This is a genomic window from Pseudomonas sp. 1D4 (assembly GCF_001728925.1).
In the GTDB taxonomy this organism is placed as follows: Bacteria; Pseudomonadota; Gammaproteobacteria; order Pseudomonadales; family Pseudomonadaceae; genus Metapseudomonas; species Metapseudomonas otitidis.
This window is the reverse complement of the sequence record NZ_LXJQ01000013.1, coordinates 1-57,302: the sequence shown is the minus strand read 5'-3', so window position 1 is coordinate 57,302 and position 57,302 is coordinate 1. Positions and strand designations below refer to the sequence as shown.

46 protein-coding genes and 4 pseudogenes are annotated in these 57,302 nt (G+C 66.5%); 18 read left to right on the top strand and 32 right to left on the bottom strand.

Features of this window, described 5'->3' with window-relative positions:
• Positions 1-42: 42 nt before the first annotated feature.
• Positions 43-633, top strand: coding sequence for an XRE family transcriptional regulator (locus A7D27_RS09300; protein ID WP_083265572.1), 591 nt, complete (start codon positions 43-45; stop codon positions 631-633).
• A 6-nt stretch (positions 634-639) separates the two neighbouring features.
• Here A7D27_RS09300 and A7D27_RS09295 read toward each other — a convergent pair whose 3' ends face one another.
• The 4 genes from A7D27_RS09295 to A7D27_RS09280 all read right to left on the bottom strand — a co-directional run bounded on the left by A7D27_RS09295 (position 640) and on the right by A7D27_RS09280 (position 3,057).
• Positions 640-936: a DUF5629 family protein gene (locus A7D27_RS09295; protein ID WP_069561468.1), complete on the bottom strand. Its 297-nt coding sequence runs from the start codon at positions 934-936 to the stop codon at positions 640-642.
• 68 nt (positions 937-1,004) lie between these two features.
• Complete coding sequence (locus A7D27_RS09290; protein WP_338135392.1) at positions 1,005-1,328, bottom strand: hypothetical protein; 324 nt, start codon at positions 1,326-1,328, stop codon at positions 1,005-1,007.
• Positions 1,329-1,465: 137 nt separating this feature from the next.
• Positions 1,466-2,002: a cytochrome b gene (locus A7D27_RS09285; protein WP_069561466.1), complete on the bottom strand. Its 537-nt coding sequence runs from the start codon at positions 2,000-2,002 to the stop codon at positions 1,466-1,468.
• Entirely contained in the window at positions 1,999-3,057 is a 1,059-nt protein-coding gene (locus A7D27_RS09280; protein WP_069564698.1) for a catalase family peroxidase, read from the bottom strand. Before A7D27_RS09280 ends, A7D27_RS09285 begins: the two co-directional genes overlap by 4 nt.
• A 130-nt stretch (positions 3,058-3,187) precedes the next feature.
• Between A7D27_RS09280 and A7D27_RS09275 the strand changes: the two genes are divergently transcribed.
• Together A7D27_RS09275 and A7D27_RS09270 are read left to right on the top strand one after the other, a co-directional pair.
• Entirely contained in the window at positions 3,188-3,700 is a 513-nt protein-coding gene (locus tag A7D27_RS09275; protein WP_069561464.1) for a sigma-70 family RNA polymerase sigma factor, read from the top strand.
• Positions 3,697-4,443: an anti-sigma factor gene (locus A7D27_RS09270; RefSeq protein ID WP_069561463.1), complete on the top strand. Its 747-nt coding sequence runs from the start codon at positions 3,697-3,699 to the stop codon at positions 4,441-4,443. Before A7D27_RS09275 ends, A7D27_RS09270 begins: the two co-directional genes overlap by 4 nt.
• Before the next feature lie 48 nt (positions 4,444-4,491).
• Here the strand turns inward: A7D27_RS09270 and A7D27_RS09265 are convergent, their stop codons facing one another.
• The 3 genes and pseudogenes from A7D27_RS09265 to A7D27_RS29065 form a co-directional block, all read right to left on the bottom strand.
• On the bottom strand, positions 4,492-5,088 hold the full coding sequence (locus A7D27_RS09265) for an NADPH-dependent FMN reductase (RefSeq protein WP_069561462.1): 597 nt from the start codon (positions 5,086-5,088) through the stop codon (positions 4,492-4,494).
• A 258-nt stretch (positions 5,089-5,346) separates the two neighbouring features.
• Positions 5,347-5,874, bottom strand: a pseudogene (locus A7D27_RS29070) (methyl-accepting chemotaxis protein); the annotation flags it as partial.
• 330 nt (positions 5,875-6,204) lie between these two features.
• Positions 6,205-7,272: pseudogene (locus A7D27_RS29065) on the bottom strand (HAMP domain-containing protein); the annotation flags it as partial.
• Between the two features lie 472 nt (positions 7,273-7,744).
• On the opposite strand from A7D27_RS29065, the gene A7D27_RS09255 reads away from it, so the two are divergent.
• From A7D27_RS09255 to A7D27_RS09245, 4 genes and pseudogenes are all read left to right on the top strand, one after another.
• On the top strand, positions 7,745-9,064 hold the full coding sequence (locus tag A7D27_RS09255; protein WP_069564696.1) for a Na+/H+ antiporter family protein: 1,320 nt from the start codon (positions 7,745-7,747) through the stop codon (positions 9,062-9,064).
• A gap of 117 nt (positions 9,065-9,181) precedes the next feature.
• Positions 9,182-10,006: pseudogene (locus A7D27_RS29060) on the top strand (cache domain-containing protein); the annotation flags it as partial.
• 36 nt (positions 10,007-10,042) lie between these two features.
• Positions 10,043-10,864 carry a methyl-accepting chemotaxis protein gene (locus A7D27_RS29055; RefSeq protein WP_371320897.1) on the top strand — a complete coding sequence of 274 codons (822 nt, stop codon included), beginning with the start codon at positions 10,043-10,045 and terminating at the stop codon, positions 10,862-10,864.
• A gap of 172 nt (positions 10,865-11,036) precedes the next feature.
• A complete protein-coding gene (locus tag A7D27_RS09245) occupies positions 11,037-12,104 on the top strand; it encodes an AI-2E family transporter (protein WP_069564695.1) in 1,068 nt (355 codons plus the stop codon).
• On the opposite strand, the gene A7D27_RS09240 is transcribed toward A7D27_RS09245, so the two are convergent.
• The 14 genes from A7D27_RS09240 to A7D27_RS09175 form a co-directional block, all read right to left on the bottom strand.
• Positions 12,101-12,631: an alpha-ketoglutarate-dependent dioxygenase AlkB gene (locus A7D27_RS09240; protein ID WP_069564694.1), complete on the bottom strand. Its 531-nt coding sequence runs from the start codon at positions 12,629-12,631 to the stop codon at positions 12,101-12,103. The genes A7D27_RS09245 and A7D27_RS09240 overlap by 4 nt on opposite strands.
• A gap of 193 nt (positions 12,632-12,824) precedes the next feature.
• Positions 12,825-14,300, bottom strand: coding sequence for an NADH-quinone oxidoreductase subunit NuoN (gene nuoN, locus A7D27_RS09235; protein WP_069564693.1), 1,476 nt, complete (start codon positions 14,298-14,300; stop codon positions 12,825-12,827).
• A gap of 20 nt (positions 14,301-14,320) precedes the next feature.
• A complete protein-coding gene (gene nuoM / locus A7D27_RS09230; protein WP_069564692.1) occupies positions 14,321-15,850 on the bottom strand; it encodes an NADH-quinone oxidoreductase subunit M in 1,530 nt (509 codons plus the stop codon).
• Positions 15,851-15,875: 25 nt separating this feature from the next.
• The gene (gene nuoL / locus A7D27_RS09225) at positions 15,876-17,723 is read right to left on the bottom strand and encodes an NADH-quinone oxidoreductase subunit L (RefSeq protein WP_069564691.1); all 1,848 of its coding nucleotides are present in this window, start codon (positions 17,721-17,723) and stop codon (positions 15,876-15,878) included.
• Positions 17,720-18,028, bottom strand: coding sequence for an NADH-quinone oxidoreductase subunit NuoK (gene nuoK, locus A7D27_RS09220; protein WP_044405825.1), 309 nt, complete (start codon positions 18,026-18,028; stop codon positions 17,720-17,722). The genes nuoL and nuoK overlap by 4 nt, the downstream gene beginning before the upstream one ends.
• A 4-nt stretch (positions 18,029-18,032) precedes the next feature.
• A complete protein-coding gene (gene nuoJ / locus A7D27_RS09215) occupies positions 18,033-18,533 on the bottom strand; it encodes an NADH-quinone oxidoreductase subunit J (RefSeq protein WP_069561454.1) in 501 nt (166 codons plus the stop codon).
• Between the two features lie 11 nt (positions 18,534-18,544).
• Positions 18,545-19,093 carry an NADH-quinone oxidoreductase subunit NuoI gene (gene nuoI / locus A7D27_RS09210; protein ID WP_044405822.1) on the bottom strand — a complete coding sequence of 183 codons (549 nt, stop codon included), beginning with the start codon at positions 19,091-19,093 and terminating at the stop codon, positions 18,545-18,547.
• Between the two features lie 10 nt (positions 19,094-19,103).
• Complete coding sequence (nuoH, locus tag A7D27_RS09205) at positions 19,104-20,093, bottom strand: NADH-quinone oxidoreductase subunit NuoH (protein WP_069561453.1); 990 nt, start codon at positions 20,091-20,093, stop codon at positions 19,104-19,106.
• Entirely contained in the window at positions 20,090-22,798 is a 2,709-nt protein-coding gene (gene nuoG, locus A7D27_RS09200; RefSeq protein WP_069564690.1) for an NADH-quinone oxidoreductase subunit NuoG, read from the bottom strand. The genes nuoH and nuoG overlap by 4 nt, the downstream gene beginning before the upstream one ends.
• A 96-nt stretch (positions 22,799-22,894) precedes the next feature.
• The gene (gene nuoF, locus A7D27_RS09195) at positions 22,895-24,241 is read right to left on the bottom strand and encodes an NADH-quinone oxidoreductase subunit NuoF (protein ID WP_069561451.1); all 1,347 of its coding nucleotides are present in this window, start codon (positions 24,239-24,241) and stop codon (positions 22,895-22,897) included.
• Complete coding sequence (gene nuoE, locus A7D27_RS09190) at positions 24,238-24,729, bottom strand: NADH-quinone oxidoreductase subunit NuoE (protein ID WP_069561450.1); 492 nt, start codon at positions 24,727-24,729, stop codon at positions 24,238-24,240. The genes nuoF and nuoE overlap by 4 nt, the downstream gene beginning before the upstream one ends.
• 1 nt (position 24,730) lies before the next feature.
• Positions 24,731-26,512, bottom strand: coding sequence for an NADH-quinone oxidoreductase subunit C/D (gene nuoC, locus A7D27_RS09185; RefSeq protein WP_069564689.1), 1,782 nt, complete (start codon positions 26,510-26,512; stop codon positions 24,731-24,733).
• Between the two features lie 62 nt (positions 26,513-26,574).
• Positions 26,575-27,252 (bottom strand): NADH-quinone oxidoreductase subunit B family protein, encoded by a 678-nt coding sequence (locus tag A7D27_RS09180; protein WP_044405811.1) that lies wholly within the window; start codon positions 27,250-27,252, stop codon positions 26,575-26,577.
• 10 nt (positions 27,253-27,262) lie between these two features.
• On the bottom strand, positions 27,263-27,676 hold the full coding sequence (locus A7D27_RS09175) for an NADH-quinone oxidoreductase subunit A (protein ID WP_069561448.1): 414 nt from the start codon (positions 27,674-27,676) through the stop codon (positions 27,263-27,265).
• Positions 27,677-28,241: 565 nt separating this feature from the next.
• Here A7D27_RS09175 and A7D27_RS09170 point away from each other — a divergent pair.
• Positions 28,242-29,636, top strand: a complete 1,395-nt coding sequence (locus tag A7D27_RS09170; protein WP_069561447.1) for a pectin acetylesterase-family hydrolase — start codon at positions 28,242-28,244, stop codon at positions 29,634-29,636.
• Positions 29,637-29,668: 32 nt separating this feature from the next.
• Here A7D27_RS09170 and A7D27_RS09165 read toward each other — a convergent pair whose 3' ends face one another.
• From A7D27_RS09165 to A7D27_RS28315, 5 genes and pseudogenes are all read right to left on the bottom strand, one after another.
• Positions 29,669-30,313, bottom strand: coding sequence for a hypothetical protein (locus A7D27_RS09165; protein ID WP_240923086.1), 645 nt, complete (start codon positions 30,311-30,313; stop codon positions 29,669-29,671).
• Positions 30,314-30,347: 34 nt separating this feature from the next.
• A pseudogene (locus A7D27_RS09160) lies at positions 30,348-30,837 on the bottom strand (DUF4442 domain-containing protein).
• Between the two features lie 104 nt (positions 30,838-30,941).
• Positions 30,942-32,951 (bottom strand): PhoX family phosphatase, encoded by a 2,010-nt coding sequence (locus A7D27_RS09155; protein ID WP_069561446.1) that lies wholly within the window; start codon positions 32,949-32,951, stop codon positions 30,942-30,944.
• Positions 32,952-33,056: 105 nt separating this feature from the next.
• Positions 33,057-33,638 carry a murein L,D-transpeptidase catalytic domain-containing protein gene (locus A7D27_RS09150; protein ID WP_069564688.1) on the bottom strand — a complete coding sequence of 194 codons (582 nt, stop codon included), beginning with the start codon at positions 33,636-33,638 and terminating at the stop codon, positions 33,057-33,059.
• Between the two features lie 143 nt (positions 33,639-33,781).
• Complete coding sequence (locus tag A7D27_RS28315) at positions 33,782-33,958, bottom strand: hypothetical protein (protein ID WP_165664670.1); 177 nt, start codon at positions 33,956-33,958, stop codon at positions 33,782-33,784.
• A 181-nt stretch (positions 33,959-34,139) separates the two neighbouring features.
• On the opposite strand from A7D27_RS28315, the gene A7D27_RS09145 reads away from it, so the two are divergent.
• From A7D27_RS09145 to A7D27_RS09130, 4 genes are all read left to right on the top strand, one after another.
• Positions 34,140-35,210: an HlyD family secretion protein gene (locus A7D27_RS09145; protein WP_069564687.1), complete on the top strand. Its 1,071-nt coding sequence runs from the start codon at positions 34,140-34,142 to the stop codon at positions 35,208-35,210.
• On the top strand, positions 35,210-37,936 hold the full coding sequence (gene rbbA, locus A7D27_RS09140; RefSeq protein ID WP_069561443.1) for a ribosome-associated ATPase/putative transporter RbbA: 2,727 nt from the start codon (positions 35,210-35,212) through the stop codon (positions 37,934-37,936). The genes A7D27_RS09145 and rbbA overlap by 1 nt, the downstream gene beginning before the upstream one ends.
• Before the next feature lies 1 nt (position 37,937).
• A complete protein-coding gene (locus A7D27_RS09135) occupies positions 37,938-39,062 on the top strand; it encodes an ABC transporter permease (RefSeq protein WP_044405802.1) in 1,125 nt (374 codons plus the stop codon).
• A 107-nt stretch (positions 39,063-39,169) separates the two neighbouring features.
• Complete coding sequence (locus tag A7D27_RS09130) at positions 39,170-39,379, top strand: hypothetical protein (RefSeq protein WP_069561442.1); 210 nt, start codon at positions 39,170-39,172, stop codon at positions 39,377-39,379.
• Position 39,380: 1 nt separating this feature from the next.
• Here the strand turns inward: A7D27_RS09130 and A7D27_RS09125 are convergent, their stop codons facing one another.
• Positions 39,381-40,301: a LysR family transcriptional regulator gene (locus tag A7D27_RS09125; protein WP_069561441.1), complete on the bottom strand. Its 921-nt coding sequence runs from the start codon at positions 40,299-40,301 to the stop codon at positions 39,381-39,383.
• Positions 40,302-40,399: 98 nt separating this feature from the next.
• Between A7D27_RS09125 and A7D27_RS09120 the strand changes: the two genes are divergently transcribed.
• The 5 genes from A7D27_RS09120 (at position 40,400) to A7D27_RS09100 (ending at position 44,633) form a co-directional block, all read left to right on the top strand.
• A complete protein-coding gene (locus A7D27_RS09120; protein WP_069561499.1) occupies positions 40,400-42,187 on the top strand; it encodes an alkyl/aryl-sulfatase in 1,788 nt (595 codons plus the stop codon).
• Positions 42,188-42,294: 107 nt separating this feature from the next.
• Complete coding sequence (locus A7D27_RS09115; RefSeq protein WP_069561440.1) at positions 42,295-42,540, top strand: DUF1145 domain-containing protein; 246 nt, start codon at positions 42,295-42,297, stop codon at positions 42,538-42,540.
• Between the two features lie 251 nt (positions 42,541-42,791).
• Positions 42,792-43,079 carry a hypothetical protein gene (locus A7D27_RS09110; protein WP_069561439.1) on the top strand — a complete coding sequence of 96 codons (288 nt, stop codon included), beginning with the start codon at positions 42,792-42,794 and terminating at the stop codon, positions 43,077-43,079.
• A gap of 70 nt (positions 43,080-43,149) precedes the next feature.
• Positions 43,150-43,953: an AraC family transcriptional regulator gene (locus A7D27_RS09105; RefSeq protein ID WP_069561438.1), complete on the top strand. Its 804-nt coding sequence runs from the start codon at positions 43,150-43,152 to the stop codon at positions 43,951-43,953.
• 65 nt (positions 43,954-44,018) lie between these two features.
• Positions 44,019-44,633, top strand: coding sequence for a LysE family transporter (locus A7D27_RS09100; protein WP_069561437.1), 615 nt, complete (start codon positions 44,019-44,021; stop codon positions 44,631-44,633).
• A gap of 321 nt (positions 44,634-44,954) precedes the next feature.
• Here the strand turns inward: A7D27_RS09100 and mqo are convergent, their stop codons facing one another.
• The 3 genes from mqo to A7D27_RS09085 all read right to left on the bottom strand — a co-directional run bounded on the left by mqo (position 44,955) and on the right by A7D27_RS09085 (position 49,300).
• Positions 44,955-46,547, bottom strand: a complete 1,593-nt coding sequence (gene mqo, locus A7D27_RS09095; protein WP_069561436.1) for a malate dehydrogenase (quinone) — start codon at positions 46,545-46,547, stop codon at positions 44,955-44,957.
• A 612-nt stretch (positions 46,548-47,159) separates the two neighbouring features.
• Entirely contained in the window at positions 47,160-47,654 is a 495-nt protein-coding gene (locus A7D27_RS09090) for a DUF1543 domain-containing protein (protein WP_069561435.1), read from the bottom strand.
• A 119-nt stretch (positions 47,655-47,773) separates the two neighbouring features.
• Positions 47,774-49,300, bottom strand: a complete 1,527-nt coding sequence (locus A7D27_RS09085) for a diguanylate cyclase (RefSeq protein WP_069561434.1) — start codon at positions 49,298-49,300, stop codon at positions 47,774-47,776.
• A 155-nt stretch (positions 49,301-49,455) separates the two neighbouring features.
• Between A7D27_RS09085 and A7D27_RS09080 the strand changes: the two genes are divergently transcribed.
• A complete protein-coding gene (locus tag A7D27_RS09080; protein ID WP_069561433.1) occupies positions 49,456-50,415 on the top strand; it encodes a class I SAM-dependent methyltransferase in 960 nt (319 codons plus the stop codon).
• A gap of 49 nt (positions 50,416-50,464) precedes the next feature.
• On the opposite strand, the gene A7D27_RS09075 is transcribed toward A7D27_RS09080, so the two are convergent.
• Together A7D27_RS09075 and A7D27_RS09070 are read right to left on the bottom strand one after the other, a co-directional pair.
• Entirely contained in the window at positions 50,465-50,803 is a 339-nt protein-coding gene (locus A7D27_RS09075; protein WP_069561432.1) for a tryptophan synthase subunit beta, read from the bottom strand.
• 259 nt (positions 50,804-51,062) lie between these two features.
• Positions 51,063-57,302 (bottom strand): tandem-95 repeat protein (locus A7D27_RS09070; RefSeq protein ID WP_139134072.1); only part of this gene is annotated, 6,240 nt, incomplete at its 5' end.

The window sequence follows — 57,302 nt, the reverse complement described above, 5'->3', positions numbered from 1 at the left end:
GGGAAGGGCGCGTGCTTGTGGTGCGCCAGGATGTGCAACATAATGCGCAAATTCATCTCGATGAGCAATATATTGCCCAAGCCCATGGACCGACCCAACGTACTGGAACACGTCTCCGAGAACGTTCGCCGCCTGCGCAAGGCGCTGGGCATGAGCCAGGATGCGCTCGCTTCGGAATCCGGGGTGAGCCGGCGGATGATCGTCGGCATCGAGGCCGGGGACGTGAACGTCAGCCTGGCGACCCTGGACCGCATCGCCGAGGCCCTGGGGGTACTGTTTCCCGACCTGGTGCAGGCACCGAGCCGCCCGGATCGCTCGCGTATCGAAGCGGTGGCCTGGGTCGGCGAAAACCCGCGCAGCCGCGCGGTGCTGCTGGCCAGCGCCCCGGCGCGGCGCGAGGTGGAGCTGTGGTCCTGGGCCCTGGAGCCGGGCGAGCGCTACGCCTCGGAGGCGGATGCCGAGGGCTGGCGGGAGATGGTCTACGTCATCGAGGGGGAGCTGACGCTGGAACTGCCGGAGGGGCTGGTGACAGTCCGCGCCGGGGACTTCCATGTGTTCGCCAGCAGCCAGCCCTATGCCTACTCGAACCTGGGCGCGGTGCCCCTGCGCTACCTGCGCAACGTGGTGAGCTGAGCCTGTTCAGGCCTGCTCGGGCGCCTCGTCTTCTTCATCGTCGTCATTGCTGCCGCTGAATGCTTCCATGCACACCAGGTGGTGCTCGCCCTGGTCGCTGTCGATCCGCCAGCTGCCATCGGCTTCGGCGCGGGCCTGTTGAACCTGCTCGGCACTGAATTGCCAGACGCGACGGTCGCGGCCGTCGATGCATTCGATGCGCAGGGCCCCGTCGACCAGGTCGAATTGCCAGGCATGCAGGCCGTCGATCTCCAGCATGTCGCTGTTGTCGAGGGTGTCGAGGAGGGTGGTCGGTTCGCTCATGGTGCGGCTCGGGTGCTGTGAAAAGGCCGCGATGATAGAGCACGCCCGTCGCCAGGGCGACCCTGGGCTCAGGGCGTGCCGCTGCCCACCAGGCGATCGGCTTCGCTGATGTAGGCGTTGCCGGTCTTGCGGGCGTACAGGCACAGCTCGTTGCCGCTGCGCCCTTTCATATGCGGCTGGGGGTAGCGGCCGGTGATCATCAGCGCGGTGAGGCCGAGGCGGTCGTCGAACACCACGGGTTGGCCTGCGGGCTTTGCATCCTTGAGGGTGCTGACGGCGGTGCAGGCCGCCAGGACGCGGCGGTCGTGCTGTTTCCAGGCATCGTCGCCGGACGCCAGGGCGTTGCCGGCGCAGCACAGCAGGGTGATCAGAAGGCAGGGGATGCGGCTCACGGCGGTTCTCCAGGGTGAAGGCCAGGCACCGCCCATTTCGCGGCAGGCCGCTTGCCGGCCTGCCGCGTCGGGAATGGGGGGTGCGTACAGCTCCTAGACCACGGCCGTCTGGATTGGTTTGGGTCGGATCACGCCGTTCAGCGGCCCCCGAGCATGCTGCCGAGCACGCCGTCGCGACGGACCAGGCCGTGGAACAGCGCGGCGCCCAGGTGTGCCAGGACGCAGGCCAGCAACAGGTAGGCGAGCCAGCGGTGGGCGCTGCGCAGCACCGCGTAGAGCTGGGCGTCGTGCGGGGCGATGGCCGGCAACTGCAGGGCGTTGCCCAACTGCACCGGGTAGCCGCCGGCGGAGAGCATGCCCCAGCCCACCAGGGGCATGGCCAGCATCAGGCCGTAGAGCAGCACATGGGAGGCGTGGGCCAGGCGCTGCTGCCAAGCCGGCATGTCGCTCGGCAGCTTTGGTGCCGGCCGACGCAGGCGCACGCCCAGCCGCAGCACGGCGAGCACCAGCAGGGCGACGCCCAGCGGTTTGTGCACGGCCACCAGGGTGGTGTGCCAGGGGCTGAGCTCCACCACCATGCCGGCACCGATGAACAGCATGGCCAGGATCAGGACCGCCATCAGCCAGTGCAGCAGGCGGGCGAGTGGGGTGAAGACGGGGCGGGTGGAATTCATGGCTGGGCTCCGGGGCGAGGGGCGGGGGCGCCTTCGTGGGTGCGGCGGTTGAAGGACACGGCGTAGGCAGCCGAGCGGGCGGCGAGGATCGGGTCGGCCGAGGGCTCGATGCCGTCGGGCAGCACCAGCGGGTCGAAATTGAGGTCGCGGCAGTCTCCTTGGTCCTCGGGCTGGGCACGGTCGATCACCAGGGTGCCGGCCTCCACCTGCTGGCGCTCGGCGGGCCAGGCGCGGGACGGGTCGTCCACCGGGTCGCCGTCCTCTGCCAGGGTCAGCACCAGGTGCCAGCGCAGCGGGCCTTGGGCCAGGCGGCGGTGGAGGTCGTGGGCGAGGAAGTCCGGGTCGTCCACCTGGGTGTTCAGGGGTTCGTAGGGCGCTTCCGGCACCATCGTCCAGCGCACGTAGCGGGCCTGGCCCTCGGCGTTCACCAGGCGGAAGGCATTGAGGCCGTGGTAGCGGGCGTTGGCGAAGCTGTTGGACGGCTTGTTGGCCTGGGCCCACTGGCGGAAGGCCGCGCTCTCCGGGTGGGCGTCGAAGAAGGCCTGCACCTTCGCCGGGTTCGGCTTGCCGGTGGCCGGATCGGGGGCCGAGGCGAGCACCTGCTCGAAGAAGGCCTCCACCGTGCCCACCGCCAGCACCGCCGGGGTGTTCATGCCGGTGCGCCACTCCTGGCCGTCGGCGCTGCGCAGGCGCAGGGCCAGGCTGCGCACCGGCACGCTGGCATCGGCAGCGAAGGGGTTGCTGCCACCGATGGACAGGCGCCCGGTGACCGGGATGTCGCCCGGGGCGAAGACCTGGGCGCGGGAATAGCCGGCAGCCGCGCCGCTGGACTGGAACTGGCCGCTGATGCACAGGCCCTTCGCGTGGTTCTTGCGGTAGCCGGGGTAGTGGCCGGCATTGGCTTCGAAGGTGTCGATGATGCGTTGCGGCGTCAGGCGCTGCGGGCCGATCCAGCCGGCGGTCCAGGCGAAGGCGCCGGCCAGCCCGGCGACCGCCAGGCCGATCAGCGAGAGCCGGCCGGCGAGCTGGGCGCGGCTGAGGGGGGAAGGGGTCATGGATGGCTCCTCTGGCCAGGTCATTGAGCGGGTAGGACGTACGAGCGGAGGATTTATTCCCGCCGGCTGGAATAAAGTTGCGGCTGGGGCGTCTTCCTCCACAGCATCCTTGCCCCGAGTCCCGTTCCCCATGCATGACATCGATGACGACGAACTTCGCGAACTGCTGCAGCGCCTGCGCCGTTTCGCCCTCTGGCTGACCCGCGAGCCCGCCAGTGCCGATGACCTGGTGCAGGCCACGGTGGAGCGCGCCCTGGGCGATCGCCAGGGGCCGCGCCAGGCCGAGAGCCTGCGGGCCTGGCTGTTCGCCATCCTCTACCGCAAGTTCCTCGACGGGCAGCGGCGCGCCCGTCGCTACGCCAAGGTGCTGGGCTTCTTCGGCCTCGCCGGTGCCGACGAGAGCCCGTCGCTGGAGGCGCAGGTGGAGGCGCGTTCGACCCTCGATGCCTTCGCTCGCCTGCCGGCCGAGCAGCGTGCGCTGCTGGTGCTGGTGGGGGTGGAGGGGCTCAGCTACAAGGAGGCCGCCGAGGCCCTGGACCTGCCCATTGGCACCGTCATGTCCCGCCTCTCCCGCGCGCGCAAGGCCCTGCGCGCGCTGGCCGAGGGCGAAATCGCATCCCCTTCGTTGCGGATACTCAAATGACTTCCTTCGAACCCAGCGAACACGATCTCCACGCCTACCTGGACGGCCAGCTCGACCCCGCACAGGCCCGCCTGGTGGAAGCCTGGCTGGCCCGCCACCCCGAGGCAGCCGCCCAGGTGGAGGGCTGGCGCCAGGACATGCAGCACCTGCGTGCCGGCCTCGCCGACTTGCAGGGGCTGCCGCCCAACCCAGCGCTGGACCCGCGCGCCATCCGCCGCGCACGGCTGGCCCGCCAGCGTCGCCAATGGGCGACGGCAGCCGCCTTGCTGCTGGCCTTGGGACTGGGGGGCGTGGGTGGCTGGCAGGTCCGTGAGCAGACCCTGCTGGCGGACATCCCGCCCATGCAGGACGCCCTGGAGGCGCACCGGCTGTTCGCCCTGGGCAGCGTCGCGGTGGATGTGCAGGGCGATGCTGGCAACCTCCAGGCCTGGCTGGACCGGCGCTTCACCCATGCGTCGCGCATTCCCGACCTGTCGCCCTACGGCTTGCGCCCGGTGGGTGGGCGGCTGCTGACCAACGAGCAGGGTGCGGCGGCGATCCTGCTGTTCGAGGACGCCAACGGCCAGCGGGTCAGCCTGTACCTGCGCTCGCCCGGTGCGCTCTATGCCGAGATGCCCAGTGGCAGCCGCCAGGACGGTGACCTGGAGGCACGCTACTGGTCGCGCAATGGCTACAACTACGCGCTGGTGGGCCCCAGCGGTGACCCGCGCGGTGCGGTGGTGCAGCGGGCGCTTTCGCTGTAAGGGGTGGGCGCTGTGAGGGACGGCCCCGCGCTGGCAGGGCCGGCGCGCTTACATGCCGTTGGTGAAGGCGGGGTTGCTGAAGTCGATGCTGGCGCGCACCGGCTGCAGGGCGGTGGCGTACTTGGCGAGGATGTCCAGGTCGTAGTCCAGGCGGTCGCGGATGCGCTGGTCGTCTTCGCTGGCCACTTCGGTGCCGTTGAGCACCTTCTCCACGCCGCGGACGATCAGGTGTTCGGGCAGGTAGCAGAGGCGGCAGTTCTTGTAGCTGGAGGCGCGCAGCTCGCTGATCGGGTAGCCGCCGCCGATGCCGGAGGAGACGCCCACCAGCAGCCCTGGCTTGTGGGCCAGTTCGGCCTTGCTGGCATAGATGAAGAAGTTCTTGATGGCCGGGCAGGCCATGCCGTTCCACTCGGGGGCGATGATCACCACCGCGTCGGCGGCCTTCAGTTGTTGCTGGAAGCCGGCCCAGGGGCCGGTGTCTTCGGCGGGCCACAGTGGCAGCGGCTGCTGGCCGAGGTCGATGACCGAGGTGCCGGCCTCATCGGCCAGCTTCAGCTCGACCAGGCGTTGGCGGATGAAGCGGGCGACCTTGCCGGACTGGCTGTTGGCGCGGCTGGAACCGGCCACGATGGCGTAGTTGAGCATTGTGTTGTCCTTGCATGAACGGGAATAGGGCGCTTCTAAAAACTACCTGCGTTGTCATCGCTGCGCTAAAAACAGGCTCGTGCGCGAGTTCGATCAAAATGCTCATTTACCGCGCGTAAACTGCGCTTTTTAGCCTGTTTTTGCCTTGCGCTGACTGCCTCGCCTACGTTTTTGGAGGCGCCCAAAGGGGAGAGGCAGGCTAGCGAGCGGCACGCCGGCTAACAAGCGCCGGCGTGCCAGGGCGTGGAGCCGATGGCGTCAGACCTTGAACTGGTCCATCAGGCCCTGCTGGTGGTTGGCCAGGCGGTTGAGGTTCTGGCTGACCTCGGCCGATTCCCGCGCCCGCACCGAGAGGGATTCGGTGACATCGCGGATGGCAGCGACGTTGCGGTTGATCTCCTCGGCCACGGCGCTCTGCTCCTCGGCGGCGCTGGCGATCTGCAGGTTCATGTCGGTGATCACGGTGACGGCATCGCCGATCTTGCGCAGCGAGGCCACCGTCTGGCCGACCTGCTCGACGCTGTTCTGGGCCTGGCGGTGGCTGCTGTGCATGGAACCGACCACTTCGCGGGTGCCGTTCTGCAGACCTTCGATGACCTGGCGGATCTCTTCCACCGAGTCCTGGGTGCGCTTGGCCAGGTTGCGCACCTCGTCGGCGACCACGGCGAAGCCGCGGCCGGCTTCCCCTGCGCGGGCGGCTTCGATGGCGGCGTTGAGCGCCAGCAGGTTGGTCTGTTCGGCGATGGCGCGGATCACTTCCAGCACCGAGCCGATCTGTTCGCTGCTGCTGGAGAGGCCCTGCACTTCCTCCATGGCGGCGCTCATCTCGCTGGCCAACTGCTCGATGGCGCTGGTGGTACGGTCGATCATCGCTAGGCCTTCCTGAGTGGCCAGGTCGGCGCCCCGTGCGGCTTCGGCGGCCTGGGCTGCGCTATGGGCCACGTCGTGGGCAGTGGCGCTCATCTCGTTGGAGGCGGTGGCCACCTGGTCGACTTCCTTGTACTGCTGCTGCATGCCGGCGCTGGTCTGCTCGGCGATGGCGGAGGCCTGGTCGGCAGTGCCCCGGGCGTCCTGCACCGAGCGCTTCACGTCGGAAATGATCGGCTGCAGCTTGTCGAGGAAGCGGTTGAACCAGCCGGCGAGCTCGCCCAGTTCGTCCTGGCGGGCGTACTCCAGGCGGCGGGTGAGGTCGCCTTCGCCGCTGGCGATGTTCTTCAGCATGGCGGCCACGCCGAGGATCGGCCGGGTGACGCCAAGGGCGGTGAGCCACATCAGGCCGAGGCCGATCACGGCGGCGGCGAGACCGATGAGGGCCGAGACCAGGCTGCTGGCGTCGCGCTGGGCATCCAGTTCCTTCTGCAGTTCGATGGCGGGGGCCAGCAGCACCTTGTCCGGCACCTCGAGCAGAACGCTCCAGGGCGAGGCAGTGGGGATCGGCTTGAAGGGCTCCATCACTCGCAGCATGCCGTCCTTGTCAACGTTGCTGGGTTTGCCGCTCTGGAGGGCTGCGGTGAGGGCGGCGGCATCGGCGCCGAAGACAGCGTCGAGCTTCTGACTGAGCTGGCTGACGTCCTTGCTGTGGCCGGCGAGCAGGCCGGCGGGGCTGAGGATGCTGATGTGGGCCTTGCCGTCGTACAGCTCCTGGCTGCCCTGCTGGCTGAGCTGCTGGAGGCTGTCGAGGCTGATGTCCAGGCCCATGACGCCGATGACCTTGCCGTTCTGGAGCAGCGGGAAGGCGATGCTGGTCATGAGGATCTTGCGGTCGCCGACGTCGTCGAAATAAGGCTCCAGCACGCAGGAGTCGCGGGTCTGGATGGGGCAGGTATACCAGGCGTTGTAGGGCGAGCCGCTGGGGCCGGTGCTGCTGTCCTCGAGCATCTTCTCGTCCATGATCTCCAACAGCAGCTCACCCGGTGTGGCCTGGGACCAGTAGAGGGCGAAGCGGCCCTTTTCGTTGCTGCCCAGTTCGCCCTGCTCGAGGAACAGTTCGTCCTTGCCGTCCAGGGCGTCGGGCTCGAATACCAAGTAGAGGCCCAGCAGGCTGGGGTTGGCCTCCAGGCTGGTGCGTACCTGGCGGGTCAGATCCTCTCGCAGGTCGAAGGCATCGAGGAAGCGCTTCTCGGCCTGCTCCTTGAGGAACAGTACCTGGCGGGAGAATCCATTGCCGTATTGATAGGCGTCCATGAAGTAGCGCTGGATGCGGATGGCCTGCAGCTCGCCACGGGCTTGCAGTCGCTGGCGGGCGCTGTGATCGAGCATCTGGGCGCTGGAGGCCTTCACCAGTTCGGCACTGCGCTTGGATTGGTAGAGGGAGGCGCCCACCAGGAGGGTCACGATGGCCAGCAGGCACAAGCCGGCGAGCAGGGTGATCTTCCACTGGATGGAAAGGCGACTGAACGGCATGGTCTTTTCCTTCTTCTCGTCAGACTACAAGGCGGCTATCGGCCGAGTGGCCACTTACTTGATGACGCCGGCCCTGGCGATGGGGCTTCCCAGTGTGAAACCGCAGGCTGCACTTTGCAGCACGCAAGGATTGTGCACGCGATGTTCGGCATTCTGAACGGACACTCGTTTTGACAGTATCGTCCGGTTTCGGCAGAGTACCCGGCTTTTTTCGCCGCTCTCCATGAACGGGGGCGGCCTTCGGGAGAGTGGAATGAATGCAGTGATCGTGGCAGTCGGCGTGATGCTGGTGCTGAGCCTGCTGCGCGTGCACGTGGTGCTGGCGCTGATTCTGGGGGCGCTGGCGGGCGGCCTGCTGGGCGGGCTTGGTGTGGACGGCACGCTGGAAGCCTTCAACAAGGGGCTGGGCGGTGGTGCGACCGTCGCGCTGTCCTACGCGATGCTGGGGGCCTTTGCCGTGGCGATTTCCCGCTCCGGCCTTGCCCATGCTCTGGCCGACCGAGCGTTGGCGCTGGTGGGGCGCCAGGACGGTAACGGCGGCGGTGCTCTGAAGTGGGGCCTGGTATCGCTGTTGCTGGGTGTTGCAATCGCTTCGCAGAACATCCTGCCGATCCACATTGCCTTCATTCCGCTGCTGGTGCCGCCGCTGCTTTACGTGCTGACCCGCCTGCAGATCGACCGCCGCCTGGTGGCTTGCGTCATCACCTTCGGGCTGATCACGCCTTACATGTTCCTGCCGGTGGGCTTCGGCAACATCTTCCTCAACGAGATCCTGCTGGCCAACGTGGCCCGCAGTGGGGCAGATGTCACTGGCGTAAACGTGACCCATGCGATGGCCATCCCGGCGCTGGGCATGGTCGCGGGCCTGCTGATCGCGGTGCTGTTCAGCTACCGGCGCAAGCGCGTCTATGACCTGGCGCGCATCACCGCCGCCGAGCAGGTGGAGGTGACCTACGACCGGCGCAGCCTGCTGGCCGCCGGTGCCGCCATCGTCGCCGCCTTCGTGGTGCAACTGTGGCTGGACTCGATGATCGTCGGCGCACTGGTGGGCTTCCTGCTGTTCTCCGCCAGTGGCGTGGTGCGCTGGCGCCAGGTGGACGGCCTGTTCACCGAGGGCATGAAGATGATGGCGATGATCGGCTTCATCATGATCGCCGCCGCCGGCTTCGCCGAGGTGATGCGTGCCACCGGCCAGGTGAACACCCTGGTGGAGGCCTCCGCCGGGCTGATCGGCAACAGCAAGGCGCTTGGTGCGCTGCTGATGCTGCTGGTGGGGCTGCTGGTGACCATGGGCATCGGCTCGTCCTTCTCCACGGTGCCGATCATCGCGGCGATCTTCGTGCCGCTGTGCCTGCAACTGGGTTTCAGCCCGCTGGCCATCGTCTCCATCGTCGGCACCGCCGGTGCCTTGGGAGATGCCGGCTCGCCGGCCTCCGATTCGACCCTGGGCCCTACCTCCGGCCTCAACGTGGACGGCCAGCACCACCACATCTGGGACACCGTGGTACCCACCTTCCTGCATTACAACCTGCCCCTGCTGGCCTTCGGCTGGCTGGCGGCCATGGTGCTGTGACGGAGCGCTCGTTCCGCCGCTTTTTTTCTCACGATTCGCTATAGCTAATGAAGGGGCAGCCGATACGTCGGCTGTCCCCTTTCGTTTTCCCGGTCTGCCGCCCTGAGGAATGGATACATGCGCCTGACACTCAAAACCAAGGTCCTGCTGCTGGCGCTCGCGCCAGTCATCCTGTTCGCCGTCGTGCTCAGCGGCGCGGCAGCCAAGGTCCTGCTGAGCCTCGCCGAGGGTGAGGTGAAGGAAACCCGCGAGCGTCTGATCGATGAGAATCGCCGGGAGCTGCAGCATTACATGCAGATCGCCCTGGGCTCGGTGCAGATGCTCTACGACGCGTCGGCCGCCAATGACATGGCGAGCCGCGAGAAGGCCATCGAGATCCTGAAGAAGATCAAGTACGGCAAGGACAGCTACTTCTTCGCCTACGACTCCCAGGTGATCCGCCTGTTCCGTGGCGACAGTCCGGTGGACGTAGGCAAGAGCTTCTCCGGTCGCAAGGACGTCAACGGCGTGGCCGTGAACGATGAACTGGTCCGGGTCGCCAAGGACGACAGCCGTTATGTCTTCTACAGCTCGCCCTTGCCGGGCAACGAGAGCGTGCAGGTACCCAAGCTCGCCTATAGCTATTACCTGCCCAAGTGGGACATGGCCCTGGGCACGGCGGTGAATCTCGACGGTGTCGAGGCTCAGGTGGCCGAGGTGCAGGAGGCGATCGACGCGCGCATCAGCACCATCCTCACCAGCATCGTGGTGATTGCGGTGATCCTGCTGGTGGTGTTCGGCATCGTCGGCACGACCCTGGCCAACGCCTTCCTCCGTCCGTTGCAGCAGATCAAGGCCAACCTTGACGACATCGCCGCCGGTGACGGCGACCTGACTCATCGCCTGCCGATCAACAGCCAGGACGAACTGGGCGAACTGGCCGGTTCCTTCAACCGCTTCGTCGAGAAGATCCACGGTCTGGTGCGCCAGATCGTTGAGATGACCGTGCAGCTCACCGGCCTGGTGGACCAGGTCTCCGCCCAGGCCCACCGCTCCGAGCAGGCCATGGAGCGCCAACGCCACGAGACCGACCAGGTGGCCACCGCCATCAACGAGATGAGCGCTGCCGCGCACGAGGTGGCCCAGAGTGCTCAGGGCGCCGCCGAAGCCGCGCAGAAAACCGATCAGGAAGGCCAGGCCGCCAAGCGCGTGGTGGACGGCAGCATCACCCGTATCCATTCGCTGGTGGGCGACATCCGTGAGAGCGGCGTGTCCCTGGACAGCCTGCAGCAGGACGTGCAGTCCATCGTCAGCGTGCTCGGGGTGATCCGCTCCATCGCCGAGCAGACCAACCTGCTGGCGCTCAACGCCGCCATCGAAGCCGCCCGTGCGGGCGAGGCCGGTCGCGGCTTCGCCGTGGTGGCCGATGAGGTGCGTGCCCTGGCCAGCCGCACCCAGCAGAGCACCCAGGAAATCCAGGGCATGATCGACCGCCTGCAGCAGGGCACCCAGGACGCGGTGACCGCCATGCGCCGCTCCAGCGATGCCGGCGAGGTCACCAGTGAGCAGGCCAACCAGGCTGGCGCCTCGCTGGACGCCATTGCCGGGCTGATCGGCACCATCAATGCCATGAACGCGCAGATCGCCAGCGCTGCCGAGGAGCAGACGGCGGTGGCCGAGGAGATCAACCGCAGCGTGCACCAGATCGCTGTCGCCGTGGACAGCGTCGCCGACGACACCCGCCAGGGTGCCGAGACCGCCCGCTCCCTGGCTGCCCTGGGCGACCGTCTGGGCGCGCTGGTGCGTCAGTTCCGTATCTGATCGCCAACCTGTTCGGCTCGGGACGCGAAGCCATTCGCGTTCCGGGCTGAAGCCCGGGCCAAGGTAAATCCACCTCGGGTCAGTGCTTTTGGGTGCTGCACCTGCAAAGTCTTCGCACTTTGTATCGGTACTGGCGGACTAAACCGGTAATCCCACTGGATACCGCCCGCCCATGTCCGCCTCCCGCTATCCCCTCGAACTCCGCTCGCTGATCCTGCTGCTGGTGCTGGTCTCCCTGGCCTTCATCTGGATTCTCCTGCCGTTCTACGGCGCCGCGTTCTGGGCGGTGGTGCTGACAGTGGTGTTCGCGCCGCTGCAGCGCCGCCTGGCCCTGCGCCTGGGCGGGCGAGGCAACCTGTCGGCGCTGCTGACCCTGGGGGTGTGCCTGCTGGTGGCGATCATCCCGGTGTGCCTGATCGGCCTGCTGCTGGTGCAGCAGGGGGCCGACCTGTATAGCCGGCTGGAGTCCGGCGAGCTGGACCTTGGCATGTACCTGGAGCGCTTCATCGATCTGCTTCCGCAGGCGTTGCAGCAGCACCTCGGCCGCTTTGGCCTGGACAACCTGAACGACCTGCGTGACCGCCTGGTGAGTGCCGCTACCCAGGGCAGCCAATTCCTCGCGACCCAGGCGTTCTCCATCGGGCAGGACACTTTCCAGGTGGTGATCAGCTTCTTCCTGATGCTCTACCTGCTGTTCTTCTTCCTCCGCGATGGCCCGGAAATCGTGCGGCACATCCGCACGGCGCTGCCCCTGGCCGATCACCACAAGCGCCGCCTGCAACTGAAGTTCACCCGTGTGGTCCGGGCGACGGTCAAGGGCAACGTGGTGGTGGCGGTGATCCAGGGCGGGTTGGGCGGCGTGGTGTTCTGGCTGCTGGGCATCCCCAGCGCATTGCTCTGGGGCGTGCTGATGGCCTTCCTGTCCCTGCTGCCGGCGGTGGGCTCGGGACTGATCTGGGCGCCGGTGGCGGCCTGGCTGATGCTCAGTGGCGAGCTCTGGCAGGGCGCGGTGCTGGTGCTCGCAGGCGTGCTGGTGATCGGCATGGTGGACAACCTGCTGCGGCCGATCCTGGTGGGCAAGGATACGCGCATGCCGGACTACCTGGTGCTGCTCTCCACCCTGGGTGGGATTTCGCTGTTCGGCCTCAATGGCTTCGTCATCGGGCCGTTGGTGGCAGCGTTGTTCATAGCCAGTTGGGGGTTGTACGTCAGCACCCGTCGGCGGGTCCGCCTGCCTTAAGGCGCCGCCCGCAGGCGGCGGAAGGTAAGGCTGATACGCGGGCCGACGGCTGCGGTCCGGGGGATGGCGTGCAGCCAGTGGGCCTGGACGGCCTGGTCCATGTAGAGCAAGGAGCCGGAAGGTAGCGTCCAGGCCACTTCGTGCTCGCGGTCGGCCTTGCTGCGGAAGCGGATCTCGCGGGAGTCCCCGAGGGAGAGGATGGCCACCCCCGTGCCGGGCTCCAGCACCTCGCACTCATCGGAATGAAAGCCCATGGATGACTGGCCGTCCTCGTAGAGGTTGAGCAGGCAGTTGTTGGCAGAGAAGCCAATGACCGGCTGCAGGCGCTCGCCAAGCCATTGGGCCCAGGCCGGCAGTGGCGTGGCGGGGTAGTTAATCTGCGAGTAGTTGTAGGCGACCCCGTAGCTGGCAGTGCGCCGCGCGCGCATCCGGGTGTCCCAGGTGACCGTTTCGAGCAGTTGATGCAAGTGCCTGTCCGGCTCGTCGAGGAAATCGGGGATGAACAGCAGGTCGGGTCTTGGGTGCACGGCTTCGTCCTTGATGGGGCGGCTGCAGGGTTGCCCGCTGGAGCAGGCTGCCGATGATGCCGGGACTTGCCGGCTGGCGCCATGGTCTTGCTGGTCTCACCTGCCTGGAGGCGGAAGGGGAGAGCACCCCGAGGTGAACAGGTATGAAAAAGCCCGGCATTCGCCGGGCTTTTTCGTCACTGCCGTGGGGCACTCAGTGGCCGAGTGCGACCAGGCCGGAGTGCTGGACCAGGTCCAGCAACGGCTGCGGGTAGACGCCGAGCACGAAGGTGAGCAGGGCGACGATCAGCAGCATGATGCCGCCGGCGCGCTGGGCCCAGTGCAGGTCGGCGTCGTGACGACGCAGGTTCGGCTCCACCAGGAACAGCGTGACCATGACCCGCAGGTAATAGAACACGCCGATGGCGCTGCCCAGGATCATCACGCCCAGCAGTAGCCAGAGGTGGGATTCGACACCGGCGGCGATGACGAAGAACTTGCCGATGAAGCCTGCGGTGAGCGGAATGCCGGCGAGCGACAGCATCATCACGGTGAGCACGGCGGTCAGGTACGGACGGCGCCAGAACAGGCCGCGGTATTCGTACAGGGCGTCACAGTCACGGCCGTTGTAGGGCGTGGACATCAGCGTCACCACACCGAACGCACCCAGGCTGGTGAGCACGTAGGTGGCCAGGTAGACGCCGATGGCCTCCACGGCCATGCCCTTGGTGGCGATCAGGGCGATCAGCAGGTAGCCGAAGTGGGCGATAGAGGAGTATCCCAGCAGGCGCTTGATGTTGCTTTGCAACAGGGCCAGCAGGTTGCCGAACAGGATCGAGGCGATGGCGATGGCGGCCAGCAGGTCGTTCAGCCAGCCACCGGCGGTGGCCGGGGAGATCTGGTAAAGGCGAACCAGCACGGCGAACACGGCGACCTTGCTGGCGGTGGCCAGGAAGGCCGACACCGGTGCCGGGGAGCCTTCGTAGACGTCCGGCGTCCAGAGGTGGAAGGGCACCAGGGACAGCTTGAACGCCAGGCCGACCAGCATCATGCCGATGCCCAGTTGCACCAGACCTCCGGGAACGCCCTGGCCGGAGAACTTGGCGCCGATGCCGGCGAAGCTCAGGGTGCCGGCGTCGGCGTAGAGCAGGGCCATGCCGAACAGCAGGAAGGCGGAACCGGCGGCCGAAAGCACCATGTATTTGATGCCGGCTTCCAGCGAGCGCTTGTTGAAGAAGGCGTAGGCCACCATGCCGTAGACCGGCACCGACAGCAGCTCCAGGCCGATGAACAGGCCGGCCATGTGCTGCGCGGTGACCAGCACCAGGCCACCGCAGGCGGACAGGAGGATCAGCAGGTACATCTCCTCGCGGTTGCCCGGGTAGCCCTGGCCGGTGTTGCCGCCCAGATAGGCGTGGATCAGAGTGACGCACGCCAGGGTGGAGGCCAGTACCAGCGCCATGTAGTAGCAGCCGAAGGTGTCGACCTTCAGCAGCGGGGTCACCTCGATGGGGGTGACGCCCAACGCCGGGATGATGGCCAGCAGGGCGGCGTTGAGGCCGACCACCGACAGGCCGAAGGTCAGGGTGTGGTTACGCTTCCAGGCCACGGCCAGCATCACTGCGACGACAGTGGCGCAGGCAACCAGCAGCGGCAGCAGGGCGATCAGGTGTTGAGTCGTGAATTCCACAGCGTGATGTTCCATGACAGCTACCGGGCCGAGGCGAGTTGGGTGAAGGCGGCGTCCATCCACTGCTGCACGCCGTGCATGCTGGCAGCGGAGGTGTCCAGCACCGGTTGCGGGTAGACGCCCAGGAGGATCAGCAGCGCGGCGAGGCCGAGCACCATGATCAGTTCGCGGGGCTTGAGGCCCTGCAACGGGGCGTCGGACTTGGCGGCACCGAAGTGGGCGCGGTGGATCATGATCAGCGAGTAGACCGAGCCGAACACCAGGCCGGTGGCGGCGATGATGGTCACCCACATGGCTTTCTCGAAGGAGCCCAGGAGTATCAGGAACTCGCCCACGAAGTTGCCGGTGCCGGGCAGGCCGAGGGCTGCGGCAGCGAAGAACAGGCTGATGGCCGGCAGATAGGGCATGCGGCTCCAGATGCCACCCATCTGGCGCATGTCACGGGTGTGCAGGCGCTCGTACAGTTGGCCACAGAGGATGAACAGCGCGGCGGCGGACAGGCCGTGGGCCATCATCTGCACCACTGCACCCTGCAGTGCGATCTGGCTGCCGGAGTAGATGGCGATCAGCACGAAGCCCATGTGGGACACGCTGGAGAACGCCACCAGGCGCTTGATATCGGTCTGCGCGAAGGAGAGCAGGGCGCCGTAGACGATGGCGAACACGCCGAGCCAGTGGGCGATGGGCGCGAACTCGGCCGAGGCGTTGGGGAACAGCGGCAGGGCGAAGCGCATCAGGCCGTAGGCGGCGGTCTTCAGCAGGATGCCGGCCAGGTCCACGGAGCCCGCAGTGGGCGCCTGGGCGTGGGCATCCGGCAGCCAGGAGTGGAACGGCACCACCGGGAACTTCACCGCGAAGGCGATGAAGAAGCCCAGCATCAGCAGGTACTCGGCGGTGGGCGTGAGCGGCGTCTTCAGCAGGTCGGCGTAGTTGAAGGTCAGCACGCCGGTGGCGTTGTAGTGCACCAGCACCAGGCCGAGGATCGCCACCAGCATCACCAGGCCGCTGGCCTGGGTGAAGATGAAGAACTTGGTGGCGGCGTAGATGCGGGTCTTGCCCTTGCTGCCGCTGTGACCCCAGAGCGCGATGAGGAAGTACATCGGCACCAGCATCATTTCCCAGAAGAAGAAGAACAGGAACAGATCGACGGCCAGGAACACGCCGACCACGCCGCCGAGGATCCACATCAGGTTGAGGTGGAAGAAGCCGACGCGGTTCTGGATTTCGTTCCAGGAGCACAGCACGGACAGCACGCCGAGCAGGCCGGTGAGGGTCACCATCAGCACCGACAGGCCATCCATCGCAAGGTGGATGGTGATGCCGAAGCGCTCGATCCAGTTGACCTTGAACTCGTGCGCCCAGACCGGATCGGCACCCGGGGCGGGGGCCAGGTTGAAGTTGCCGGTGGCCCACAGCCAGAGGCCGAGGCCGAACAGCAGGGACATGGTCAGCAGCGCAATCCAGCGCGGCAGGGTGGTGCCGAAGCGCTCACCTTGCCAGCACAGCAGGCCGCCGATGAAGGGAATCAGGATTAGCCAGGGCAGAATCATGACGGGCTCAATTCCTTAAGAAGATTCAGGTCAGCAGCACGGCGCCGAGCACCAGCACGGCACCACCCACCAGGGAGACCGCGTACCAGCGGAGCTGGCCGGTCTGGCTGCTGCTCAGCATGCCGTTGCCGCCACGAACGAGGCGCGGGATCAGGCTGATGCCGGAGTCGATCGGGTCGTTGCCCAGCAGGCGGGTGGCCAGCAGGTAGGGCTTGACGAACAGTTTGTCGTAGAGCCAGTCGAAGCCCCAGGCGGCGTACCACCAGGCCCCGAGGAAGCGGCCCGGCGCACTCTGGGCGACAGCGCTGACGAAGCGACGCTTGCCGAGGAAGAGCAGGGCGGCCAGCAGGATGCCCGCCAGGGCGATGGCGCCCGAGGCGATTTCCAGGCTGTGCTTGGCTTCGCCACCGGCATGGCCGACGCTCTGCGGCAGCACGCCGGCCAGCGGCGGAGTGATCAGCGCACCGATGAAGGTGGACAGCACGATCAGCACCGACAGCGGCAGCCAGTGGGCCACACCATGGCCGGCATGGGCCTCGGTCTTCGCTTCGCCGTGGAAGGCGATGAAGATCAGGCGGAAGGTGTAGATCGAGGTCAGGAAGGCACCGGCCAGGCCTGCGTAGAGCAGCCACTGGTGACCGCTGGCGAAGGCTTCCCAGAGGATCTCGTCCTTGGAGTAGAAGCCCGCGGTGACCAGGGGCAGTGCCGCCAGGGCCGCGCCGCCGACGATGAAGCTGGCGTAGGCGAGGGGGAGCTTCTTCCACAGGCCGCCCATCTTGAAGATGTTCTGCTCGTGGTGACAGGCGTTGATCACCGCACCGGAGGCGAGGAACAGCAGGGCCTTGAAGAAGGCGTGGGTCATCAGGTGGAAGATCGCCGCATCCCATGCCCCCACGCCCAGAGCGAGGAACATGTAGCCGATCTGGCTCATGGTGGAGTAGGCGAGGATGCGCTTGATGTCGGTCTGCACCAGCGCGGCGAAGCCGGCCAGCACCAGGGTGACGCCACCGACGATGCCCACCAGTTCGAGGATCTCGGGGGTGAGCAGGAACAGGCCGTGGGTCCGGGCGATCAGGTAGACGCCCGCGGTGACCATGGTGGCCGCGTGGATCAGTGCGGAAACCGGGGTCGGGCCGGCCATGGCGTCGGCCAGCCAGGTCTGCAGCGGCAGTTGGGCGGATTTGCCCACGGCGCCGCCGAGCAGCATCAGGGTGGCGAACCACAGCCAGCTGTCACCGGCCACGTACTTCTCGGGTGCCAGCTTCATCAGCTCCTGGATGTTCAGGGTGCCGAGGTGCATGAACAGGATGAACAGGCCGATGGCCATGAACACGTCGCCGATGCGGGTGACGATGAAGGCCTTGAGCGCGGCGTTACCGTTGTTCGGGTTGCTGTAGTAGAAACCGATCAGCAGGTAGGAGCACAGGCCCACGCCTTCCCAGCCGAAGTACAGGAACAGCAGGTTATCGCCCAGCACCAGGAACAGCATGCTGGTGATGAACAGGTTGGTGTAGGAGAAGAAGCGCGAGTAGCCCTCTTCACCGCGCATGTACCAGGAGGCGAACAGGTGGATCAGGAAGCCGACGCCGGTGACCACGCCGAGCATGGTGACCGAGAGGCCGTCCAGGTAGAGCGTGAAGCTGGGCGCGAAGTTGTTCACGCTCATCCACTGCCAGAGCACCTGGGTGTAGACACCGCCTTCCGGCGGCGACACGTGGAACTGCCAGATGACCCAGGCCGCCGTGAGCGCGGAGAGGCCGACGGAGCCGACGCCGATCACGGCGGAGGCGTTTTCGGAGAGACGCCCGCGGGAGAACGACAGGACGAACCAGCCGAGCAGCGGGAACAGGAAGGTCAGGAATAGAAGGTTCATCCGCGCATCTCGCTGGCAGCGTCGATATCGAGGGTGTGGAAGCGGCGATACAGTTGCAGCAGGATCGCAAGGCCGATGCTGGCCTCGGCGGCTGCGAGGGTGATCACCAGAATGAACATGATCTGGCCGTCGGCCTGGGCCCAGCGGGCACCGGCGACCACGAAGGCCAAGGCGGCCGAGTTCATCATCACTTCCAGGCTCATCAGGACGAAGAGGATGTTACGGCGCACCATCAGGCCGGCGAGCCCAAGGGCGAAGAGGATGCCGGCGACAGCGAGCCCGTGTTCCAGTGGGATTGCACTCATGGCATTACTCCTTCGCTTCGTGGCGGCCGAGGTGGTAGGCCGCGACCAGTGCCGCCAGCAGCAGCATGGACGCCAGCTCCACCGCCAGCAGGTAAGGGCCGAACAGGCTGATGCCGACGGCTTTCGCGTCCACGGTGGTGTGGCCGATTGCAGCGCCGCTCTGCTGGCTGAACAGCACGTACAGCAGCTCGGCCAGCAGGGCGAAGGAGAGGGCGGCAGGGCTGACCCAGATCCCGGGCGTGAGCCACTTGCGCTCCTGCTCCACCACGGCCGGGCCGAGGTTGAGCATCATCACCACGAAGACGAAGAGCACCATGATGGCGCCAGCGTAGACGATGATCTCCAGGGCACCGGCGAAGGGCGCACCCAGGGCGAAGAAGCACATCGATACCGCCAGCAGCGAGACGATGAGGTAGAGCAGGGCATGCACCGGGTTGGTGTTGGTGATCACCCGCAGGGTGGACACCACGGCGACGCCGGCAGCGAAATAGAAAGCGAATTCCACGCAACGTCTCCTTAGGGCAGCAGGCTCTTCACGTTGATCGGTTCGGCCTCGTTCTGCGCGGCACCTTTCGGTTTGCCGGCAATGGCCATGCCCGCCACGCGATAGAAGTTGTAGTCCGGGTTCTTGCCGGGGCCGGAGATCAGCAGGTCTTCCTTCTCGTAGACCAGGTCCTGGCGCTTGTACTCGCCCATCTCGAAATCCGGCGTCAGCTGGATCGCGGTGGTGGGGCAGGCTTCTTCGCACAGGCCGCAGAAGATGCAGCGGGAGAAGTTGATGCGGAAGAACTCGGGGTACCAGCGCCCGTCTTCGGTCTCGGCCTTCTGCAGCGAGATGCAGCCGACCGGGCAGGCCACGGCGCACAGGTTGCAGGCCACGCAGCGTTCTTCGCCGTCGGGGTCGCGGGTCAGCACGATGCGGCCGCGGTAGCGCGGCGGCAGGTACACGGGCTCTTCGGGGTATTGCAGGGTGTCACGCTTGCGGAAGCCGTGGGAGAACACCATCACCAGGCTGCGAAGCTGGGTGAAGGTGCCGGCTACCACGTCATAGATGTACTTGATCATGGGCTTCTCCTTACTGGACCGCGAGCACGACGGCGCCGGTCACCAGCAGGTTGATCAGGGTCAGCGGGAGGCAGAACTTCCAGCTGAAGGCCATCACCTGGTCATAGCGCGGACGCGGGATCGACGCGCGGAGCAGGATGAACAGCATGATGAAGAAGGCGGTCTTCAGGGCGAACCAGATGAACGGGATCTGCGGCAGGATGCCGAAGGGGCCGTGCCAACCGCCGAAGAACAGGGTGACCAGCAGCGCGGACACCAGCACGATGCCGATGTACTCGCCGACGAAGAACATGCCCCATTTCATGCCGGCGTACTCGATGTGGTAGCCGTCGGCCAGTTCCTGTTCCGCTTCCGGCTGGTCGAAGGGGTGACGGTGGGTCACTGCGACGCCGGCGATGAAGAAAGTACAGAAGCCGAAGAACTGCGGAATGATGAACCACAGGTGCTGGGCCTGGTATTCGACGATGTCGCGCAGGTTGAACGAGCCGACCTGGGCGACGATACCCATCAGCGACAGGGCCAGGAACACCTCGTAGGAGACGGTCTGGGCCGAGGCGCGCAGGCTGCCGAGCAGGGCGAACTTGTTGTTGCTCGACCAGCCGGCGAAGAGCACCGCGTACACGGTGATGCCGGCCATGGCGAAGAAGAACAGGATGCCGATGTTCAGGTCGGCGACGCCCCAGGTGGGGGTGATCGGCACCACGGCGAAGGCGATGAGCAGGGCGCTCATGGCGATCACCGGCGCCAGGGTGAAGATCATCTTGTCGGCGAACGGGGGCGTCCAGTCTTCCTTGAAGAACATCTTCAGCATGTCGGCGGCGATCTGGAACATGCCGAACGGGCCGACGCGGTTGGGGCCGTAGCGATCCTGCCACCAGCCCAGCAGGCGTCGTTCGACGAAGCTCAGCAGGGCGCCGCAGACGACCACGGCAAGCAGGATGACGATGGCCTTGACCACCGCGATGATGACGTCGATCACCTCGGGAGTGAGCCAGCTCATTGCGCGGCCTCCTGCAGCAGGGTGACGGTGGCGCCAGCGACGGCGCCCGGGATGCCCGGCAGACCGGCTGGCAGGCCCACCAGGCCGACGGCCAGCTCTTCGCGTACTTGCAGCGGCAGGCGCAGGGCCTGGCCGTTGACCCGAACGATCAGGTGAGCGCCATCGTTGACGCCGAGGCGGTCCGCCTCGGACTTTGCCAGGGCCACGTAGGCCTCGGGCATACGCGCCTGGATCGGCGCGGCGCGGGAGGAGTTCTCCTCGCTGCCGAACAGGTGATGCAGCGGGACGACCTGCCAGGTACCTTGCACCGGGTTGAACGGCGCGGCGACGCTGAACCAGGGCAGGGGATTGCCCTTGGCCTCGATCAGGCGCACGCCCGGGTCACCGGCACGCAGGTGGCCGCCGACTTCGTCCTGGAACTTGTTCCAGGCCTGGGGCGAGTTCCAGCCGGGCGACCAGGCGAAGGGGATCTGCTGACGGGGCTCGGCACTGCCGGCGTAGCCTTCCATGGAGAAGGCGAACGGGGAGTCCTGGTCCTGCGGCTGGCGCGGCTCGTGCACGCTGATGTTGGCGCGCATGGCGGTACGACCGCTGTAGCGGTGCGGCTCGCGGGCCAGCTTGAGGCCCTTGATGCGGAACGAGGCGCTGGGCGCGGCGTCGCGGATCGAGGCCAGTTGGTTGTTGCTGTCGGCGACGGCGGCGGTGACCTGGTCCAGTTGGGTCCAGTCGACGGACTTGCCTTCCAGGGTGCTGTGCAGAGCATGCAGCCAGCGCCAGCCCTCGCGAACGAGGATGTTGGCGTCGTAATAGGTCGGGTCGTAGACCTGGAAGAAGCGCTGGGCGCGGCCTTCCTGGCTGACCAGGGTGCCGTCGCCTTCGGCGAAGCTGGCGGCCGGCAGCACAAGATGGGCGCGCTCGACGGTCGCGGTCTGCTGGTGGTCGGCGACGATCACCACCTTGGCGGCGGCCAGGGCGGCGTCCACCTTGGCGGTGTCGGCACGGCGGTAGAGGTCGTTCTCGAGGACGACGACCGCGTCGGCCTGGCCGGAGATCAGGGCCTCCAGGGCTGCGTCCAGGGATTCACCGCCGAACAGGGCCAGGCCCATGCTGTTGGCTTCCGGTACCACCAGGCTGATGGAGCCGTTCTTCTCGCGGTTCTTCAGGGCGCTGGCGATGTTCGCGGCGGCTTCGATGAGGGCTTTTTCGCCCAGGGAAGCGCCGGAGACGATCAGCGGGCGCTTGGCGGCCAGCAGGGCATTGGCAATGCGCTGGACCAGCTCGCGGGCCTCGGCCTCCAGCCCTTCCACGGCGGGTGCGCTTGGGTCGATGGCGTGGGCCACGGCGAAGCCGATGCGGGCCAGGTCAGCCGGGGCGGCATGCACGCTTTCGGTGGCGACGTCGTCGAGGCGGGTCTCGGTGACGCTGGCGATGAACAGCGGGTTCAGGGCGTGCTGGGCGACGTTCTGCACGGCGGCCATGTGCCAGTCCTGGATCTTCATCGAGGCGGCGATCTCGGTGGCCTTGCCCTTGACCGACTGGCGCAGGGCCAGGGCGACGCGCGCGGCGGTCTGGGTGAGGTCTTCGCCGAGGACGAAGACGGCGTCGTGGCTTTCGATATCACGCAGGGTGGGCACCGGCAGCGGGCCGTTCTGCAGGATGTCGCGGATCAGGCGGATGTTTTCCAGTTCGCCGGCAGCGATGCCGGAGTAGTAGCTGGCTTCGCCCACCAGTTCACGCAGGGCGAAGTTGGACTCCAGGCTGGCGCGCGGCGAGCCGATGCCGATCACGCGCTTGCCCTTGAGCAGTTCGGCGGCCTTGTCCAACGCGGCGTCGAGCCCCAGCTTCTGGGTGCCGAACAGCGGTTGGCGCGGGCGATCTTCACGGTTGACGTAGCCGTAGCCGAAACGGCCGCGGTCGCAGAGGAAGTACTGGTTCACCGAGCCGTTGAAGCGGTTCTCGATGCGGCGGATCTCGCCGTAGCGCTCACCGGGGCTGATGTTGCAGCCGCTGGAGCAGCCGTGGCAGATGCTCGGGGCGAACTGCATGTCCCACTTGCGGTTGTAGCGCTCGGAGTGGGTCTTGTCGGTGAACACACCGGTCGGGCAGACCTCGACCAGGTTGCCGGAGAATTCGCTCTCCAGGGTGCCGTCCTCGACACGTCCGAAGTAGACGTTGTCGTGGGCGCCGTAGACGCCCAGGTCGGTGCCGCCGGCGTAGTCCTTGTAGTAGCGCACGCAGCGGTAGCAGGCGATGCAGCGGTTCATCTCGTGGGCGATGAACGGGCCGAGTTCCTGGTTCTGGTGGGTGCGCTTGGTGAAGCGGTAGCGACGGGCGTTGTGGCCGGTCATCACCGTCATGTCCTGCAGGTGGCAGTGACCGCCTTCCTCGCACACAGGGCAGTCGTGCGGGTGGTTGGTCATCAGCCATTCGACGACGCTGGCGCGGAACTGCTTCGCCTCTTCGTCCTCGATGGAGATCCAGGTGTTGTCAGTGGCAGGGGTCATGCAGGACATGACGAGGCGACCGCGTTTGTCGTTTTCGTCGGTGTACTGCTTGACCGCGCACTGGCGGCAGGCGCCGACGCTACCGAGCGCCGGGTGCCAGCAGAAGTAGGGGATGTCGAGTCCGAGTGACAGACAGGCCTGCAGGAGGTTGTCTGCACCATCGACTTCGAGCGTCTTGCCGTCTACGTGGATAGTGGCCATGGTTCAGTCTTCATCTGCCCGTTACCGGGCTTGGCTAATGGAATCTGGTTGCGATCGGGGCCGCTTGTGGCAGCCGCCAACCGTCGGAACTGGCTCTTATGCGCCGACCACTTCGGGTCGGTTCGCCGGTGCGTTGCGGGCAATGCCTGCCTCGAACTCCGGTCGGAAATACTTCAGCGCGCTACCCAGTGGCTCGACGGCACCCGGTGCGTGGGCGCAGAAGGTCTTGCCTGGGCCGAGGAAATTCACCAGGCCTTCCAGGGTCTCCAGGTCGCCGGCCTGACCCTCGCCGCGCTCGAGGGCGCGCAGGACCTTGACGCTCCAGGGCAGACCATCCCGGCAGGGGGTGCACCAGCCACAGGACTCGCGGGCGAAGAACTCTTCCATGTTGCGCAGCAGCGAGACCATGTTGATGCTGTCGTCCACGGCGAGCGCCAGGCCGGTGCCCATGCGGGTGCCGACCTTGGCGATGCCGGCGGCGTACATGGAGGCATCCAGATGCTCGGGCAGCAGGAAACCGGTGCCGGCGCCGCCGGGCTGCCAGGCCTTCAGCTTGAAGCCGTCGCGCATGCCGCCAGCGTAGTCCTCGAACAGCTCGCGGGCGCTGACGCCGAAGGGCAGTTCCCAGAGGCCGGGGTTCTTCACCTTGCCGGAGAAGCCCATGAGCTTGGTGCCCATGTCTTCGCTGCCCGGGCGGGCGAGTCCCTTGTACCAGTCCACGCCGTTGGCAACGATCGCCGGGACGTTGCACAGGGTCTCGACGTTGTTGACGCAGGTGGGCTTGCCCCAGACGCCGACGGCGGCGGGGAAGGGCGGCTTGGCGCGGGGGTTGGCGCGGCGGCCTTCGAGGGAGTTGATCAGGGCAGTTTCTTCACCGCAGATGTAGCGGCCGGCGCCCGTGTGGACGAACAGCTCGAAGTCGAAGCCCGACCCGAGGATGTTCTTGCCCAGCAGGCCGGCGGCCTTGGCTTCGTCGATGGCGCGGTTGAGGTTGCGGGCGGCGTCGACGTACTCGCCACGCAGGAAGATGTAGCCGCGATAGGCCTTGAGGGCGCGGGCGCTGATCAGCATGCCTTCCACCAGCAGGTGGGGCAGTTGCTCCATCAGCAGGCGGTCCTTCCAGGTGTTGGGCTCCATTTCATCCGCGTTGCACAGCAGGTAGCGGATGTTCATGGATTCGTCGGCGGGCATCAGGCCCCACTTCACGCCGGTGGGGAAGCCTGCACCGCCACGGCCCTTGAGGCCGGAGTCCTTGACCTGCTGGACGATGTCGGCCTGGGCCATCTCGCCCAGAGCCTTGCGTGCCGCCGCGTAGCCGTTCTTCTGCTGGTATTCCTCGAGCCAGACGGGCTGGGCGTCTTCACGCAGGCGCCAGGTCAGCGGGTGCGTCTCGGCGCTGCGCTGGATGCGGTTGGCCGGTCCTACGGAGGTGAGGGTGCTCATTGATAGGCCTCCAGCAGTTGCGCGACGCCCTCGGCGCTGACGTTGCCGAAGGTGTCGTCGTCGATCATCAGAGCCGGCGCCTTGTCGCAGTTGCCCAGGCAGCACACCGGCAGCAGCGTGAAGCGGTTGTCGGCGGTGGTCTGGCCAAGCCCGATGCCGAGCTGCTCCTGGATACGGCCCAGCACGGATTCATGGCCACCGATGAAGCAGGTCATGCTGTCGCACACGCGGATCACGTGGCGGCCGACCGGCTGGCGGAATATCTGGCTGTAGAAGGTGGCAACGCCTTCGACGTCGCTGGCAGGGATGCCGAGGATCTCGCCGATGGCGTCGGCGGCGCCATCCGGCACCCAGCCACGCTCCTTCTGGACGATCTTGAGGGCTTCGATGGACGCCGCGCGCGGGTCCTCGTAATGGTGCATTTCGTGCTCGATGGCCGAGCGCTCGGTTTCGCTGAGGACGAAACGGTCGGTCTGGATAATGCTCATGTCAGCGGTCCACGTCAGCCATAACGAAGTCGATACTGCCCAGATAGGCGATCAGGTCGGCCACCATGCTGCCGCGGATCACTGAGGGGATCTGTTGCAGGTGAGGGAAGCTGGGCGTCCGGATCCGGGTGCGGTAGCTCATGGTGCTGCCGTCGCTCGTCAGGTAGTAGCTGTTGATGCCCTTGGTCGCCTCGATCATCTGGAAGGCTTCGTTGGCCGGCATGACCGGGCCCCAGGAAACCTGCAGGAAGTGGGTGATCAGGGTTTCGATGTGCTGCAGCGTGCGCTCTTTCGGTGGCGGCGTGGTCAGCGGGTGGTCAGCTTTGTAGGGGCCTTCCGGCATGTTTTTCAGGCACTGGTCGATGATGCGGATACTCTGGCGCATCTCTTCCACGCGGACCATGCAGCGGTCGTAGGCATCGCCGTTGTGGGCCAGCGGGACTTCGAATTCGAAGTTCTCGTAGCCGGAGTAGGGGCGAGCCTTGCGCAGGTCGAAATCGCAGCCGGTGGCACGTAGGCCGGCACCGGTGGTGCCCCATTCCAGGGCTTCCTTGGTGTTGTACTGGGCGACGCCGATGGTCCGGCCTTTGAGAATGCTGTTCTGCAGGGCGGCCTTGGTGTACTCGTCCAGGCGCTTGGGTAGCCAGTCGACGAACTCCTTGACCAGCTTGTCCCAGCCGCGCGGCAGGTCATGGGCGACACCGCCGATGCGGTACCAGGCCGGGTGCAGGCGGAAGCCGGTGATGGCCTCGATGACCTTGTAGGCGCGCTGGCGGTCGGTGAAGGTGAAGAACACCGGCGTCATGGCGCCCACGTCCTGGATATAGGTGCCCAGGAACAGCAGGTGGCTGGTAATGCGGAAGAACTCGGCCAGCATGATGCGGATGGTGTCGACCTTCTGCGGTACCTGGATGCCGGCGAGCTTCTCGACAGCCAGTACGTACGGCAGGTTGTTCATCACCCCGCCGAGGTAGTCGATGCGGTCGGTGTAGGGGATGAAGCTGTGCCAGGACTGGCGCTCGGCCATTTTCTCGGCGCCACGGTGGTGGTAGCCGATGTCCGGGACGCAGTCGACGATCTCTTCACCGTCCAGCTGCAGCACGATGCGGAAGGCACCGTGGGCGGAGGGGTGGTTGGGGCCGAGGTTGAGGAACATGTAGTCCTCGTTCTCGCCCTGGCGCTTCATGCCCCAGTCCTCGGGGTTGAAGCGGGCGGCTTCTTCCTCGAGCTGTTGCTTGGCCAGCGTGAGGCTGAAGGGGTCGAATTCGGTGGCGCGCGCCGGGTAGTCCTTGCGCAGTGGGTGACCCTGCCAGGTCGGCGGCATCATGATGCGGGTCAGGTGCGGGTGCCCGGTGAAGGTGATGCCGTAGAGGTCCCAGACCTCGCGTTCGTACCAGTTGGCGTTGGGCCAGATCCTGGTGACGCTGGGCAGGTTGAGGTCGCCCTCGGACAAGGCGACCTTGATCATCACGTCACTGTTACGTTCCAGCGAGATCAGGTGGTAGAACACCGTGAAGTCGGCGCCCGGCAGGCCGCGGCGCTGGGTGCGCAGGCGCTCGTCGACGCCGTGCAGGTCGTACAGCATGACGAAGGGGCGGGGGGCGTTGCGCAGGAAGGTCAGCACTTCGACGAGCTTTTCGCGGGGGACCCAGATCACCGGCATGCCGGTGCGGGTTGCCTGGATAGTGAAGCTCTCGGCGCCGAAGCGGGAGTTCAGCTCAACGACGACATCTTGGTCGTCAGCCTTGTAAGGCGGAATAGACAGAACGGTGTCTGCAGTCATGGTCTCGGTCGCTTTCGGTCAACGTACAGAGTGAAACGGGCCTCCTCGTGGAAGGGCCCGAATCAGACTTCGTCGGGGCTGCGCAGGTTGGTGACCTGAATACGCTGTTCGCGGCGCTGTTCCTTCTGCGACGGCATTTCGGCACGGTAGATGCCTTGGTCGCCGACGACCCAGGAAAGCGGGCGGCGCTCCTGGCCGATGGATTCCTGCAGCAGCATCAGGCCTTGCAGGAATGCCTCCGGACGGGGAGGGCAGCCAGGGATGTACACATCCACGGGGAGGAATTTGTCCACGCCCTGGACCACCGAGTAGATGTCGTACATGCCACCGGAGTTTGCGCAAGAGCCCATCGAGATCACCCACTTGGGCTCCAGCATCTGCTCATAGAGGCGCTGGATGATGGGCGCCATCTTGATGAAGCAGGTGCCGGCGATGACCATGAAGTCAGCCTGGCGGGGTGATGCGCGAATGACCTCGGCACCGAAGCGGGCAATGTCGTGGGGCGCAGTGAAGGCGGTGGTCATCTCCACGTAGCAGCACGACAGACCGAAGTTGTACGGCCAAAGGGAATTCTTGCGACCCCAGTTGACCGCGTTGCTCAGAACATCTTCGAGTTTGCCCATGAAGATGTTCTTGTGGACCTGATCTTCTAGCAGAGGGTCAGTGACGACCTCCCGCTCGCCGATCGGGTACTGCTCGTTGGGAGCAGTCGGATCGATCCGAGTAAGTTTGTATTGCATTGCCAAAGCCTCATTGTTTTAGCTTCGCCTGCCGATTGCGACGACCTTCGGGGGCCCAGTCCAGGGCCCCGATGCGCCAGAGATAGGCAAGACCTGCCAACAGAATTGCTATGAAAATGGATGCTTCGATGAGCCCGGCCCATCCGCTTTCGCGAACAGAAACGGCCCATGCGAAGAGAAAGAGGGCTTCGACGTCGAAGATCACGAAGAGCATCGCGACCAGATAGAACTTGGCGGAAAGGCGGAGGCGGGCGCTGCCGGTAGGCAGCATCCCGGATTCGAAGGGGTCGTTCTTCGCGCGGCCAAAGGCGCGACTGCCGAGGAGGGCGGAGACGCCGAGCATGAATGCGATCAGGCCGAACACGCCCAGCAGGAAAACAGCGAAACCCCAGTTATGGGACAGGATGGCAGTGGCTTCCGACATGCCCGAACTCCTTCTACAAGGAACGGCGTTCACTCGAGTTATTAGGGTTATGCCGGAGCAGAAGCACCCAGCAATCTATTCGAACAATTTTATGCCCGTAAGGGGGAACAAGTAAATTTTTCAGGTCGAAAAATTAACTCCAAGGGCAGTAAAAGGACCTTGTACTGCCATGAAAGCCCCGTAGGTCGGGGTTTTCAGCTTTTTGTTAGGCCTTGGTCGGATTGCGTCGCTATGCCGCAGCGGCAAGTTATGTTTTGTGGATGAGAGTCATTCGCGTTTGATTGGGGAATATTTAGCCACTACTGAATTAATCCTACAAAGGCGACTAAAAGTTACCGGTGCATTAGCGCTAACTACTACAACGGTAGCGGTTTCTATCCCGAATAATTCTGGCAACGGCTTATTGAGGCACTTTGGATGCTGTACTAGCGTACCAGCTGCGCTTTTCTACAGCGCTTTCCCCTGTTTCCCGGCGGTACTCAGGGGGTCAATCGGACCCCCATGTCCTTGGATATTCCGGGGCTTGGTGGTCACCACCAAAACACCAAGAAAGAGGGAACTGCCCATGAGGCTTGCTACACGCCTGCGTTGCAGCGTCATTCTACTGTCCTGCCTATTACCCGCCGTCCATGCTCATGCCGAAGTTGGCGACTACGGTTTCTGGAAGACACTCCGTAACCTGACCTCCCCGCCCTCAGCGGACAACCCTGTGCGTGCTGAGCAGCGCGTGGGGCCTTATCCCATGCTCGGCAACCCTGCAGGCTTCAAGTCAGGTTTCTCGCCGGCGCGTTACTACGCCTGGCAGACCGTCCAGCTTGCACCCGAAACCGGCGCAGTGTGCGGCGACGGCTCGCCGTACAAGTTCTTCATCAACCGGGTTCCGAACACCACCAATACGATCATCTACATGGAAGGTGGTGGAGCCTGCTGGGACTACGCCAGTTGCACAGGACAGACCGGTATCCGCGGGGCGCGCAACCCCAATGGCATTCCGGATGACTACATGAAACTGATGAACCCCAGTGCCAGCCTTGTCAGCCCCTTCGTGGTCCGTCTTCATCCCTATTCGCGGGTGAAGACCCAGAAGTGGAACATGGTTTATATCCCCTACTGCACGGGGGATCTCTATGCCGGGGACAAGGTCGCCACGTACGACGATCCGGCTGGACAGAAGCCGCCCCTGACTTGGCACCACAACGGCTTGCGCAATGGTCGCGCCGTGCTGGGCTGGCTGAAAGACAACATGCCTCGTCCTGGGCAGATGCTTTCTACCGGTTGCAGTGCCGGCGGCGCAGGTAGCTTGGTCAGCCACGGTATCCTGCGACAGGACCTGGCTCCGGATCGCGGCTTCCTGATTGATGACTCGGGGCCGATATTCGATGCGATGGTCGGTGGTGACAGCCAGACATATCCCTCCTTGCCCTTGCAAAATCTCATACGCGGTGCGTGGGGGTTGGATGAAGGGCCGCTGCAATACCTGCAACGTCGCTTGCCAGGTGTGAGCTTGTCCAATCTCGGCAGCATCTATCCGGCGCTGGCTTCTAACCTGCCGGGTGATCGTCTGGGACACACCCATTTCTGGCAGGACCTCAACTACTCGTCCTACTCCTACGAGCGGTTCTACCCGGAGATCATGAACGCGCCTGACAAGGCCACCAAGGAGGCCTTGATCAAGGCCAAATGGAAGGCAGATACGGAGCGCTTGAACAGTACGCTGGCCAACCTGCCGAACTTCGGCGGTTACTTCCCTCAGTACCGGGCTCTGAACGAAAGCCATTGCACAACGATCGTCGATTTCAAAAATGGCGATATTCAGGAGCAAGGGCTTGAGCTGAGCCACTTCATCGACAGCGTGCTCAATGGCAGGGGGCCGGTGTTGGACGCCTCCGAGATCAGCGATGCCGCTGACCGTGCGAAGCCCTACAACCTCATCTACGCCCTGATCAACAAACTGCTGTAAAGAAAGGCCGGGGGCGCATTGCGCGCCCTCGGTCAGCGGTAGGCTTGCTCTCGTGCTTCCTGCAGCCGTTGGCGCAGGTACTCATTGCGACTGAGGCCTTCGGGTATGGCCTGCATGGCGTTGACTTCATCGACGATGCGCCTTTCCTCCCGCTTGTATCGCTCGAATTGCGGTGAGCGCTGTTGGGCGCGGGCTTTCTCCCTTGCCTCGCTGGCGGCCTGATAACGGCCTATCAGTGCTTCTGAGCGGGCAGTCTGCTCCGCAGGGTCGTCGACACTGGCGCGGATCAGTGCAATCTGCAGCAGTACGGACTCGCCGGCGGCCAGTTCACCTTTTGCCTCCTTCTCCTCCAGTCCTTTGCGCAGACGCTCGGCTTCAGCCTCACGCTCAGCGGGGGAAAGTGCGGCGGCTTTGTCGAAGAAGCCCCGGTATTCGGCATCGAATGCCAAGCGCTTGGCGTACTCGTCCGCTTGGGCCAGATCATTGGCGCTCTTGGCGCCCGATCGAGCATCTGTCGGTGCTTGCAAGGGGTTGGTGGATGCGTTGCTTTCCGAAAGAGTGGGCAGCGTCGACGCCTGAAGGGGAGAGGCATCAGGCTGCAAGCGCCAGAATAGGGTGGCACCTGCTGTGGTGATCGCGAGCGCAATGGCGCTGAGGAACATGGTCTTGTTGGTCATCGTGCCTCCTGCACAGGATTAAGTGCCGGCAAGCTTAGTCGACGCGCTCTTTCCTACGCGGCACCCAGGCCCAGATCATCTCGCAGCGGATCGGCTCGGCACCGCTCTCGTCGGTCACGCGCACCTCCACGGTCACCTCGCCCTTTTCCTCCTCCTCGATCCGGCGTAATTGCTCGGACGAAAGCCGCGCTTCGGCCCTGAGGCCGCCACTTGCTCGCCGAAGGTAGTCCACGTGCAGCGTGCGAATCAGCGGAATGCGGGTATCCGGCACGCTCATGCCCACCAGGATGCCCGTCGCCGACTCCGCCAGCAGCGCCATGCACGCCTCCGATGTGGTTTTGTACGCGCCTGCGGTTGGCCAGGCTCATCACCGCCCGGTCGGGGCCCAGGTGATGGACGCGGATGCGCCCGGTACCGGCGAACTTCACCTGGCTGCCGATCAGCAGGCTCAGCAAGGGGGTGTGCAGTGCAGCGGGGAGGCGGGTGATCAGCCAGGTGGCTTTGGCAAGGCGGTTGGTCGGCATGGCGAGGCTCGTGGTGAGTGAGCCGCCAGTCTCCCAGTGTCAAAAGGGACCGGCCATTGCTGGCCGGTCGGAGTGCCCTGGCAGTTCGGCCAGTGGCGGAGGGGTCAGAGGATGCGTCGGCGGTCTTCCCGGGTGATCACCACCGTTGCCGAACGCGGCCGGCGGCCTGGGCCGTCCGGCCAGGTGCTGGTCAGGTTGGTCGGGGTCGAGCCCTCGCCCGGGTGCTGGATGTTGACGAACAGCGTGCGGAAGTCCGGGGTCGCCGTGATCCCGGTGATCTCCGCGCCCAGCGGCCCTACCAGGAAGCGCTTCATCTCCCCGGTGCGCGGGTCCGCCACCAGCATCTGGTTGTTGCCGAACGGGCCGGACGCCAGTTGGCTGCCGCTCATGTCGGTCTGGATCCACAGGCGGCCGTCCTCGTCGAACCACAGCCCGTCCGGGCTGGCGAGGATGGAGCCGGCGTCCAGCGGTTGGCCGTTCGGGCCACGGCTGTCGCTTTGCGGGCCGGCCAGCAGGAACAGGTTCCAGTTGAAGCGTGCGCCCGCGTAGTCACGGCTCTGCTCGCGCCAGCGGATGATGTGGCCGTAGGCATTGTTCGGACGCGGGTTGGGCGCGTCCGGCGTGGTGCGTGCGGTGTTGTTGGTGAGGGTGAAGTACACCTCGCCGTTGTCCGGGTTCACCGCACCCCATTCCGGGCGGTCCATCTTGGTCGCGCCCACGGCATCGGCGGCCAGGCGGGTGTTCACCAGCACATCGCCCTGGTCGGCGAAGGTCACGCCGGCCTTCTGGCAGGCCTGCTGGAAGGCCGGGTCGTTGATGTCCAGGGCCAGCCACTGGCCGCTGCCATCGGCGTTGAAGCGCGCCACGTAGAGTGTGCCGTTGTCCAGCAGGCGATGGTTGCGCTTGCCCGGGCGGAACGTGTCACGGCTCACGTACTTGTAGATGTACTCGTTCTGCGAGTCATCGCCGGAGTAGCAGACCACCCGACGGCCCGGCTTCACCGGCGCGAAGATCAGGCCCTCGTGGGCGAAGCGGCCCAGGGCCGTCCGCTTGACCGGGGTGGAGGTGGGGTCGAACGGGTCGATCTCCACGATCCAGCCGAACTGGTTCGGCTCGTTGCGGTAGTCGCCCTTGGCATCGGCAGCCTTGCGGGTCGCGTCGAAGCGCTCGAACTCATCGCCCGCCAGCGTCTCCCAGCCGAAGCGACTGGTGTTGCGCAGGCCATAGCGTTTCAGCTCGCGGGGCAGGTCGGCGTCGCGGGTGGCGAAGTAGCCGGCCCAGTTCTCCTCGCAGGTCAGGTAGGTTCCCCAGGGGGTGAAACCGTTGGAGCAGTTGTTCTGGGTACCGCGCGATTGGGTGCCGTCCGGGCTGTAGCGGGTCTGCATCAGCGCGTGTCCACGTGCCGGGCCGCTGATGCGCATCGGCGTCGCTGCTGTTATGCGGCGGTTGCGCGGGCTGGGTACCACATTCCACTCGCCGCGCACGTCACGGCGGATCTCCACCACCGACACCCCATGGGCGTTGATCTCCTTGCGGACCTCCTCGGCACTGGTGCGCTTGCCGTTCACCACGGTCGGGCCGTTCGGGTGCAGCAGCGGCGCGTCGATGTACTCGTGGTTCAGCACCAACAGGCCGTGGTCCGAACGTATCCCGAAACCGTGGCGGGCATCGATGGGGAAGAAGTGCATGCCGTCGTGGTGCATGCCGGTCTGCTCGGCCTGGTCCTGGGCGCTGTTGCTGGCGTCATCGGCAAAGGCCGGGTAGCGGCCGGTGATGGGCGTACCCCAGGGAATGAACGCGGTGGCCTTGTAGCCCGGCGGCACCGTCACGGTGTCGGCGCGACCGGTGGGGATGCCCTCGAAGCCCAAGCGCTTGCGCGGACGGAAGGGGAAGCCCAGGCCGCGTGCCTCGGCCTCGATCTCGGTGGCCTGGGCCTGGCCGGGCAGGCTCACGCCAAGGAAGGCGAGGGCGCCCAGGGTGGCGCCACCGGCCAGCACCTCGCGGCGCTTCAGACCGGCGATCAGGTCACTGATGTGCAGGTTGTCCGAGCCGTTGCTGGGCAGCTCGTCGCCGTTGCCGAACAGCACGGCGGTGTCGTTGTTTTCGTGGTTCAAGGCATGTCTCCATACAGGCGAATCGACGGAGACCTGACGCTAAAGCCCAAAAGCGACCGGAAAATGACAGTGCCACCCGGCGGCGTGAGCCGGCACGCAAAATCGTCAGCGCGGACCGATGGCGAAGATCAGTGCGCCACCCTGCAACTGGCGGATCACCCGGTCACGGTCGGCGCTGGCCAGCACCAGGCAGCCGTTGCTGCGGCCCGCCACGCCATGAGCCTCGATGAAGTCCCGCTCCATGTAGTCCCGTGCATGCACCACGATGGCCCGTGCCATCGCATTGCGGTTGCTGTGGCTCAGCCCCTCCAGGCGCATGGAGAGGCCGTGGCCCGGTGCCTCGCTCTGGAACACCTCGGCCGTGCGGAACACCCCGAGTGAAGACGCCAGGCTGCCTGGACGATCGGAAAAACGCTCCGCGTAGCCATCGTGGTCCGCGTCCGAGCCGCGCCCGTGGGCCACGCGAAACCGCCCCAGCAGCGCATGGCTGCGCCGCTCGAACAGCAGGAAGCGTGGCTCGTTGGAGCGCTGGCCGTAATCCACCACGGCGAAATGCGAGTGGTTATCACCGCGAAGTCGCTCTAGGATTCCAGGCATCTCGCTGGCCGGCACCCATTGGCGCAAGTCGTCTGCCAGGGCGGCAACAGGCGAGAGCAACAGCAGGAGGACGACGAGGGATTGGCGCATGGGGCGGCCTCGTTGGAGCAGCCGCCGCTGAACCCCGGAGTCACGGAGGACGCAAGATGAGGGACAGGTATCGACGCGGCCAGGCAAGGATCGAAGGCCGCGTCCAGGCGACCCGCAAGGGGTCGCCGGCGGGGCACAGAGCGTCAGCGCTTGCCCATGGAACGGCGCGAGCCGCGCGGCGGCATGCCGGGGCGTTGGCCACGGTCGTGGCCTTTCAGGGTCTGGTACCAGGGCAGGTTCTGCTTCGGCTTTTTCTCGGTCGCCTCAGGGCTGGTCTCGGGGGCGGCCGGAGCGCCGGTGTCTTGAAGGGTGTCGTTCATACAAGGTCCATGGCGCCTTGGCGCCGGTCACTGGAGAGTCTGGCCGATCAGGCCGGGCGCCATCATATCGCAAGTCGCTGGAAGCGCCCTCATCCTCGGCGGAGGCACCCTGACCTGTATCAAGGTGATTTCCGTGGAGTTATCGGATGATCCCCACCATCACAAGGAAATGGACTGAAAAATGAAGCAACCAAGCAAACAGGTTCGGGGCTGGATCGTCTCCGCGCTCGTGGTCGCCGCGCTCGGCGCCGGCGCCTGGTGGGTGCTGCGCCCGGCCGGCCTGGGAGAGGGCTTCGCCAGCGGCAATGGCCGCATCGAGGCCACCGAAGTGGACGTGGCCACCAAGCTGGCCGGCCGCGTGGCCGAAATCCTCGTGGACGAGGGCGACTTCGTGAAGGCTGGCCAGGTGGTCGCGCGCATGGACACCCAGGTGCTCCAGGCCCAGCTCTCCCAGGCCGAAGCCCAGGTGCGCCAGACCGAGAACGCCCGCCTCACCGCTCAGGCCCTGGTGGCCCAGCGGCAGAGCGAGCAAGCCACCGCCGAAGCCGTGGTCGGCCAGCGTGAGGCCGAGCTGACCGCCGCCAGCAAGCGCTTCACCCGCACCGAGGCCCTGGTCAAGCGCAATGCCTTGCCCCAACAGCAACTGGACGATGACCGCGCCGTGATGCAGAGCGCCCAGGCCGCCCTGGCCGCCTCGCGCTCCCAGGTGGTCTCGGCCAAGGCCGGTATCGAAGCCGCCCGTTCCCAGGTGATCGAGGCCGAATCCGCCATCGAAGCCGCGCGCGCCTCCGTCACCCGGCTGGCAGCCGACATCGAAGACAGCCTGCTCAAGGCCCCCCGCGACGGCCGCGTGCAGTACCGCGTCGCCCAGCCCGGCGAAGTGCTGGGGGCCGGTGGCAAGCTGCTCAACCTGGTGGACCTGGGCGACGTCTACATGACCTTCTTCCTCCCCGCGCCCCAGGCTGGCCGCGTCACCCTCGGCTCCGAAGCGCGGCTGGTGATCGACGCCGTGCCGCAGTACGTCATCCCCGCCAAGGTCTCCTACGTCGCCAGCGTCGCCCAATTCACCCCCAAGACCGTAGAGACCGCCAGCGAGCGCGAGAAGCTGGTGTTCCGCGTCAAGGCCCGCATCGACCCGGCGCTGCTCAAGCAGCACATCACCGCCGTGAAGACCGGCGTACCCGGCATGGCCTACCTCAAGCTGGATGAAGCGGCCACCTGGCCCGAGCACCTCGAAATCAAGGTGCCCTGATGAACGCCGTCAGCCATGTAGCGCAGTTGAGCGGGGTCTCGCTGCGCTACGGCGACACCTTCGCCCTGAACGAGGTCGACCTGGCCATCCCCGCCAACTGCATGGTCGGGCTCATCGGCCCCGACGGCGTCGGCAAGTCCAGCCTCCTGGCGCTGCTCTCCGGCGCCCGGCGCATGCAGAGCGGCAGCATCCGCGTGCTCGACGGCGACATGCGCTCGGCCCGCCACCGCCGCGCCATCTGCCAGCGGGTCGCGTACATGCCCCAGGGGCTGGGCAAGAACCTCTACCCGACGCTCACCGTGTTCGAGAACGTCGACTTCTTCGGACGCCTGTTCGGCCACGACCGTGCCGAACGCGAACGGCGCATCGACGACCTGCTGCGCAGCACCGGGCTCGACCCCTTCCGCGAACGGCCCGCCGGCAAACTCTCCGGTGGTATGAAGCAGAAGCTCGGCCTGTGCTGCGCGCTGATCCACGACCCCGACCTGCTGATCCTCGACGAGCCCACCACCGGCGTCGACCCGCTGTCGCGCAACCAGTTCTGGGAACTGATCGGGCGCATCCGCCAGGGCCGCGAAGGCATGAGCGTGCTGGTGGCCACCGCCTACATGGAAGAGGCGGACCGCTTCGACAGCCTGGTGGCCATGGACGCCGGCCGGGTACTCGCCACCGGCACCCCGGCCGAGATCCGCCAGCGCACCGGCTGCGACACCCTTGAAGAAGCCTTCATCGCCCTGCTGCCCGAAGAGAAGCGCAGCGGCCACCACCGCCTGAGCATCCCGCCCCGCAAGCGCGGCAACGGCGAGATCGCCATCGAAGCCGAAGGGCTCACCTGCCGCTTCGGTGATTTCGTCGCCGTGGACCGCGTGAGCTTCCGCATCGAGCGCGGCGAGATCTTCGGCTTCCTCGGCTCCAACGGCTGCGGCAAGTCCACCACCATGAAGATGCTCACCGGCCTGCTGCCGGCCAGCGAAGGGCGCTGCGCCCTGTTCGGGCAGGACGTCGACGCCAGCGACCTGGCCACCCGCCGGCGGGTCGGCTACATGTCCCAGGCCTTCTCCCTCTACGGCGAACTGACGGTGCGGCAGAACCTCGAACTGCACGCCCGGCTGTTCCACCTCCCGCCCGAGCGCATCGGCCCGCGGGTGGGCGAAATGCTCCAGCGCTTCGACCTCGACGGCGTGCAGGACGAGCTGCCCGAAGGCCTGCCTCTGGGCATCCGCCAGCGCCTGTCGCTGGCCGTGGCGGTGATCCACGGTCCCGAGCTGCTGATCCTCGACGAACCCACTTCCGGCGTGGACCCGGTGGCCCGCGACGGCTTCTGGGAGCTGATGATCGACCTCTCGCGCAACGACGGCGTCACCATCTTCATCTCCACCCACTTCATGAACGAAGCCGAGCGCTGCGACCGCATCTCCCTCATGCACGCCGGGCGCGTGCTGGACAGCGACACCCCCGCCGGCCTCATCGCCAAGCGCAACCTGCCCACTCTGGAAGCCACCTTCATCGCCTACCTCGAAGAGGCCGCCGGCATCAGCGGCCAGGCGCCCCAGGCCGCACCGGTGCTGGCAAAGGGCGGGGAGGGCACGAGCAAGGACCGGGGCTTCAGCTTCGCCCGCCTGTTCAGCTACGCCCGGCGCGAAAGCATGGAGCTGCGCCGCGACCCGATCCGCCTGACCCTCGCGCTGCTGGGCACCGTGCTGCTGATGTTCATCATCGGCTACGGCATCAGCATGGACGTCGAAGACCTCTCCTATGCCGTGCTCGACCGCGACCAGACCACCACCAGCGAGGCCTATGCCCTCAACCTGGCCGGCTCGCGTTACTTCATCGAGCGCGCGCCGATCCACGACTACGCCGAACTGGACCGGCGCATGCGCAGCGGCGAGCTGAGCCTGGCGGTGGAGATCCCGCCGGGCTTCGGCCGCGACCTCAAGCGCGGCGCCCGGCCCACCGTCGGCGTGTGGATCGACGGTGCCATGCCCACCCGCGCCAACACCGTCAAGGGCTACGTCCAGGGCCTGCACCTGGAGTACCTCGCTGAACTCGCGCGGCGCTCGCCCTCCGGCGGCTACACCACGGCAGTCACCACCGAAGTGCGCTACCGCTACAACCCCGACGTGGAGAGCCTGGAAGCCATGGTGCCGGCGGTGATCCCGCTGCTGCTGATCATGATCCCGGCCATGCTCACCGCCCTCGGCGTGGTGCGCGAGAAGGAGCTGGGCTCCATCACCAACCTCTACGTCACGCCGGTCACCCGCCTGGAATTCCTCCTTGGCAAGCAACTGCCCTACGTCGCCATGGGCATGATCAACTTCCTGCTCATGGTGGCTCTGGCCGTGGTGGTGTTCGGGGTGTCCCTCAAGGGCAGCTTCGTCACCCTGGTGCTGGCCGCGTTGTGCTACGTCATCACCGCCACCGGACTCGGCCTGCTGCTGTCCACCTTCATGCGCAGCCAGATCGCCGCCGTGTTCGGCGTGGCCATCGCCACCATGGTCCCGGCGATCCAGTTCTCCGGGCTGATCCACCCGGTGTCGTCCCTGGAGGGGGCGGCGGCCCTGGTCGGGCAGGCCTATCCGGCCACCCACTTCCTCATCATCAGCCGCGGGGTGTTTTCCAAGGCCCTGGGGTTCAGCGACCTGGCCGGCTACTTCGTGCCGTTGCTGATCACCATCCCCGTGCTGCTCGGCCTCAGCGTCCTGTCGCTGAAGAAGCAGGAGGTCTGAAATGGGCAGCCTGAGCAACATCCTGCAACTGGGGCTCAAGGAGTTCCGCAGCCTGCAGCGTGACTACGCGATGCTGGCGCTGATCCTCTGGGCCTTCAGCATGGGCGTCTACAGCTCCGCCACCGGCCTGCCGGAAACCCTCCACCACGCGCCCATCGCCGTGGTCGACGAGGACCGCTCGCAGCTCTCCAATCGCCTGGTCAATGCCTTCCAGCCGCCGTACTTCCGCACGCCCGAGCTGATCGACCAGGCCGGCATGGACCGTGGCATGGACACCGGCCGCTACACCTTCACCCTCGACATCCCGCCGGACTTCCAGCGCGACGTGCTCGCCGGACGCAACCCGGTGGTGCAGCTCAACGTCGACGCCACGCAGATCGGCCAGGCCTTCAGCGGCGCCGGCTACGTGCAGAACATCATCTCCACCGAGGTCAACGAATTCGTCGCCCGGCACCGGGGCCAGCAGGCCATGCCGGTGGAACTGGAGATGCGCACCCTGTTCAACCCCAACCTCACCCAGGCCTGGTTCGGCGGGGTGATGGAGGTGATCAACCAGATCACCATGCTCTCCATCATCCTCACCGGCGCCGCGCTGATCCGCGAGCGCGAACACGGCACCGTCGAGCACCTGCTGGTGATGCCGCTCACCGCCTTCGAGATCATGCTGGCCAAGGTCTGGTCCATGGGGCTGGTGGTGCTGGTGGCCACCGCCCTGAGCCTGGTGTTCGTGGTACGCGGCTGGCTGGCCGTGCCCATCAGCGGCTCGCTGTCGCTGTTCCTGGTAGGGGCCGCGCTGCACCTGTTTGCCACTACTTCCATGGGCATCTTCCTCGGCACCGTTGCCCGCTCCATGCCGCAGCTCGGGTTGCTCACCATCCTGGTGCTGATGCCGCTGCAGATCCTCTCCGGTGCCACCACCCCGCGCGAGAGCATGCCGGAGCTGGTGCAGCACGTGATGCTGATCGCCCCCACCACCCACTTCGTCGCCCTGGCCCAGGGCATCCTCTACCGCGGTGCCGGCCTCGACATCGTCTGGCCGCAGTTCCTCGCCATCCTCGCCATCGGCAGCGCCTTCTTCCTCGCCGCCCTGCGGCGCTTCCGCGCCACCATCACGCAGATGGCCTGATACGGGGGCGCCGGCCCTCCGTCTGCCGGCCGCCCCGCTGCCCATACCCACGGGTGGACGGGGCGCGCTGCCTCGCCGTGGTGCGTGGAAATACGCCGTAAAGGATTTTGCCGACGGCAGGCTGCACCCCGCCGCACTACCAGCGCCACGAGTACCGGCGCCACGACTGGCGCCAACCCCGGAACGACTGGGACGAACGCCGCCACGACTACACCCCGCGCCTGCAGAACTGGGGCGGCCAGCCGGAAGGCGGACCACGTTACTGGCAGGGCCGTGGCCGTCATGACCATGATGGCCGCAGTGGCTGGGGGCGCTAGCTCAGCCAGGCAAGGCCGCAGGGGTGCGGGCGTCCTCGTCGAGGATCAACTCGCGCATCGCCTCGGCGGCCGGTGACAAGGTGCGCCCGGCGCGGCTGACCAGGCCGTAGGCCGAGCGTTGTGACAGCAGGCCGGGCGCCAGCTCCAGCAGGGCCAGGCGCCCGGCTTCGATCTCTTCGGCCACCACGTCCAGTGGCGCCATGCTCAGCACGTCGCTTGCCGCCACCAGGGCCTTCAGCACCATGAAGTTGTCACACTCGATGCCCAGTGGCTGGCCGTTTTCTGCCAGCCGCCCCAGGGCCTGCGCCACCTCGGCGGGCACCTGGGTGCCGGCCAGCGGGTAGGCTGCCAGGTCGGCCGCCGTCAGCCGGTGCCGGCGTCGGCCCAGCAGCGGGTGACCCGGTCGGCAGAAGATCACCCCGGGCCAGCTACGCAGGGACGTGACCTCCAGTTGCGGGTCGTCGCGCAGCTCCCGCACATCGGCCACGAACAGCTCCAGGGCATCGTCCAGCAGGCGCTGGTGCAGGCTGTACCAGGTGTCGATGGCCAGTTGCACCCGCACCCCCGGGTGCGCCCCGGCAAAGCGCCCCAGCGCTCGTGGCACCAGGCGGGCGGCGGGGTAGGGGCCGGCACCCAGGCGCAGTTCACCGCTGCCCAGGTTGTCCAGTTGGGAGACGGCGCTGCGCAGCGCACGGTCGCCGTCCAGCAGGCGCCGGGCATGCTCCAGCACCAGCCGGCCGTGGGCGGTCAGGCTCACCTGGCGCGGGCCCCGGTCCAGCAGGCGGCAGCCCAGGCCGTTCTCCAGGGCCTGGATACTGCGGCTCAGGGCCGGCTGGCTGAGGCTCACCGCCTCGGCGGCACGGGCGAAGTGGCCGTGTTCGGCCAGGGCGACGAAGTGGCGGAGCTGGCGAAGGTCGTTCATGCGCGGTCTGCATTGAAAACTGAATAAGAATGCATTGGCATTATCGTTCGGCCGCTGCCAGCCTGTCAGCGCTCATCCACAACAACAACGAGCCGACCATGCGACTGACTACCCGCTTCAGCAGCCTGCTGCTGGCCGCGACCCTGCCCCTGGGGGCCGACGCCGCGCTGCCTGACGAAACCCTGAAAGCCAGCATCAACCCCGAGCTGGCCGAACACACCCGGCACTTCAACCAGAAGGTCTACCAGGTGGCCGACAACGTCTGGTCGGCGGTGGGCTGGAACCTCGCCAACAGCGTGATGATCGAGGCGCCCGAGGGTCTGATCATCGTCGACACCGGCGAGTCGGTGGATCAGTCGCGCAAGGTCCTCGCCGAGTTCCGCAAGATCAGCGACAAGCCCATCAAGGCCATCGTCTACACCCACTTCCACCCGGACCACATCAACGGCGTGAAGGCCTTCGTCAGTGAAGAACAGGTCAAGAGCGGCGAGGTGCGTATCTACGCCCAGGAAACCCTGCTGGAAAACGTCGTCACCCAGGGTTCGCTGGTGGGGCCGATCCTCGCCATGCGCTCGGGCTACAGCTTCGGCGTTGCGCTCTCCGACGAGGACAGGCGCGACATGAACGCCGGGATCGGGCCGCAGGCCCACGAGGGCGCCTCCACCTTCATCGCCCCCACCGACACCTTCCGCGACAGCCTCGACACCACCATCGCCGGCCTGCCGGTGCAGTTCCTCCATGTGCCCAGCGAGGCCCCGGACGAAATCGTCCTCTACCTGCCCGGCAACCGCGTGCTGATCAGTGCCGAAGTGATCCAGGGGCCGACCTTGCCCAACATCCACACCCTGCGCGGCACCAAGTTCCGCGACCCGGTGGTGTGGGTGGCGAGCCTGGACAAATTGCGCGCTTTCCAGGCTGACGTGATGGTGCCGCTGCACGGCCAGCCGGTGAGTGGGCGGGAGAAGGTGGAGGAGGTGCTGCGCATGACCCGCGACGGCATCGCCTATATCCACGACCAGACCGTGCGCTGGATGAACAAGGGCCTGACCCCTGACGAACTGGTGGAGAAGGTCAAGCTGCCGCCGCACCTGGCCGGCTACACGCCCTACCTGCGCGAGTACTACGGCACCGTGAAGCACAGCGTGCGGCAGATCTACCAGGGCTATCTGGGCTGGTTCCAGGGTGACCCGGTGGACCTCGACCCCATCCCGCCGGCGGAGAAGGCCAAGCGCCTGATCGCCCTCATGGGTGGGCGCGACAAGGTGCTGATGGCAGCCGGCGACGCCTACCTGAAAGGTGACTGGCAGTGGGCGGCCGAGCTGGCCGGTTACGCCATTCGCATCGACCATGACGACACGCTCGCCCGCGACATCAAGGCCCGCAGCTTCCGTCGCCTGGGCTACGCCAGCATGAACATCAACTGGCGCAACTGGTACCTGATGAGCGCCATGGAGCTGGAGGGCAAGCTGGAGGGCGACGTGGCGCTGGAAATGTCCCGCCGGGTGCGTTCGGCCTTCCTCTCGCCGGACATGCTGAAGAACCTGCCGGCGCGCATCTTCCTGCAGAACTGGGTGACCCGCATCGACCCGGAGAAGAGCGGCGACGTCGAACTGGCCCTGGGCTTCGCCTTCCCCGACATCGACGAAGCCTGGACCTTGGAAGTCCGCCGCGGCGTGGCCCAGCTCAAGTCCGGCATCGACCCTGCCGTACCCCTGCGCCTGACCCTCGACAAGCGCTACCTGGACACCGTCATCAGTGGCGAGAACAGCCTGCTCAAGGGCGCGCTGCTGGGGGACGTGAAGGTCGATGGCAACCTGCTCGACATCAAGACCTTCCTCGGCTGCTTCGATTTCGAGGACGCCCCCATCGCCCTCACCGTGCGCTGAGCCGGGCAGGGCGCGCCCGCCGGGGCGTCCTGCCAACCAAAAGTGCGGAGAGTCGTGCCGTCACCAGGCGGCACACTCTGTCTCCCGCCCCTCACGATGGAGACACCATGCACCTGCCTTCCTTCCTCAAGGGCGCGCTGGCCATGTTCTGGCTGGTGGCGCTGCTCAACGTCATCTACCCCTTCGGCGATACCCTGCACCGGCCGTTGCTGCTGGTTTCCGCCCTGGTCCTGCTGGCCCACATCGGCGAAGCCGCGCTGTTCAACCGCAAGCTGCGGGCCCGGCCTTCGCCCTGGCTGGAGCGCGTCCAGGTCCTGCTGTTCGGCTTCCTGCACCTGCGCGGCCTGCGTTGAGGCCGGGCGCCTCTGCCTGTCATAGCCCTGTAATGGCAACTGCGTAGGAGATGTCGGACCCCGTCGCACCTGACGGGGTCCTGTCTGTTCTGTTGAACGATCGGCTGAACCTGGAGCGGGATGGCGTGTTCATAACCCTGTCGATGCGCCAGGGAGCGCCGACTATCGGGCACTTCTGAAAACGACCTGCGCTGACGGCCTCGCCCAGGTTTTAAGAGGTGCCCCTGCGAGGACGCATGCAAGGAGCCCACATGATGAAGATTTCCTCCGAACTGGCCTTGAACAATGCGCGCACGCAACTGGCCCTGATGCGCAGCGCGCCGGACCGCCGGGCGCTTGCCTACCGCTTCGCGGTGGCGCGCGGCTACATCGATGCGCTGCACGATTTCGCCGTGATCGATGCCCGGCAGTGGCGCCAACTGCTCGACGAGGCCGATGCCTTGCGCCTGGAGGCCGATACCGCGTTGCACAGCCTGCCCATGGCCAACCTGCCGCTGGGTCGCAGCCTCGCCGAGCCGTCCCCGGCCCAGGTGGCCTGACCGCCTGCACATTGCCGGCCCGATAGCGGGCGCCGTATGCTCGGCGCCTTTCCCTCCTGGGCCGGATGCGATGTTCTCTTCCCGACAGGCCATGCTGGGCTGGATGGAAGTTGCCCATTGCAGCGGCACCGGCCACCGCTTCGCCAAACACAGCCACGACGAATGCGTCATCGGGGTCAACCTCGTCGGCGTGGAAGAGGTGTGGCTGGATCGGCGCACCTTCAGCGCCCAACCGGGCGACATCACCCTCTACAACCCCGGCCAGATCCAGGGCGGTGGCGTGAAGGACGGCGAGCCCTGGCGCTTCGCCGGTCTCTACCTGGCCGCTGACCGACTGGCGGCCGACTTCGGCCTGGCCCACCTGGAGTTCGAGCGTGCCTGCTGGCGCCAGCCGCGTCTGGGGCAGTGCCTGAGCGAAGCGGTCGTATTGGGCCTGCAGGCTGATCCCCACGTCCGCGAGCGCGCCGAGGAACGCCTGCTGGAGGCGTTGGCGCACCTGGTGGATGCCTGCGCCGCACGCCTGCCGCGCACCACCGCCCTCGGGCGCGGGCCGGTGGCTCGGGTCCAGGCCCTGCTGGCCGACCGTCTGCAGGACGCGCCCGACCTGGAGGAAATGGCCGCGCTGGTGGGCGTCTCGCGTTTCCACCTGTTGCGTGCCTTCAAGAAGGAAACCGGCCTGAGCCCGCGCCAGTGGGCCATGCAACTGCGCACCTGCCGCGCCCGTGGGCTGCTGCGGGCGGGCGTGCCGGCCACCGACGTGGCCCATGCCCTGGGTTTCGCCGACCAGAGCCACCTCAACCGGCACTTCCGCGCCGCCTACGGCATCACCCCTGGCGAACTGGGGCGGCGCCTGCGCGGCCAGGCTGCAATCTGATCCAAGTCCGCCCTGGGGCGAGCCGGCATACTCGCGCCTTTCTGGCCGTGCCCTGGGAGCATTCGATGTCGATGGTGTTCATTTCCGCCTTTCTGTTCGGCGTGGCGTTCTGCCTGTCGCCTGGTGCCGTCCTGGCCGAGACCCTGCGCCGGGGCCTGCTGCATGGCTTCCGTCCGGCGCTGATGGTGCAGGTTGGGTCACTGGCCGGCGATGCCCTCTGGGCACTGCTGGGGTTGGCCGGGCTGACCCTGCTGCTGGCCCAGGACGCGGTGCGCGTGCCGCTGACCCTGGCCTGTGCCGCCTACCTTGCCTGGCTCGGTTGGCGAAGCCTGGGGGATGCCTGGCGACTGCCGGAGGCCGGCGACGAAGCCGCTCCAACGGCGGACCGGGGCGCCTTGCTGACCGGCGCGGCGATCTCCCTGACCAACCCGAAGAACATCGTCTACTGGGGGGCTCTGGGCAGCGCTCTGGCCGGCATCGTCGGCGAGGCCCCGAGCCTGGCCCAGACCGCCACCTTCTTCGCCGGTTTCATGACCGCCTCGGTGGCCTGCTGCTTCCTCTGCGCCGGCCTGGTGGCCTGGCTGCGGCGCAACGCCTCGGCCTTCTGGCAGCGGGCCAGCCACGGGCTGTGCGGCGTGCTCCTGCTGGGCCTGGCAGCGCTCGCCCTGCGCGGGCTGTAACCATTGGGCGCCGCTCTGTGTCGCCTGTCTGGAGTGCCGCCTGCTACCCGAGGCGCACATCGCCGGCGGGCATGGTCTGGTGATCGGTGAGGGCGTGGAGGGCCGGGCATTGCCGACCAGGGCGTGAGGACTTCAGGCTGCCGTCGCCCGGACTTCGGTCCGGGAACGCGCCAGGCGCGTGTTCAGGTCCCGTAGGAGCGCGCTCTGCTCGCGAACGTTTTCACCTGGGAGCCTGGGTTTCAGCCCGGCTTGTAGCTGAATGTCGTGCGGAAGCGGCTTCAGCCGCGATGCCCCGCCCAGGGCGGGCGGGGCAGGGGGGGATCAGAGTGCGGCGGCCGGGGCCGGGGTGCTCTCGGCCTGGACGGGGATGAACTCCAGCTGCAGGCGCTCGTGACTCCAGGCGCGGGTGCTGTTGGTCAGGTCCAGGTCGTCGTTCAGCTTGCGGCCGTAGGACGGGATGATGGCCTTCAGGCGCGCCTGCCAGGCGTCGCTCTTGAGCTTCTCGGGGAAGGTCTTCTCCAGCACGCTGAGCATGATCGGCGCAGCGGTGGAGGCGCCCGGGGAGGCGCCCAGCAGGGCCGCGATGGAGCCGTCAGCGGCGCTCACCACTTCGGTGCCGAACTGCAGCACGCCACCTTTCACCGGGTCTTTCTTGATCACCTGCACACGCTGGCCGGCCTGTATCAGTTCCCAGTCGGCGTCCTGCGCATCGGGGAAGTACTCGCGCAGGGCGGCCATGCGGTCGTCCTGGTCGAGCATCAACTGGCCGACCAGGTACTGGCTGAGGTCCAGGTTGTCGATGCCGGCGGTGGTCATCGGGCCGATGTTGTCGGTGGTGATGGCGCTGAACATGTCCATGTGCGAGCCGTTCTTCAGGAACTTGGTGGAGAAGGTCGCGAAGGGGCCGAACAGCAGCACTTCCTGGCCGTCCACCACGCGGGTGTCCAGGTGCGGGACGGACATGGGCGGGGAGCCGACCGAGGCCTTGCCGTAGAGCTTGGCGTGGTGACGGGCGACGATTTCCTGGTTGCGGGTCATCAGGAAGGAGCCGCCCACCGGGAAGCCGGCGTAGCCTTCGGCTTCCGCAATGCCGGATTTCTGCAGCAGCTTCAGCGCGCCGCCGCCGGCACCGATGAACACGAAGCGAGCGTTGACGGCGCGTTCGGCACCGTCGTTTGCCAGGTCGGCCACCACCACCTTCCAGGTGCCGTCGGCGTTGCGCACGATGTCGCGCACTTCATGGCTCAGGTTCAGCTTGAACTTGGGTGATTCGGACAGGGAGGCGAACAGTTGGCGGGTGATCTCGCCGAAGTTCACGTCGGTGCCGATGGTCATGCGGGTGGCGGCGATCTTCTGGGCCGGGTCGCGGTCCTGCATCACCAGCGGTACCCACTGGGCGATCTGGGCGTGGTCTTCGCTGTATTCCATGCCGCGGAACAGGTTGCTGTGCTGCAGGGCGGCGTGGCGCTTCTTCAGGTAGGCGACGTTGTCGTCACCCCATACGAAGCTCATGTGCGGGACGTTGTTGATGAACGAACGGGGGTTCTTCAGCACGCCACGATCGATCTGGTAGGCCCAGAACTGCTTGGAGATCTCGAAGGATTCGTTGATTGCCACGGCCTTGCTGATGTCGATGCCGCCGTCGGCGGTCTCGGGGGTGTAGTTCAGCTCGCAGAAGGCGGAGTGGCCAGTGCCGGCGTTGTTCAGGGCGTTGGAGCTTTCCTCGGCGACCTGGTCGAGGCGTTCGAAGGTCTCGATCGTCCACTCGGGCTCCAGCTCGTGGAGGTAGGTGCCGAGGCTGGCACTCATGATGCCGCCGCCGATCAGCAGCACGTCGAGGGGTTGTTCGGGGGCGTCGGGCTGGGAGCAGCCGACCACGCTCAGGCACGTCAGTGCCAGCAGCAGTTTCTTCATCGATGAACCTTCCAGTCTTCCGGGCTGCGCCTGCCACCCTGTGCACGCGGTGTGGCCGGGCCCTTTGTAAGGGCGCGACCGGGCGGTGGCGCTGCGTTCTTCTGGCCGTCGCCTGTGGCGGCGGCTGCGAACGGTGGTCCGAGACCACCGTGGGCGGCCAAATTAGCAAGGGCTGTGCCATATGGTCGCAGGCTGGGTGGCGCGGGGCTTGCAGGATGGCGCGTCACCAACCGGGTGGCGGGTACCCGCCATCCGGATGGTGTCTGGAGGGGGGTGAGTGGCGGAAATCCGCCCATCCGCCTCAACCGCGAGTGCGCGGAACGATACAGCCGGTGATGCGTTGACGGGAGGTGAGACAGTCCCGCGTCTTGGCCGGGACCTGCGTCGGTCGCAGGGCGTTGGCAAGCGCTTTCTCCTTGGGCACCTGGCTGTCCTGGAGGGGCAGCGTCGGCCTCGGCGGCTGGCTCGGGCGCAAGTCCAGCGCCAGGCCGTAGCGGCCGTCTTCCAGCCTCACCAGGCTGCCCGGCGGGTATCCAGCCGGGTGCGCTGAGTCTTTCCTGATGCGGCGGGTCCGGTCGTCTTGCCTGGCGGCCTGGTGCCTGGCCCTTGGGCTCAGGACAGGACGATGTAGTCGCTGCGCTGGGTGATGCCCCGGTGCTCGCCTTCAGTGAGGTGCACGTAGCGGCCGTCGAGCAGGTCGATGGGGATGCAGTCGTCCACGTCCAGCAGGGCGTCGGTGTGGGGTTTGTCCCAATCGGCGTGCATGCGGCGCTTGCCGCGCTCCTTGGCCTCGGCGCGGTCGCGGGCGACCACCAGCAGGTAGCGGTGGGCTTCGCCGAAGGAGCCGGGCTCGTAGCCGCCGAGGTTGATGAAGTAGAGCCGGGGCGAGCCGGGCGCCGGGGCCAGGCTGCTGAGGCTGACGCGGTAGCCGTCGACGCCTTCGATGGCCATCCAGGAGTCGATGTGCAGGCCTTCGCGGCTGCCGAACCACTCTTCACGCAGGCGGGGGTAGGTGTCTTCGATGGTGTCGGCGAAGGCGAACACCACGTCGTGGACTTCGATCTTGGCCCGGGGGTGCCGACCACCGAGCATGACGACGTACAGCATTGTCGTTGTCGTTCCTTGGAAGAACAGGGGGAAAACGCCCGGCATCCACTGCCGGGCGGCGCGCCATGGTAACGCACGGCTGTGGTCACGGTGCAGCGCTTTTTGACGGTCTGCAGGGCTCAGGATGCCGGCGGGTGAACCCGGTCACGGCCTGCACCCTTCGCCTGGTACAGGGCTTCGTCGGCGGCGCGCAGCAGTTGCGCCTCGTGGGGGCTGCTGTCCTGGGGGAGGGGCATGTACACGTGGTACCCGAGGCTGACGGTGACCACGCCGTGGTCGCTGCCGCTGTGTGGGATTTCCAGCGCACGCACGGCCTGGCGGATCTGCTCGGCGATGCAGTGGGTGTCCTCGGGGGCAGCGTTGGGCAGCAGCAGGGTCATTTCCTCGCCACCGTAGCGCGCGGCCAGGTCGCCGGGGCGACGGGCGAAACCGGCCAGCACCTGGGCGACGGCGCGGATGCACTGGTCGCCGGCGAGGTGGCCGTAGTGGTCGTTGTAGCGTTTGAAGTAATCGATATCGAGCATGACGATGCCCAGTGGCGTGCCCAGGCGTCGGGCCCGACTGGCTTCGATGGGCAGCACGGCGTCCAGGCGTCGGCGGTTGGCCAGGCCGGTGAGGGCGTCTTCCAGGGCCAGTTGCTCCAGGGTCTCGTGGGCCAGGCGCAGCTCCTCCTCGGCCAATGCGCCCTGTTCCATTTGCCGCACCAGGGTGGCGGCGAACAGCACCAGGCCGGCGATCACGACCACCACCACGAGGCATGAGCGGGCCACCTGGTTGAGCCAGGGCGCGGCGATGGACTGGGTGGCGATGCCGGTTTCCACCAGCAGGGGATAGTCCTGCAGTTGGCGGTAGCTGAACAGGCGCTCGACGTCGTCCAGCGAGGAGCGGGCCACCGTGAGCCCGGCGGGTGCCTCCGGCAGCAGGTCCTTGACGATGTGGGTATTGGCCAGGCTGCGGCCGGTGGCGTAGGGGTCGAAGGGGTGGCGGACGAGGATGGCGCCGTTCTGCTCGGCCAGCACGATGATGCCGCGCTCGCCCAGGTCGAAGGTTTCGTAGTAACGGTTGAAGTAGGCCACTTCCAGGGTGGCCACGGCCACGCCGACGAACTGGCCGTTGCGGTCGTCGATGCGCCGCGAGATGGGGATCACCAGGTCGCCGGTGAAGCGGCTGCGGATCACCTGGCTGACGTGTACCCGGTCGTCGGGGTCGTCGCGGTGGTAGCGGAAGTACTCGCGATCGGCGTTGTTCATCGGCTGGCCACCCACCTCGCGGTCGGTTACCACGCAGTTGCCTTCCTTGTCGTAGATGAACAACTCGTGGAGTTGGGGCAGGAACTGCTGCTGGCGCTTCATCAGCCGGTGCATGCGGGTCGTGTCCAGCCGCGCCAGGCCGTCGTGCTCGACTTGCTCGATGAGGTCGTAGAGCAGCGCGTCGGCCTGGCGGATGGCGTCCCGCGCGTGCTCGGCGGCGGCTCCGGTGACGTTGGTGGCGCTGACCTCGGCGCGGTGGAATTCCTGCCGGTAGTCGAGCCAGACCTGCCAGGCCTCCATGGCCAGGATCGCCAGGATGGCCAGGGTGGTGAACAGGCGTGCCAACCGTTGGGTGCGCTGATGGGGAGGAGGCTTGGAAGGGGCGGATGCATTCATGCTCGGGGTCGTGATCCTGGGTACTGCGGGTCCGGGCGGCCGTGTCGGTGCCCGGATGGGGGAACCTTGGTTCTGAGCGTAGCGGAAGGCGCCGATGACTCCAGCGAGGCGGCCCTTGGTTTAGAATGCCGCCCCTTTTCCCGACGCATATCGCCATGACTCCCGACTCCTTCGACATTCTCCGGCACCGACTCGTCACCGCCCTGGCTGAGCCGCCGGCCGAAACCCGGCGTGTGTTCCATGGGCGTGGTCGGCTCTGGCCGGGGTTGGAGCACGTCACCGTGGACTGGCTGGAGGGCGTGGTGCTGGTGGCGCTGTTCCGCGAGCCTCCGGCCGAGGCGCTGGAGGAACTGCGCGCGCTGCTGCTGGCACTGGCCGAGGTGCCTGTCTGGCCTGCTGGAGCCGTTCGCAGTGTGCTGCTGCAGCACCGCTACCGACCCGGCAGCGAGACCGAGTGCCTGTGGGGCGAGGCAGTGGATGCCTGGACCATGCACGAGGACGGCCTGGCCTATCGGCTGGACCTGATGCGCAACCAGAACATCGGCCTGTTCCTCGACATGCGCCATGGCCGCCGCTGGGTGCGCGAGGTGGCGGCAGGGCGCCGGGTGTTGAACCTGTTCGCCTACACTTGCGGCTTTTCCGTGGCGGCCATCGCCGGTGGTGCCGAGGCCGTGGTGAACCTGGACATGGCCCGCGCGGCGCTGGCCCGTGGGCGTGACAACCACCGCCTCAATGGCCATGAACTGGGGCGGCTGAGCTTTCTCGGGCATGAGCTGTTCAAGTCCTGGGGGCGGCTGAAGCGGGAAGGGCCCTATGGGCTGGTGATCATCGACCCGCCGTCGTTCCAGCGCGGCAGCTTCGAGCTGGACCGGGACTACCGCAAGATTCTCCGCCGCGTGCCGGAATTGCTGGCGCCTGGTGCGCGGGTGCTGGCCTGTGTGAACGACCCGTCCACCGGTGCCGACTTCATCATTCGCACGATGGGTGAGGAAGCACCGGGGCTGGTGTTCCGCGAACGCCTGGCCAACCCACCGGAGTTCGCCGACGAGGACCCGGAGGGTGGGCTCAAGGCCCTGGTGTTCGAATGGGACGGTGCCGGGCCGGCCGGGGTCTGAGCGCTGGCCTGGAGGGCGGCAGGCGGTGTGAGCCTGCCCGGTGCGGCGTTCAGATCACGCCTGCATCGTCGTCGTTGATCAGCCGGTTGAGCCCGCCCAGGGCTTCCCGCGCCTGGGTCCGGCTGAGCAGCTTGGACTGGGCAGCCGGTGGCAGGTCGGTGATGCGCAGGACGCCCTTGGCCATCAGCACGCTGATCAGGTCTTCCAGCACCCGGATCATTTCGCTGTCGCTCTGCTTGAGCTGCAGCAGGCTGGCCTCGATGGTCTGGTTGGAGTACCAGGCGAGCACTTCCTGATCGTCGGCGGGGAGCTGGCCGTGGTGGCCGGCGAACTCGGCCGCTTCGACGCGGACCAGTTTGCCCCGGTCGTCGCGCTGCACGTAAAGCATGGATACCCCCTGGTTGGACATGGTGCGCCGGACGCACATCTATACGCGTGGCTCGGCGGGCAGACAACAGGCACTTTCTAAAGCCACCTGCGTTGTCATCGTGTGGTGTTGTCAACGGGTGCAACAGGCTTGTTCACACCCTGTAAACGGCGTTCAGCCATGCGCTGACGACCGCGCCCGGGTTTTCAAGGGCGCCCTGCAGCGGCCGGGCAGGGTGGACTTCCCACCGCGCGGCCGGGCGCGGCGGGAAGGGACCTCATCAGCTGTGCTCGGTCTTCACCAACGGGTCGGAGCCGGCCACCAGCGAGCTGACGATCTGCGAGGAAGTCGACCCGTACTGGGTCAGGTCCACGCCTTCGAGCTTGATGGTCACATCGGCGCCGTTGGCGACGTTGCCGCTGGTGCTCACCTGCAGGGTGCTGGTGGTGGTGTCGACCTTGAGGTAGTCAAGGATGTTGTTGGCGTTGGCGGCATCGGGCAGCAGGTCGCTGAGGTCGATGCGGTCGCCTTCGCCGGCGTTGAAGTCCTTGATCACGTCGTTGCCGATGTCGCCGGCCTTCCAGACGAAGATGTCGGCGCCGGCACCGCCGGTGAGGGTGTCGTTGCCCACGCCGCCGATCAGCAGGTCATTGCCGTCACCGCCATTGAGCAGGTCGTGGCCAGCGTTGCCGTAGAGCACGTCGTGGCCGTTGCCGCCGTTGAGGATGTCGGCGTACTTGCTGCCGTTGATCAGGTCGCTGGCCTCGGTCCCGTTGGTGGTGCCGATGGTATGCAGCGCCCAGCCGGTGTCGGTCTGCACCAGTTCCTGCCCGGCGCCCGGGGCCTGGAAGATCTCCAGTCCGCTGCCGCTGGCGCCCAGCACCTTGTAGGTGGAGTCGGCACTGCCACTGAGCTTGAACTCAACTTTCAGGCTGGCCGCGGCGCCCTGGTCCCAATACAGCAGCTCCAGCGCCTGCAGGTCACCGCTGAGGCCGATGCCGCTGAACACCTTGGAGGTGGTGCTCTGGATGTAGTCGGCCTCGGCCACCACCTGGCCACCGATCATCAGGCGGTAACCGTCGTCCGCGGTGACGCGGATGTCGTAGGTGCCACCCTGGGCCAGGTCGAGGAAACCGTGGGCGCGGATGATCGCGTCCGAGGTGTCGCCCAGGCCCGCGCCGCCGGCCTTGAGGTTGGAAACGTTGCCCGTGCTGGCTGCCGTGAGGAAGTCGTACAGGTTGTTCCGGTTGTTGCCCGAGCTGCCGATGGTGGCACCGTTGGACAGGCTGCGGTTGTCGCCCAGATCGTCGCTGAACACCGGGGAACCGTTCCTCAGGCCGTAGTCGATGACGTTGGCGACGAAGGTGGCGTTGACCGATGCGGCGGCCGCGTTGTCGTTGGAGCCGATCAGGCTGGTGCTGTTGCCACTGCGGGACTCGACGTAGTCCTCCACCAGCTTGAGGCTGGTGAGGTTCGGCCGGGTGCTGCCGCTTTCTGCGTAGCCCCAGTATTCGCCGGTCAGGCCGCTGGACAGCGCAGTGCTGGTGTCCGCCACGTTGATGGTGTTGGTGGTGAGGCTTTCATGGCCGACGCCACCGTCGACGATCTTCAGCGTCAGGTGCTGGCTGGCGGAACTGGCGGTGTTGCCGTTGGGCTCCACCGACACGGCCTTGACGTCCAGGTCGATCTCGCCACGTACCGAGCCGCTGACCTGCAGCTTGGCGGTGGCCAACTGGGCTGCAGTCAGGGAAATGACGCCGTTCGTCGCCGTCAGGGTGGTGTTGCCGACCACCACGCTGGCCCCGCTGGGCAGGTTGGAGAGGTCGTAGCGCAGGCTCTCGGAGCCGTCGGTGTCGGTCAGCGCGCCGCTGATGTAGTTGGCCAGGGCGATGCTGGTCTTGCCGCTGACGCCGCCGTCACCGGCCACCACGCCCTGGGAGGAGGTGAGGGTGATGTTGTCGATCAGCGCACCGCGACCTGCGGAGTCGGTGGAGGTGCCGGCCAGCTTGATGGTCAGCGCTTCGGTCTTGCCGGTGCCGGTGAAGCTGAAGTGGATGTTCTCCCAGTTCAGGCTGGTCTGGCTGCTGGTGGAGCTGTACTCGCCCACCAGGGTGTTGCCGAGGTAGACCGCGATCTTGGTGAAGCTGGCGTCGAAGCCCAGACGACCGGCGTAGTCCATGTTCAGCTCGTAGACCTTGCCGACCTCGGTGGCGACGTTGCGGGTGACGCCCAGGGTCTGGGACATGTTGCCGCCGGCGTCGTTGAGTTCCAGCGCGTCCCCATTGTTGGTGCCCGGCAGCCTGACGGTGATGGAGTTGCCGGCCTGGTTCTGCATGCTGTCGCCGTTGGCCCAGACTTCGAACACGTTCCTGCCGCCACTGCGAACGTCGCCAGTGGTGACCAGGGTCCAGTCCTCGAAGGTCGGCCCGGCCACGTCCTGGGAGGTGCTGTTGCTGTTGGGCGCGGAGTCCCAGGTGGTGGTGAACAGCGTGCTGGTCGCAGCGGACTTCACGGTCAGGGTCGGTACGTCGGCCACCGGAGCGATGTCGATGCTCATGGTGCTGCTGGCGGTGCTCAGGGCGCCGTCGCTGCCGCTGTACTTGAAGGTGGCGTAGGTGGCCTGGTTCAGCCCGACGCCGGTGCCGCCGAAGTTGTCGTGGCCGGACTCGTTGCTGTCCGGCACGAAGCGCAGTCCGCCGGCGTCGATCACCGACTTGGTGACGGTGGTGTTGGCGGTGACGTTGGTCCAGGCGCCGTTCACCTGCATCTGCAGTTTGCCTTCGATCGGCAGGCTCTCGACCTTGATCGACAGGGTGCTGTTGGCGTCGACGTCGCTGACCTTGAAGTCGCTCCAGGCGAAGGTGTAGTGGGTGTCTTCGACGCCGTTGACGTTGGCGCCGGCGACCACCACGGGGGCCTCGTTGACGTTGTTCACCTGGATGTTGAACGACTGGGTGTTGGTGCTGCCGTCGGAGCTGGTGGCCTTGACCACGATGGTGTGGCTGGTGGCGGTTTCGTAATCCAGCTTGGTGCCATCGGCAACCGTCACCACACCGGTGGTGGCGTTGATGGCGAAGCGGCCACCGGCGTTGTCCACCAGCTCGTACTGGGTGATGGTGGCGCCCACGTCGCCGTCCACGCCCTTGGCCGTGATGCCCACGACAGTGCCGTTGGCGGCGTTCTCGTTGACCTGGTTGGCGGCCGTGTTGCTGTCGGTGATCACCACGCCGTTGTCGTTGATGTTGCCCACCTGAATGGTGAACGACTGGGTGTTGGTGCTGCCGTCGGAGCTGGTGGCCTTGACCACGATGGTGTGGCTGGTGGCGCTCTCGTAGTCCAGCTTGGTGCCATCGGCAACCGTCACCACGCCGCTGGTGGCGTTGATGGCGAAGCGGCCACCGGCGTTGTCCACCAGTTCGTATTGGGTGATGGTGGCGCCCGCGTCGCCGTCCACGCCCTTGGCGGTGATGCCCACCAGGCTGCCGTTGGCGGCGTTCTCGTTGACCTGGTTGGCGGCCGTGTTGCTGTCGGTGATCACCACGCCGTTGTCGTTGATGTTGCCCACCTGAATGGTGAACGACTGGGTGTTGGTGCTGCCGTCGGAGCTGGTGGCCTTGACCACGATGGTGTGGCTGGTGGCGCTCTCGTAGTCCAGCTTGGTGCCGTCGGCGACGGTGACCACACCGGTGGTGGCGTTGATGGCGAAGCGGCCGCCGGCGTTGTCCACCAGTTCGTATTGGGTGATGGTGGCACCCGCGTCGTCGTCCACGCCCTTGGCGGTCACACCGACCACGGTGCCGTTGACGGCGTTTTCGTTGACCTGGTTGGCGGCCGTGTCGCTGTCGCTGATCGCCACGCCGTTATCGTTCACGTTGGTGACGTTCACGGTGACGGTGGCGGTGGCGGCGGTCTTGCCGTCGGTGGCGCTGACCTGCAGTTGGTGCCGGGTGGCGGTTTCGTAGTCCAGCGTTTTGCCGTTGGCTAGGGTGATGACCCCGGTGCTGGCGTTGATGCTGAACAGGCCGGCGTCGTTGCCGCCGGTGATGCTGTAGAACAGCGGCTCGCCGTCGCGGTCCTGGTCGGTGCCGGTGAAGCGGTCGCTCAGGTCGGCGATGGTGGTGCCGGCGCCGGTGTTCTCGGCAAAGGTGACGCTGCTGTCGGCCAGGCCGGGCGCGTCATCCAGATTGGCCACCTGGATGGTCATGGTATTGGGCTGGGTCGAGAACTGGCCGCTCTGGTCCTGCACGGAGAAGCTGAAGGAGCCGTTGCTGCTGCCGCTGGCGGTGGGGGTGTAGACCAGTGAGGCGATCTGCGCCGCAGTGACCAGCATGCCCACGGTGACGGCGGTGCCGTTCAGGCTCAGGCTGCCGTTGCCCGGCAGACTGTTGATGCGGATGGCCTTGAGGCTGTCGCCGGCATCCACGTCGCTGAAGCCGAACTCGGCGGCACTGAAGCTGCGCGGGGTGCCTTCGTCGGTGCGCACGCTGTTATCGGCGCCGGTGGGGGCATCGTTCAACGGGTGTACGGTGACCGGCAGGGTCAGCGAGGTGGAGGCCTTGTCGCCGTTGGCGCCTTCGGTGGCGGTAGCGGTGACCTTCAGGTCGAAGCTGCCGCTGTAGTTGGCCGGCGGGGTGATGCTCAGGTTGCCCAGGTTCCAGCCGCTGATGTCGGCGGTGGTGGTGCTGCTGGTGGCGGTGAAGCTGTTCACGCCGTCGGTCAGGGTGGCGCCCTCGGGGATCTGCGAGATGCCCACGGAGAGGCTTTCCGAGCCGTCGGTGTCGTTCAGCGAGGCGGTCAGGCGCGACAGCGGGATGCTGCTGTCCTCGTCGCCTTCGTTGGCGTTGTAGAGCTGGTAGTAGCCCTTGCCGTCGCTGCCATGCAGATCCGACAGGTGCAGGCCGTTGCCGGTCAGGTCGCTGGCTTTGGTGTAGAGCTGCACGTTGGCGCTGGACAGGTCCTGCACCGGGCCGTTGCCGACCTTGACGTTGACGTCCAGGGCGCCCGGGCCGCTCTGGTTGTGCTGGTAGATGTCCAGGGTGTAGTAGCCGCTCTGCTGGGCGGTGTAGCTGCCGCTGAACTGGCCGCCGTTGCCGCCCCAGGTGGCGCTGCCCACGGTGGTGCCGCCGACCACGACCATCACGCTGTCGTCGCCGGTGCCGCTGAAGGTGTAGGTCTGGCCCGCTTCCAGGTAGATCAGGCCGGAGAGCTTGTTGGCCACGCCGGCATTGACGCTGTCGATGTGGGCATCGCTCAGGTTGCCGCTGCTGGTGGGGGTGCCGGCGGCGTCGATGGCGCTCTTCAGGGTGGCCGGGTTGACGCCATTGCCGCCGCTGCCCAGGGCCAGGTTGTTCCAGCTCTGCTGCAGCAGACCGGTGGCTGCGGGGGCTGTGCCGGAGCCGGGTGCCTGGGTGCCCAGGTTCGGGGCATCGGCCACGGCCTGGATGCCGACCTGAACGGTGGCCGTGCTGTTGCCGCCCTTACCATCGGTGATGGTGTAGGTGATGGTGTCCGCGCCGCTGTAGTTGCCGGTGGGGGTGTAGACGAGCTTGCCGTCGACGATGCTGACGTTGCCGTGCTGTGCGGTGGCACCGGTCAGGGCCAGGCTGTCGCCATCCACGTCGCGGTCGTTGGCCAGCACGTCGAGGGTGACGGTGGTGTCTTCCTGGGTGGTGGCGGTGTCGTTGACGGCTGTCGGGGCATCGTTCACCGGCTTGACGGTGATGTCGACCACGGTGTCGACCACGCCGCCCTTGCCGTCGCTGACGGTGACCACGAAGCGATCCGGGCCGTTGTAGTCGCCGTTGGGCTTGTAGGTGTACTCGCCGGTGTTCGGGTCGAGGGTCAGGGTGCCGTTGGCGGTACCGGTCTTCACGGTGTAGGTGAGGGTGTCGCCGTCCACGTCGGTGGCGGGGATGCGGCTGGTCAGGGTGCCGTCCTCGTCCACGTTGGCGGTGCTGTTCGGGGCCACCGGGGCATCGTTGACCGGCTTGACGGTGACGCTGACCACGCTGGTGGTGGTGCCGCCGTTGCCATCGCTGATGGTGACGGTGAAGGTATCGCTGCCGTTGAAGTCCTTGGCCGGCTGATAGGTGTAAGTGCCGTCGGCATTCATCACCACGGTGCCGTGCTGCGGGCCGTTGCCGTTGGCGATGCTGTAGGTGAGGGTGTCGCCGTCGATGTCGTTGCCGGTCACGCGGCCGTCGACCGGGGTGTCCTCGTCGGTGCTGATGCTGGACGGGGTGGCGGTCGGGGCGTCGTTCACCGGTTTGACGGTGATGTTGACCACGGTGTCGGTGACACCGCCTTTGCCGTCGCTGACGGTGACCACGAAGCTGTCGTTGCCGTTGTAGTCCTTGCCCGGTACGTAGGTGTACTCGCCGTTCGTGTTGAGGGTGAGGGTGCCTTGGGTGGTGCCGGTCTTGAGCGTGTAGGTGAGGCTGTCGCCGTCCACATCGGTGGCCGGGACACGGCTGGTCAGGGTGCCGTCTTCGTCGACGCTGGCGGTGCTGTTCGGAGCCAG

Bases quoted from the DNA above. Each gene is read 5' to 3' on its own strand.
- A7D27_RS09300 (WP_083265572.1), top strand. From the start codon at position 43: ATGCGCAAATTCATCTCGATGAGCAATATATTGCCCAAGCCCATGGAC.
- A7D27_RS09295 (WP_069561468.1), bottom strand. From the start codon at position 936: ATGAGCGAACCGACCACCCTCCTCGACACCCTCGACAACAGCGACATG.
- A7D27_RS09285 (WP_069561466.1), bottom strand. From the start codon at position 2,002: ATGAATTCCACCCGCCCCGTCTTCACCCCACTCGCCCGCCTGCTGCAC.
- A7D27_RS09280 (WP_069564698.1), bottom strand. From the start codon at position 3,057: ATGACCCCTTCCCCCCTCAGCCGCGCCCAGCTCGCCGGCCGGCTCTCG.
- A7D27_RS09275 (WP_069561464.1), top strand. From the start codon at position 3,188: ATGCATGACATCGATGACGACGAACTTCGCGAACTGCTGCAGCGCCTG.
- A7D27_RS09270 (WP_069561463.1), top strand. From the start codon at position 3,697: ATGACTTCCTTCGAACCCAGCGAACACGATCTCCACGCCTACCTGGAC.
- A7D27_RS09265 (WP_069561462.1), bottom strand. From the start codon at position 5,088: ATGCTCAACTACGCCATCGTGGCCGGTTCCAGCCGCGCCAACAGCCAG.
- A7D27_RS09255 (WP_069564696.1), top strand. From the start codon at position 7,745: ATGAATGCAGTGATCGTGGCAGTCGGCGTGATGCTGGTGCTGAGCCTG.
- A7D27_RS29055 (WP_371320897.1), top strand. From the start codon at position 10,043: ATGACCGTGCAGCTCACCGGCCTGGTGGACCAGGTCTCCGCCCAGGCC.
- A7D27_RS09245 (WP_069564695.1), top strand. From the start codon at position 11,037: ATGTCCGCCTCCCGCTATCCCCTCGAACTCCGCTCGCTGATCCTGCTG.
- nuoM (WP_069564692.1), bottom strand. From the start codon at position 15,850: ATGATTCTGCCCTGGCTAATCCTGATTCCCTTCATCGGCGGCCTGCTG.
- nuoL (WP_069564691.1), bottom strand. From the start codon at position 17,723: ATGAACCTTCTATTCCTGACCTTCCTGTTCCCGCTGCTCGGCTGGTTC.
- nuoK (WP_044405825.1), bottom strand. From the start codon at position 18,028: ATGAGTGCAATCCCACTGGAACACGGGCTCGCTGTCGCCGGCATCCTC.
- nuoI (WP_044405822.1), bottom strand. From the start codon at position 19,093: ATGATCAAGTACATCTATGACGTGGTAGCCGGCACCTTCACCCAGCTT.
- nuoH (WP_069561453.1), bottom strand. From the start codon at position 20,093: ATGAGCTGGCTCACTCCCGAGGTGATCGACGTCATCATCGCGGTGGTC.
- nuoG (WP_069564690.1), bottom strand. From the start codon at position 22,798: ATGGCCACTATCCACGTAGACGGCAAGACGCTCGAAGTCGATGGTGCA.
- nuoF (WP_069561451.1), bottom strand. From the start codon at position 24,241: ATGAGCACCCTCACCTCCGTAGGACCGGCCAACCGCATCCAGCGCAGC.
- nuoE (WP_069561450.1), bottom strand. From the start codon at position 24,729: ATGAGCATTATCCAGACCGACCGTTTCGTCCTCAGCGAAACCGAGCGC.
- nuoC (WP_069564689.1), bottom strand. From the start codon at position 26,512: ATGACTGCAGACACCGTTCTGTCTATTCCGCCTTACAAGGCTGACGAC.
- A7D27_RS09180 (WP_044405811.1), bottom strand. From the start codon at position 27,252: ATGCAATACAAACTTACTCGGATCGATCCGACTGCTCCCAACGAGCAG.
- A7D27_RS09175 (WP_069561448.1), bottom strand. From the start codon at position 27,676: ATGTCGGAAGCCACTGCCATCCTGTCCCATAACTGGGGTTTCGCTGTT.
- A7D27_RS09170 (WP_069561447.1), top strand. From the start codon at position 28,242: ATGAGGCTTGCTACACGCCTGCGTTGCAGCGTCATTCTACTGTCCTGC.
- A7D27_RS09165 (WP_240923086.1), bottom strand. From the start codon at position 30,313: ATGACCAACAAGACCATGTTCCTCAGCGCCATTGCGCTCGCGATCACC.
- A7D27_RS09150 (WP_069564688.1), bottom strand. From the start codon at position 33,638: ATGCGCCAATCCCTCGTCGTCCTCCTGCTGTTGCTCTCGCCTGTTGCC.
- A7D27_RS28315 (WP_165664670.1), bottom strand. From the start codon at position 33,958: ATGAACGACACCCTTCAAGACACCGGCGCTCCGGCCGCCCCCGAGACC.
- A7D27_RS09145 (WP_069564687.1), top strand. From the start codon at position 34,140: ATGAAGCAACCAAGCAAACAGGTTCGGGGCTGGATCGTCTCCGCGCTC.
- rbbA (WP_069561443.1), top strand. From the start codon at position 35,210: ATGAACGCCGTCAGCCATGTAGCGCAGTTGAGCGGGGTCTCGCTGCGC.
- A7D27_RS09135 (WP_044405802.1), top strand. From the start codon at position 37,938: ATGGGCAGCCTGAGCAACATCCTGCAACTGGGGCTCAAGGAGTTCCGC.
- A7D27_RS09125 (WP_069561441.1), bottom strand. From the start codon at position 40,301: ATGAACGACCTTCGCCAGCTCCGCCACTTCGTCGCCCTGGCCGAACAC.
- A7D27_RS09120 (WP_069561499.1), top strand. From the start codon at position 40,400: ATGCGACTGACTACCCGCTTCAGCAGCCTGCTGCTGGCCGCGACCCTG.
- A7D27_RS09115 (WP_069561440.1), top strand. From the start codon at position 42,295: ATGCACCTGCCTTCCTTCCTCAAGGGCGCGCTGGCCATGTTCTGGCTG.
- A7D27_RS09110 (WP_069561439.1), top strand. From the start codon at position 42,792: ATGATGAAGATTTCCTCCGAACTGGCCTTGAACAATGCGCGCACGCAA.
- A7D27_RS09105 (WP_069561438.1), top strand. From the start codon at position 43,150: ATGTTCTCTTCCCGACAGGCCATGCTGGGCTGGATGGAAGTTGCCCAT.
- A7D27_RS09100 (WP_069561437.1), top strand. From the start codon at position 44,019: ATGTCGATGGTGTTCATTTCCGCCTTTCTGTTCGGCGTGGCGTTCTGC.
- mqo (WP_069561436.1), bottom strand. From the start codon at position 46,547: ATGAAGAAACTGCTGCTGGCACTGACGTGCCTGAGCGTGGTCGGCTGC.
- A7D27_RS09090 (WP_069561435.1), bottom strand. From the start codon at position 47,654: ATGCTGTACGTCGTCATGCTCGGTGGTCGGCACCCCCGGGCCAAGATC.
- A7D27_RS09085 (WP_069561434.1), bottom strand. From the start codon at position 49,300: ATGAATGCATCCGCCCCTTCCAAGCCTCCTCCCCATCAGCGCACCCAA.
- A7D27_RS09080 (WP_069561433.1), top strand. From the start codon at position 49,456: ATGACTCCCGACTCCTTCGACATTCTCCGGCACCGACTCGTCACCGCC.
- A7D27_RS09075 (WP_069561432.1), bottom strand. From the start codon at position 50,803: ATGCTTTACGTGCAGCGCGACGACCGGGGCAAACTGGTCCGCGTCGAA.